Annotated in this window: 47 protein-coding genes and 1 pseudogene (2 of these 48 cut by a window edge); 25 read left to right on the top strand and 23 right to left on the bottom strand. The window is 71.4% G+C overall.

Going from position 1 to position 57,671, the window contains the following annotated elements; translation table 11 throughout:
- Positions 1-419 carry the 5' portion of a TetR/AcrR family transcriptional regulator gene (locus tag AAFF41_RS45010; protein ID WP_054236550.1) on the bottom strand. 253 nt of this gene lie to the left of the window's left edge, so 419 of the gene's 672 nt are visible here — the first part of the coding sequence; the start codon lies at positions 417-419; its stop codon lies beyond the left edge, outside the window.
- Between the two features lie 171 nt (positions 420-590).
- Here AAFF41_RS45010 and AAFF41_RS45005 point away from each other — a divergent pair, with 171 nt between their 5' ends.
- Positions 591-1,847, top strand: a complete 1,257-nt coding sequence (locus tag AAFF41_RS45005) for a YncE family protein (protein ID WP_343325886.1) — start codon at positions 591-593, stop codon at positions 1,845-1,847.
- On the opposite strand, the gene AAFF41_RS45000 is transcribed toward AAFF41_RS45005, so the two are convergent.
- Both AAFF41_RS45000 and AAFF41_RS44995 read right to left on the bottom strand, forming a co-directional pair.
- Positions 1,840-3,708, bottom strand: coding sequence for a cellulase family glycosylhydrolase (locus AAFF41_RS45000; protein WP_343325885.1), 1,869 nt, complete (start codon positions 3,706-3,708; stop codon positions 1,840-1,842). The genes AAFF41_RS45005 and AAFF41_RS45000 overlap by 8 nt on opposite strands.
- A 116-nt stretch (positions 3,709-3,824) precedes the next feature.
- A complete protein-coding gene (locus tag AAFF41_RS44995) occupies positions 3,825-5,810 on the bottom strand; it encodes a translation factor GTPase family protein (RefSeq protein ID WP_319752241.1) in 1,986 nt (661 codons plus the stop codon).
- Positions 5,811-6,057: 247 nt separating this feature from the next.
- Between AAFF41_RS44995 and AAFF41_RS44990 the strand changes: the two genes are divergently transcribed.
- The 7 genes from AAFF41_RS44990 (at position 6,058) to AAFF41_RS44960 (ending at position 13,695) form a co-directional block, all read left to right on the top strand.
- On the top strand, positions 6,058-6,528 hold the full coding sequence (locus AAFF41_RS44990; protein ID WP_054236554.1) for a (2Fe-2S)-binding protein: 471 nt from the start codon (positions 6,058-6,060) through the stop codon (positions 6,526-6,528).
- Entirely contained in the window at positions 6,525-8,927 is a 2,403-nt protein-coding gene (locus AAFF41_RS44985) for a xanthine dehydrogenase family protein molybdopterin-binding subunit (protein WP_343325884.1), read from the top strand. The genes AAFF41_RS44990 and AAFF41_RS44985 overlap by 4 nt, the downstream gene beginning before the upstream one ends.
- A complete protein-coding gene (locus tag AAFF41_RS44980; protein WP_319752239.1) occupies positions 8,924-9,775 on the top strand; it encodes an FAD binding domain-containing protein in 852 nt (283 codons plus the stop codon). Before AAFF41_RS44985 ends, AAFF41_RS44980 begins: the two co-directional genes overlap by 4 nt.
- A 5-nt stretch (positions 9,776-9,780) precedes the next feature.
- Positions 9,781-10,665, top strand: coding sequence for an AAA family ATPase (locus AAFF41_RS44975; RefSeq protein WP_319752238.1), 885 nt, complete (start codon positions 9,781-9,783; stop codon positions 10,663-10,665).
- A gap of 101 nt (positions 10,666-10,766) precedes the next feature.
- Positions 10,767-11,879, top strand: coding sequence for a vWA domain-containing protein (locus AAFF41_RS44970; RefSeq protein WP_319752317.1), 1,113 nt, complete (start codon positions 10,767-10,769; stop codon positions 11,877-11,879).
- 33 nt (positions 11,880-11,912) lie between these two features.
- On the top strand, positions 11,913-13,073 hold the full coding sequence (locus AAFF41_RS44965; protein ID WP_319752237.1) for an XdhC family protein: 1,161 nt from the start codon (positions 11,913-11,915) through the stop codon (positions 13,071-13,073).
- The gene (locus AAFF41_RS44960) at positions 13,057-13,695 is read left to right on the top strand and encodes an SRPBCC family protein (protein ID WP_319752236.1); all 639 of its coding nucleotides are present in this window, start codon (positions 13,057-13,059) and stop codon (positions 13,693-13,695) included. Before AAFF41_RS44965 ends, AAFF41_RS44960 begins: the two co-directional genes overlap by 17 nt.
- Positions 13,696-13,700: 5 nt before the next feature.
- On the opposite strand, the gene AAFF41_RS44955 is transcribed toward AAFF41_RS44960, so the two are convergent.
- From AAFF41_RS44955 to AAFF41_RS44940, 4 genes are all read right to left on the bottom strand, one after another.
- Positions 13,701-14,201 carry a metallophosphoesterase family protein gene (locus AAFF41_RS44955; protein WP_319752235.1) on the bottom strand — a complete coding sequence of 167 codons (501 nt, stop codon included), beginning with the start codon at positions 14,199-14,201 and terminating at the stop codon, positions 13,701-13,703.
- Between the two features lie 27 nt (positions 14,202-14,228).
- On the bottom strand, positions 14,229-15,407 hold the full coding sequence (locus tag AAFF41_RS44950) for an acyltransferase family protein (RefSeq protein ID WP_319752234.1): 1,179 nt from the start codon (positions 15,405-15,407) through the stop codon (positions 14,229-14,231).
- A 93-nt stretch (positions 15,408-15,500) separates the two neighbouring features.
- Positions 15,501-15,716 (bottom strand): hypothetical protein, encoded by a 216-nt coding sequence (locus AAFF41_RS44945; RefSeq protein WP_319752233.1) that lies wholly within the window; start codon positions 15,714-15,716, stop codon positions 15,501-15,503.
- A gap of 436 nt (positions 15,717-16,152) precedes the next feature.
- Positions 16,153-18,597 carry a SpoIIE family protein phosphatase gene (locus AAFF41_RS44940; RefSeq protein ID WP_343325883.1) on the bottom strand — a complete coding sequence of 815 codons (2,445 nt, stop codon included), beginning with the start codon at positions 18,595-18,597 and terminating at the stop codon, positions 16,153-16,155.
- Positions 18,598-18,776: 179 nt separating this feature from the next.
- Here AAFF41_RS44940 and AAFF41_RS44935 point away from each other — a divergent pair, with 179 nt between their 5' ends.
- Complete coding sequence (locus tag AAFF41_RS44935; RefSeq protein ID WP_319752231.1) at positions 18,777-20,936, top strand: SpoIIE family protein phosphatase; 2,160 nt, start codon at positions 18,777-18,779, stop codon at positions 20,934-20,936.
- 148 nt (positions 20,937-21,084) lie between these two features.
- Here AAFF41_RS44935 and AAFF41_RS44930 read toward each other — a convergent pair whose 3' ends face one another.
- A complete protein-coding gene (locus AAFF41_RS44930) occupies positions 21,085-22,479 on the bottom strand; it encodes a S1 family peptidase (RefSeq protein WP_343325882.1) in 1,395 nt (464 codons plus the stop codon).
- Between the two features lie 669 nt (positions 22,480-23,148).
- Between AAFF41_RS44930 and AAFF41_RS44925 the strand changes: the two genes are divergently transcribed.
- From AAFF41_RS44925 to AAFF41_RS44910, 4 genes are all read left to right on the top strand, one after another.
- Positions 23,149-23,364, top strand: coding sequence for a hypothetical protein (locus tag AAFF41_RS44925; protein ID WP_054236564.1), 216 nt, complete (start codon positions 23,149-23,151; stop codon positions 23,362-23,364).
- Between the two features lie 92 nt (positions 23,365-23,456).
- Positions 23,457-24,266 (top strand): HlyD family efflux transporter periplasmic adaptor subunit, encoded by an 810-nt coding sequence (locus tag AAFF41_RS44920; protein WP_343325881.1) that lies wholly within the window; start codon positions 23,457-23,459, stop codon positions 24,264-24,266.
- Positions 24,263-26,485, top strand: coding sequence for an NHLP family bacteriocin export ABC transporter peptidase/permease/ATPase subunit (locus AAFF41_RS44915; RefSeq protein ID WP_190171096.1), 2,223 nt, complete (start codon positions 24,263-24,265; stop codon positions 26,483-26,485). Before AAFF41_RS44920 ends, AAFF41_RS44915 begins: the two co-directional genes overlap by 4 nt.
- Before the next feature lies 1 nt (position 26,486).
- A complete protein-coding gene (locus AAFF41_RS44910) occupies positions 26,487-29,312 on the top strand; it encodes an NHLP bacteriocin export ABC transporter permease/ATPase subunit (protein WP_343325880.1) in 2,826 nt (941 codons plus the stop codon).
- A gap of 37 nt (positions 29,313-29,349) precedes the next feature.
- Here the strand turns inward: AAFF41_RS44910 and AAFF41_RS44905 are convergent, their stop codons facing one another.
- Together AAFF41_RS44905 and AAFF41_RS44900 are read right to left on the bottom strand one after the other, a co-directional pair.
- A complete protein-coding gene (locus AAFF41_RS44905; protein WP_319750737.1) occupies positions 29,350-29,886 on the bottom strand; it encodes an SRPBCC family protein in 537 nt (178 codons plus the stop codon).
- Positions 29,887-29,891: 5 nt separating this feature from the next.
- On the bottom strand, positions 29,892-30,245 hold the full coding sequence (locus AAFF41_RS44900; RefSeq protein WP_343325879.1) for an ArsR/SmtB family transcription factor: 354 nt from the start codon (positions 30,243-30,245) through the stop codon (positions 29,892-29,894).
- 210 nt (positions 30,246-30,455) lie between these two features.
- Between AAFF41_RS44900 and AAFF41_RS44895 the strand changes: the two genes are divergently transcribed.
- A complete protein-coding gene (locus tag AAFF41_RS44895; RefSeq protein WP_319750739.1) occupies positions 30,456-31,955 on the top strand; it encodes an MFS transporter in 1,500 nt (499 codons plus the stop codon).
- A gap of 60 nt (positions 31,956-32,015) precedes the next feature.
- Here AAFF41_RS44895 and AAFF41_RS44890 read toward each other — a convergent pair whose 3' ends face one another.
- Positions 32,016-33,560, bottom strand: a complete 1,545-nt coding sequence (locus tag AAFF41_RS44890; RefSeq protein ID WP_319750740.1) for a bifunctional phosphatase PAP2/diacylglycerol kinase family protein — start codon at positions 33,558-33,560, stop codon at positions 32,016-32,018.
- A 144-nt stretch (positions 33,561-33,704) separates the two neighbouring features.
- Here AAFF41_RS44890 and AAFF41_RS44885 point away from each other — a divergent pair, with 144 nt between their 5' ends.
- Positions 33,705-34,145 carry an STAS domain-containing protein gene (locus AAFF41_RS44885; protein WP_343325878.1) on the top strand — a complete coding sequence of 147 codons (441 nt, stop codon included), beginning with the start codon at positions 33,705-33,707 and terminating at the stop codon, positions 34,143-34,145.
- Here AAFF41_RS44885 and AAFF41_RS44880 read toward each other — a convergent pair.
- The 6 genes and pseudogenes from AAFF41_RS44880 to AAFF41_RS44855 all read right to left on the bottom strand — a co-directional run.
- Positions 34,090-35,969: pseudogene (locus AAFF41_RS44880) on the bottom strand (DUF2264 domain-containing protein); the annotation flags it as partial. The gene AAFF41_RS44885 and the pseudogene AAFF41_RS44880 overlap by 56 nt on opposite strands.
- Positions 35,966-37,159 (bottom strand): LacI family DNA-binding transcriptional regulator, encoded by a 1,194-nt coding sequence (locus AAFF41_RS44875; protein ID WP_343326454.1) that lies wholly within the window; start codon positions 37,157-37,159, stop codon positions 35,966-35,968. The gene AAFF41_RS44875 and the pseudogene AAFF41_RS44880, both read right to left, overlap by 4 nt.
- Positions 37,160-37,217: 58 nt before the next feature.
- Positions 37,218-38,867: a type 2 periplasmic-binding domain-containing protein gene (locus AAFF41_RS44870; protein ID WP_319750742.1), complete on the bottom strand. Its 1,650-nt coding sequence runs from the start codon at positions 38,865-38,867 to the stop codon at positions 37,218-37,220.
- A gap of 29 nt (positions 38,868-38,896) precedes the next feature.
- Complete coding sequence (locus AAFF41_RS44865; protein ID WP_319750743.1) at positions 38,897-39,784, bottom strand: carbohydrate ABC transporter permease; 888 nt, start codon at positions 39,782-39,784, stop codon at positions 38,897-38,899.
- On the bottom strand, positions 39,781-40,635 hold the full coding sequence (locus AAFF41_RS44860; protein WP_319750902.1) for an ABC transporter permease: 855 nt from the start codon (positions 40,633-40,635) through the stop codon (positions 39,781-39,783). The genes AAFF41_RS44865 and AAFF41_RS44860 overlap by 4 nt, the downstream gene beginning before the upstream one ends.
- Positions 40,636-41,032: 397 nt before the next feature.
- Complete coding sequence (locus AAFF41_RS44855) at positions 41,033-41,527, bottom strand: subtilase-type protease inhibitor (RefSeq protein WP_319750744.1); 495 nt, start codon at positions 41,525-41,527, stop codon at positions 41,033-41,035.
- A 309-nt stretch (positions 41,528-41,836) separates the two neighbouring features.
- On the opposite strand from AAFF41_RS44855, the gene AAFF41_RS44850 reads away from it, so the two are divergent.
- The 5 genes from AAFF41_RS44850 (at position 41,837) to AAFF41_RS44830 (ending at position 46,359) form a co-directional block, all read left to right on the top strand.
- Positions 41,837-42,388, top strand: a complete 552-nt coding sequence (locus AAFF41_RS44850) for a hypothetical protein (RefSeq protein ID WP_319750745.1) — start codon at positions 41,837-41,839, stop codon at positions 42,386-42,388.
- A 50-nt stretch (positions 42,389-42,438) separates the two neighbouring features.
- Complete coding sequence (locus AAFF41_RS44845; protein WP_343325877.1) at positions 42,439-43,266, top strand: LLM class F420-dependent oxidoreductase; 828 nt, start codon at positions 42,439-42,441, stop codon at positions 43,264-43,266.
- Positions 43,267-43,330: 64 nt separating this feature from the next.
- Entirely contained in the window at positions 43,331-43,777 is a 447-nt protein-coding gene (locus AAFF41_RS44840) for a TIGR03668 family PPOX class F420-dependent oxidoreductase (protein ID WP_415925938.1), read from the top strand.
- Positions 43,778-44,024: 247 nt separating this feature from the next.
- Positions 44,025-45,608, top strand: a complete 1,584-nt coding sequence (locus AAFF41_RS44835; RefSeq protein ID WP_343325876.1) for a purine-cytosine permease family protein — start codon at positions 44,025-44,027, stop codon at positions 45,606-45,608.
- 82 nt (positions 45,609-45,690) lie between these two features.
- Entirely contained in the window at positions 45,691-46,359 is a 669-nt protein-coding gene (locus AAFF41_RS44830) for a cyclase family protein (RefSeq protein WP_319750749.1), read from the top strand.
- A gap of 466 nt (positions 46,360-46,825) precedes the next feature.
- On the opposite strand, the gene AAFF41_RS44825 is transcribed toward AAFF41_RS44830, so the two are convergent.
- Positions 46,826-48,004 carry a PucR family transcriptional regulator gene (locus tag AAFF41_RS44825; RefSeq protein WP_319750750.1) on the bottom strand — a complete coding sequence of 393 codons (1,179 nt, stop codon included), beginning with the start codon at positions 48,002-48,004 and terminating at the stop codon, positions 46,826-46,828.
- Between the two features lie 113 nt (positions 48,005-48,117).
- Here AAFF41_RS44825 and AAFF41_RS44820 point away from each other — a divergent pair, with 113 nt between their 5' ends.
- Entirely contained in the window at positions 48,118-49,287 is a 1,170-nt protein-coding gene (locus AAFF41_RS44820; RefSeq protein ID WP_319750751.1) for a lactate 2-monooxygenase, read from the top strand.
- The gene (locus tag AAFF41_RS44815; protein ID WP_319750752.1) at positions 49,284-50,303 is read left to right on the top strand and encodes a 2-hydroxyacid dehydrogenase; all 1,020 of its coding nucleotides are present in this window, start codon (positions 49,284-49,286) and stop codon (positions 50,301-50,303) included. Before AAFF41_RS44820 ends, AAFF41_RS44815 begins: the two co-directional genes overlap by 4 nt.
- 21 nt (positions 50,304-50,324) lie before the next feature.
- Here AAFF41_RS44815 and AAFF41_RS44810 read toward each other — a convergent pair whose 3' ends face one another.
- The 3 genes from AAFF41_RS44810 to AAFF41_RS44800 all read right to left on the bottom strand — a co-directional run bounded on the left by AAFF41_RS44810 (position 50,325) and on the right by AAFF41_RS44800 (position 53,396).
- A complete protein-coding gene (locus tag AAFF41_RS44810; RefSeq protein ID WP_343325875.1) occupies positions 50,325-52,229 on the bottom strand; it encodes an RICIN domain-containing protein in 1,905 nt (634 codons plus the stop codon).
- A 540-nt stretch (positions 52,230-52,769) separates the two neighbouring features.
- Positions 52,770-53,147: a toxin Doc gene (locus tag AAFF41_RS44805; RefSeq protein ID WP_054234229.1), complete on the bottom strand. Its 378-nt coding sequence runs from the start codon at positions 53,145-53,147 to the stop codon at positions 52,770-52,772.
- Positions 53,148-53,150: 3 nt separating this feature from the next.
- A complete protein-coding gene (locus AAFF41_RS44800; protein WP_054234230.1) occupies positions 53,151-53,396 on the bottom strand; it encodes a hypothetical protein in 246 nt (81 codons plus the stop codon).
- Between the two features lie 264 nt (positions 53,397-53,660).
- Here AAFF41_RS44800 and AAFF41_RS44795 point away from each other — a divergent pair, with 264 nt between their 5' ends.
- Positions 53,661-53,930, top strand: a complete 270-nt coding sequence (locus AAFF41_RS44795) for an SRPBCC domain-containing protein (protein ID WP_319750754.1) — start codon at positions 53,661-53,663, stop codon at positions 53,928-53,930.
- A gap of 14 nt (positions 53,931-53,944) precedes the next feature.
- On the opposite strand, the gene AAFF41_RS44790 is transcribed toward AAFF41_RS44795, so the two are convergent.
- Positions 53,945-54,574, bottom strand: coding sequence for a hemerythrin domain-containing protein (locus tag AAFF41_RS44790; protein ID WP_319750755.1), 630 nt, complete (start codon positions 54,572-54,574; stop codon positions 53,945-53,947).
- Positions 54,571-56,196 carry an MFS transporter gene (locus AAFF41_RS44785; RefSeq protein WP_343325874.1) on the bottom strand — a complete coding sequence of 542 codons (1,626 nt, stop codon included), beginning with the start codon at positions 56,194-56,196 and terminating at the stop codon, positions 54,571-54,573. Before AAFF41_RS44785 ends, AAFF41_RS44790 begins: the two co-directional genes overlap by 4 nt.
- Positions 56,197-56,369: 173 nt before the next feature.
- Here AAFF41_RS44785 and sigJ point away from each other — a divergent pair, with 173 nt between their 5' ends.
- On the top strand, positions 56,370-57,332 hold the full coding sequence (gene sigJ, locus AAFF41_RS44780; protein WP_319750757.1) for an RNA polymerase sigma factor SigJ: 963 nt from the start codon (positions 56,370-56,372) through the stop codon (positions 57,330-57,332).
- Positions 57,329-57,671, top strand: partial view of a cytochrome bc1 complex cytochrome b subunit gene (qcrB, locus tag AAFF41_RS44775; protein WP_343325873.1) — the start only. The gene runs 1,205 nt beyond the window's last position; only the first 343 of its 1,548 coding nucleotides appear in the window; the start codon lies at positions 57,329-57,331; the stop codon falls past the right edge of the window. Before sigJ ends, qcrB begins: the two co-directional genes overlap by 4 nt.

Raw genomic sequence — 57,671 nt, 5'->3', positions numbered from 1 at the left:
AGCCGCTGCTCCTCCAGGCGCGGACTGACGCCGATGATCTCGACGAAGGTGATGCGGATGCGGCGCGGGTCCGCCGTCACGTTCGCGGCGTAGGCGCGGAAGATCGCGGTGGCGCGCTCGGCGAGCGGCAGGTCCTGGGCGTCGGCGAGGGCGGCCAGAGCCGCCTGCTCGGCCCAGTCGTTGACCTGGAGGTGGAGGGCGGCCAGCACGTCCTCGAGGGTGCGGAACTCCTCGTAGAACTGACGCGTGGACAAGCCCGCCGCCTCGCTCAGCGCCGCGATGGTCGTGGATCTGAACCCCGGGCTGTCACCGAAGAGTTGGAGCGCGGCGTCCAGGAAGCGCGAGCGTCGCTCGGCCTGCCGTTCCGCGGCGGTCCTGCCTCCGTAACGGCCGGTCGGCTGTTTGATCCTGCCCGCCACGCGTTCCTCCCTCGCCGGAGGGACGAACCGTTCGTCCCTCCGATGATTTTGTCGTGCACGGACCCTTGTGGAGAGGGGCGACCCTTCCTTACTTTCCAGTAAGTCCACTCTGAACGCTGTCGTGTTCAGACTTTTCGGTACCCGCACCCCCCGCCTAGACAAGGGACCACCATGTCTGCCCTCAGACCCAGACACCTCTGTACGCTCGCCGCCGCCGTCGCCCTCACCTTCACCCTCGGCGGTACAGCGACCGCGGCCTCCGCGCAGGCCGCCGCGACCGATCTGCGCGAAGTGATGTTCGTGGGAAACAACTGGGACGGCACCGCGGACGTCATCAAGTCCACCGGCGACTTCGCGAAGGTCGGCCGGATCAACGTCGTCCCGGACAAGGACGCGCGGATGGCGGAGATCAACGCCGATCCGATCAAGTGGATCTACTTCCAGGCCATCCGCAACGGTGTCGGCGAGGGCCACGACCAGTTCGTCGACGACATGTACTCGACGCCCGACGCCAAGTCGGTGGTCGTCTCCCGCCCGAGCTTCGCCGATGTCGTCTCGATCGACCTGGCGACCGGGCACATCAACTGGCGTTTCGCCGTGTCCGGTTACCGATCCGACCACATGGCCGTCTCCCCCGACGGCACCCGTGTCGCGGTCTCCGCGTCGACCGCGAACACCGTGCACGTGCTCGACATCAACACGGGCAAGCAGTTGGGCTCCTTCGCCACCGGCGACAAGCCGCACGAGAACATCTTCACGCGGGACGGCAAGTACATCTGGAACATGGCCATCGGCGATGTGAACACCTCACTCGACGACCCGTGGCTGGACTGGACGAAGGGCGACCGGCACATCACCGTCGTCGACGCGACCACCTACAAGCAGGTCAAGGTGATCGACATGCGGCAGCGGCTGGACGCGATCGGTCTCAAGGACTTCTCCGACGCGGTCCGGCCCGCCGTCTTCAGCCCCGACGAGTCCAAGCTGTACTTCCAGGTGTCGTTCTTCAACGGCTTCCTGGAGTACGACGTGGCCTCCGACCGGATCACCCGGGTGAAGACCCTGCCGATGAACCCCGCGACCAGCACCGACCGCACCACCTGGGTCAACGACTCGCGCCACCACGGCATTTCGATGAACCCGTCCGGCACGAAACTGTGCGTCGCCGGAACGATGGACGACTATGCGACCGTAGTCGACCGGGCCACCCTCCAGGAGGGCCCGCTCATCACCGCCTCGAAGCCGTACTGGGCGACCGTGAGCGGTGACGGCAAGGACTGCATCGTCTCCGAGAGCGGCGCCGACCAGGTCACCGCCATCGACTTCGCCACGGGGCAGAAGACGGTGTCGGTGCCGGTCGGCGACCACCCCCAGCGTGTTCGCCTCGGCCATGTGGAGGCGAACTGGACCGGCCCTTCGACTAGTTGACCGTCGACGCGGCCCATGAGCTCAGTTCGGAACGGGCCGCGCTCAGCAGTTCGGCGGTCGGGGCGGTCGCCCCGTTCGTGACCAGCGCGTAGTGCAGGGTCCCCGAGTCCGGTGCGGTGAGCAGCAGTCGGCGACTGCCGGTGCCGCCCGGCTCGGGGGCCACGGCGATCGGGGTGGTCGTGGTGTAGGCGGGCGGGGAGATCGTCGCCCCGAGGTCGGAGACCACCGTCGTGGACACGGTCGGGAAGGACGCCGGGAGATGGAGTTCGGTGGGTGCGCTGCCGCCGTCCGAGCGCCACAGGAGCAGCCCGTACTGGCCCGATCCCACTAGCTGGGAGACGTGCGGCAGGGACGACGGAACCGGGTTCCAGGTCAGGGTGGTGGAGCCGTCCCGGGAGCGGTCCTCGTAGGTGAAGGCGACCGTGCTGCCCGAGGTCGCACTCGGATAGAGCCGGTCGAGCAGGTGGGCGTCCTGACGGAGGACGGCCGTTCCGGAGTCGTCGAGGCGTACGGCCGAGAGGTCCTCGTCGTTCCAGGCGTCGCCGGAGGTGAGGACCTTGCTCGCGTTGCCGTTCATCAGCTCGTGATGGCGGCCGCTGTAGATGTCCCACTGCCACTGGTTTCCGGAGAGCACCGGGCCGGAGGACGCCGGTTTGGTCCACCAAGTGGCTCCCGGAAGGCGGGAGTCGAGGGCCTGGTACATCGCCTTGTCGACGGTCGGGGCCTTGCCGGAGACCGTTCCCGACAGCGGATGGCCGAACTCGCTGACGATCGCCGTCGTCCCCGCGGCCGAGGCGCGGTCGCGGACCGTCCCGAAGTCGGTGGCGTACTGGCCGTCCGCGGCATTGCCCCACATGAGGATGCCCGAGATGGCCTTCTGGTCGTAGAAGTGGGTGTTGAAGGCATAGCGCGGGCCGAGGGTTCCCGCGTCGAGCAGGCCGCCCTCCTGCTTCTGGGAGTCGATGTTGGAGTTCCAGAAGAGGTTGGCCTCGACGAAGGCGGGCTTGTCCTGCCAGCCGGCCGCGTCCATCCGGGCCCGGAACTTCACATAGAACGGCCAGAGCAGGTCCCGCTCCCAGGTGCGGCTGGTCTGTCCGGAGTCGTAGGTGCCCGCGTAGGGCTCGTTGAACGGGTCGAAGCCGACGAGGCCCGCGAACTGGGCCGTGGTGAGGTGCTGTCTGACGTAGGTCATGGTGGCCTGGGCCGTGGTGAGGAAGGCGTCCTGGACGCCGTACGCGTTGTGCCAGAAGTCGTACTGTGCCTGCTTCACGGCCGCGTTCTGGGTGATGTTCTGCCCCCAGAAGATGCAGATCCCGCAGGACTCGCTCGGGTAGTGTCCGGCGTCCACGGCCCACTTGGGGGCTCCGTCGCCGGTGTACCAGCTGCCCGAGTTGAAGAGGTAGCGGGAGTAGAGGTCCTGGTGGAAGTCGGGATACACGCGGATTCCGGCGTCGAGGAAGGCGCGTATCTGGTCGGTGACGGCGGCGAGGTAGGCGGAGTCGACCTGGCCGCGTACGGGTTCGGCGTGGGCCCAGGAGAGCAGGAAGCGCACGGAGTTGCCGCCGCCGAGGACCCGCAGGGCCGTCGCGGACTTCTTGGCGTCGGCGACCGAGGCGAAGGGCAGACCGCTGTTCTCTTCGAGCTTCGTCTCGCCGGAGACGTTGTACCCGCGCAGGACGACCTCGCGGCCGAGTCCGTCGAGGAAGCGGCCCTTGTCGACCGTGAGAGTGGCCGCCGCCGGCGCGTCGAACCACAGGGAGTCGGGGAGTCCGTCCGCGGCGGCGGGCTGGGCGCCCACCGCCGAGAGGAAGCCGGTGAGGAGCACGAGGACGCCGAGCAGACGCGCACGTAACTTCGACATGTCCACAACATTCGCGGGTGCGCAAGAAGGCGTCAATACTTCTGACTCCAGAGTAAGTTTCAGGTTCTGAAGATCATCTGGAGATCTTTTGGGGAGCCGTGTCGCCGTGTGCGGGCTCAGGCGCCGACCCGCCGCGTCACGTTCAGCAGGTACTCCTTCCGGTCCAACGGGTTGAGGTCGGTGCGCGGGCGGTCGGGGACCGCGCCCCGCAGGACCGGTGCGTAGTGGTCGAAGGCGCTTTCCAGCTCGCCCTCGCCCCGCGTCAGCCCCGGGAGCTGCCGCTCCAGCCCATGGACCCGGGCGACCGGGATCCGGCCCTCCAGCACGCACGAAGCACCCCGTAGCTCGGTGGTCCCCGCGACGGCTCCCTGTTTCGCCAGCACCGGCAGCACCGCGCCCAGCGTGTCCGCCGGGGCCTCCAGCCTGAAGCGGTGCATCGGCTCGTACACCTGGGTGCCCGCCGCCCGCAGCGCGTCCATCACCACCAGGGGGGTGAGGCCCCGGAAGTCGGCGCCCGTGCTGGACATGCTCTTGTCGAAGCCCTGGTGGGCGTGGCTCTGCCGGGGCCAATAGCCGGAGTGGGTCATGGTGACCGTGCAGTCCGCCACCTGCCAGCCGTGGATTCCCTGCGTGAGGGTCTCCTTCACGGTGTCCTCGACCGCCTTGAAGAACGCGTACGGCATCGCTCCGAGCTCGACCTCCAGCCGGAACTCCACCCCGGAGCCGACCGGGGCCGGATCGACACGCAGGCCGACGGTCGCGAGAAAGGGATTGAGGCCCTTCTTGATGAACTCGACCGCCGCGCCGCTGCCGAGGGGCCGCTCGATGCACAGGGGTGTCGTCTCGCGGAACAGGACGTCGATGCCGAACTCATCGGCCAGAGTCGCCTGGATGACCTCTTTCTGCACCTCTCCGTAGAGCGAGACGGAGATCTCCTTGCGCGTCTCGTCCTGGCGCAGATCGATCAGGGGGTCCTGCTCGGCCAATTGGGTGAGGGCGCCGTGCAGTGCGCCCTTGTCGGCCGGACGGCAGGGTTCGACGACGGTTTCGAGGGTCGGGGGCGAGAAGTGGTGCTCGCCGGCCGACGACTTCCGCGGTACGCCGATGGTGTCGCCGATCCGGATGTCCGCGAGGCCCCAGAGCTTGCCGATCCGCCCCGCCGCCACGGACTGCTCGCGCACCGCCGCACCCCGGTCGAAGACGCTGATCGCGGTGACCCTGCCCTCCTCGCCGTCGCCCAGAGGCAGCCGGTCGCGCGTCCGCAGCGTCCCGGAGAACATCCGCGCGTAGGCGATCTTCTCCCCGGCGGGCCCGCGCTCGACCTTGAAGACGCTGCCCGAGACCGGACCGTCGACATCGGCCTCGGCGCGCGGCAGCAACTCCCTGATCCCCGCGATCAGTTCGTCCACCCCCGCGCCCGTCACGGCCGAGCCGAAGAACACCGGATGCACCAGGGCCTGCCCGGTCTGCCGCACCAGAGCGGCGCGGATCAGGTCGTACGACACCCGGCCCTCGACGTACGCGGCGAGCAGCGCGTCGTCGTGCTCGGAGAGCAGGTCGAGCAACGGGGCGCCGAGCCGCGCCTCGTCGAACAGGCCGAAGCGCGCGTCGCGCGTGCCCTGCGCCCGGACCTCGCCCAGGGGGACGATCGCCGGGGTGAGCCGCGCCGCGACGGCGTCGAGCACGCGCTCGCAGCACGCCCCGCCGCGGTCGATCTTGTTGACGAAGACGAGCGTGGGGATGCGCAGCCGCCGGAGCGTCCGCATCAGCACACGGGTCTGCGCCTGCACGCCCTCCACGGCGGAGATCACCAGCACGGCGCCGTCGAGCACGCTCAGCACGCGCTCCACCTCGGCGATGAAGTCCGGGTGTCCTGGGGTGTCGATCAGGTTGACGGTCACGTCGTCGACCGCGAAGGAGACCACGGCGGACTTGATCGTGATACCGCGCTGCCGCTCCAGCGCGAGGGAGTCGGTCTGGGTGTTCCCGCCGTCGACGCTGCCGATCTCGTCGATGACTCCGACCGAGTGCAGCAGCCGCTCGGTCAGGCTTGTCTTACCGGCGTCTACGTGCGCCAGGATTCCCAGGTTGAGCATATGCACCGGGTGTCATGTCCTTTGATGTGGGAGTGATTCCTTCCTGGGTGGACATGAACGGTGTGCGCATTGCTGCTCCCTGATCTCGGTGGACGCGTCCCGGTCAGTGCAGCAGGCGGCCTCGCCCGGCAGCAACGGATTAACGCTCAACAAATCCCCGCCGCAGCACTCGCCGCCCTCCCCGCCCGGCCCTAGAGTGACGCACACCACGTAAAATGGCTGATACCCCTCACCTGGCTCTCTGGGAGGGCACATGACCCGCATTTCGGTGAAGGTGGACGGCACCACGTACGAGGACGAGGTCGAACCCCGCCTTCTCCTGGTCCACTATCTGCGCGACCACCTGGGTCTGACCGGCACCCCGATCGGCTGTGACACGTCGAACTGCGGGGCCTGCACGGTCGACCTGGACGGGGAGACCGTCAAGAGCTGCTCCGTCCTCGCCGTCCAGGCGGACGGGAGCGAAGTGACCACCATCCAGGGGCTGGCGCACGACGGGGAGTGGCACGCGCTCCAGAAGGCGTTCCACGAGCGGCACGCGCTCCAGTGCGGCTACTGCACCCCCGGGATGATCATGGCGGCCCGCGATCTGCTGCGCGAGAACCCGGCCCCGGGCCCGCAGGAGGTACGCGAGGCCCTGGAGGGCAACCTCTGCCGGTGCACCGGCTACCAGAACATCGTGCGCGCGGTCCTCGCCGCCTCCCGACAGGAGGTCTCGCCGTGACGGACCAGATCGTCGAACCCGAGGTCGGCCGCTCCCGGCCGCGCAAGGAGGACGCCCGTCTGGTCACCGGGCAGACCACCTGGACCGACAACATCGACGTCAACGGACTGCTCCACCTGGCCATCCTGCGCAGCCCCATGGCACACGCCCGGATCGACCGGATCGATGTCGCACCTGCCCGCGAGCGCCCCGGCGTGGTCGCCGCGTTCACCGGCCAGGACCTCGCCGAGGGCCTCGGCTCACTCCCCTGCGCCTGGCCGGTCACCGAGGACATCGTGCTGCCCGACCACCCGCCGATCGCGGTCGACGAGGTCCGGTACGCGGGAGACCCGGTGGCCGTCGTCGTGGCCCGCGACCGGTACGCCGCCGCCGACGCCCTGGAGGCCGTCGAGGTCGACTACACGCCCCTGCCCCCGGTGCTCGACCTGGAGGCCGCCCTCGCCGAGGACGCCCCCCTGGTCCACTCCGACAAGGGCACCAACCGCTGCTACGTCTGGCCGCTGGCGACCGGTGCGGACTACCGGTCCGTGCGGGAGCGCGCGGACGTCGTCCTGAAGCGCCGCTACGTCCAGCAGCGCCTGATCCCCAACGCGATGGAGCCGCGCGCCGTCGTCGTCACCCCGCTCGCCGCCTCCGGCGAGTACACCGTCTACTCGGCCACGCAGATCCCGCACATCCTGCGGATCATGCTCGCCGTCGTCACCGGCATCCCCGAGCACAAACTGCGCGTGATCGCCCCCGACGTCGGCGGCGGCTTCGGCTCCAAGCTCCAGGTGTACGGCGAGGAGGCCCTCGCCCTGACCGTCGCCCGGCGGCTCGGACGGCCCGTGAAGTGGACCGAGTCGCGCTCCGAGGGCTACCTCGCGACCCACCACGGCCGCGGCATGATCCAGGACATCGAGATCGCCGCCACCAGCGAGGGCAGGCTGCTCGGCCTCAAGGTCGACCTCCTCGCCGACATGGGCGCCTATCTGATGCTCGTCACCCCGGGCATCCCGATCCTGGGCGCCTTCATGTACCCGGCGATCTACAAGATGGACGCGTACGACTTCACGTGCACCGGCGTCTTCACGACCAGGACGCCGACCGACGCCTACCGCGGCGCGGGGCGCCCCGAGGCGACGTACGCCATCGAACGGATCATGGACGAGCTGGCCGTCGAACTCGACCTGGATCCCGTCGAGTTGAGGCGGCTCAACTGGATCAGGCACGAGGAGTTCCCTCACACGTCCATCGCGGGTCTGACCTACGACAGCGGCAACTACGAGGCCGCCACGGACAAGGCGCTCGCCCTCTTCGGATACGACAAGCTGCGCGCCGAGCAGGCGGACCGCAACCGGCGCGGCGACTTGGTACGCCTGGGCATCGGTGTGTCCACGTACACCGAGATGTGCGGGCTCGCGCCCAGCCGGGTGCTGCGCGACCTGCGGTACGCGGCGGGGGGCTGGGAGGCGGCGAGCATCCGCATGCTGCCCACCGGCAAGGTCGAGGTGGTCACCGGCACCAGCCCGCACGGGCAGGGTCATGTGACCTGCTGGAGCCAGATCGCCGCCGATGTGCTCGGGGTGCCCTTCGAGGACATCGAGGTGGTGCACGGCGACACCAGGGCGGCGCCCCAGGGCATGGACACCTACGGCTCCCGCTCGCTCGTCGTGGGCGGGTCCGCGGTGCACCACGCTGCGCGCAAGGTGGTGGAGAAGGCACGGAAGGTGGCCGCGCACCTGCTGGAGGCGAGCGAGCACGACCTGGAGTTCACGCACGGCGTGTTCTCCGTGAAGGGCTCGCCCGAGGCGCGCAAGACCATCCAGGAGGTCGCCTTCGAGACGTTCTCCTCGCACGACCTGCCCGCCGGCATGGAGCCCACCATCAACGCCGAGCACCTGGTCGACCCGGACAACTTCTCCTACCCGCACGGCACCCACCTGTGCGCGGTCGAGGTCGACACCGAGACCGGACGGACCACCATCCGCTCGTACGTGTGCGTCGACGACGTCGGCAGCGTCATCAACCCGATGATCGTCGAGGGACAGGTGCACGGCGGGGTCGCGCAGGGCATCGCGCAGGCGCTGTACGAGGAGGCCGTGTACGACGACGAGGGCAACCTCGTCTCGGGCACGATGGCCGACTACCTCGTGCCCTCGGCGGCCGACCTGCCCGAGTTCGTGACGGACCGGACGGAGACACCGGCGACATCGAACCCCCTGGGTTCCAAGGGAGTCGGAGAGTCGGGGACCATCGCCTCCACGCCCGCCGTCGTCAACGCGATCGTGGACGCGCTGCGCCCGCTCGGAGTGACCGAGGTGAGGATGCCCTGCACGCCACAACGGGTCTGGGAAGCCCTTCGGTCCGCTCGGGCGGCCGACGGGTCCGCCCGCTCCGGTGAGGAGGCGTCGGCATGATTCCCCCCGCATTCGACTACACGCGGCCCGCGAGCGTCGACGAGGCCGTGCGCACGCTCGCGGACGCGGGCGAGGACGCGAAGGTGCTGGCCGGCGGACAGAGTCTGCTGCCCCTGCTCCGGCTGCGGCTCGCCTTCCCCGAACTGGTCGTCGACGTCGGCCGGATCCCCGAGCTGCGCGGGATCCGCGAGGACGCCGGCACGCTGGTCATCGGCGCGATGACCTCGCACCACGACGTCATCCGCGATCCGCTGGTGCGCCGGCACGCCGGACTCCTGGCGGCGGCCACCGCCACGGTCGCCGATCCCGCCGTACGCCATCGCGGCACCCTCGGCGGTTCGCTCGCACACGCCGATCCGGCCGGTGACCTGCCCGCCGTGGTCCTCGCGCTCGACGCGACCCTGATCGCGGTGGGACCGCAGGGGCGGCGCGCGATCCCGGCCCGCGAGTTCTTCCTCGACTATCTGCAGACGGCGCTGCGCCCGGACGAACTGCTGGTGGGGGTGGAGATCCCGTCGACCGAGGGCTGGGGCTTCCACTACGAGAAGTTCCAGCGGGTCGCGCAGGCCTGGGCGGTGGTCGGCGTGGCGGCGCTCGTCCGGCGGGACGACGGACACCTCGCCGAGTCCCGGATCGGGCTCACCAACATGGGCTCCACGCCCCTGCGGGCCACGTCCACCGAGGCGGCGCTCACCGGCGCCGACGCCGAACCGGCCGCGGTGGCACGGGCCGCCGAGGCGGCGGCGGAGGGCACGCACCCCTCGTCCGATCCCTCGGGCTCACCCGAGTACCGCGCGCACCTGGCCCGGGTGCTCACCCGACGCGCGGTGCTGGCCGCCCTGGAGTAGCACCCATGCACGAGGTGAGCGGTCCGGCGGAGGTGCGGGCCCGCCTGGAGAAGACGGGGTATCTCGTCGACGACGGGCTGGCCGTGGCCTGCTACCTGGCGCTGCGGCTGCACCGGCCGCTGTTCTGCGAGGGCGACGCGGGCGTGGGCAAGACCGCGCTCGCGTCCGCCCTGGCCGAGGCGATGGACGCTCCGCTGATCCGGCTCCAGTGCTACGAGGGCATCGACGCCTCCCAGGCCCTGTACGACTGGGACTTCCCGCGTCAGCTGCTGCACCTGCGGGCGGCCGAGGCGGCGGGCGTGACGGATGCCGACCGGCTCGAAGGGGAGCTGTACGACCGGCGGTTCCTCGTCACGCGTCCACTGCTGCGGGCGCTGGAGACCCAGCCGTCGGTGCTCCTGGTCGACGAGATCGACCGCGCGGACGACGAGTTCGAGGCGTTCCTGCTGGAGCTGCTGTCCGAGTACACGATCACCATTCCGGAACTGGGCACCCTGCGGGCGCAGCTGCCGCCCGTCGTGGTGCTGACCTCGAACCGGACGCGCGAAGTGCACGACGCGCTGAAGCGAAGGTGCCTCTACCACTGGTTCGACCATCCCGGGTTCGCCCGTGAACTCGCCATCGTACGGAGGCGGTTGCCGCGGGTCACGGAACGGCTGGCCGAGCAGGTGACCGCACTCGCACAGGCCCTGCGCGCCGAGGACCTGGTCAAGCCGCCCGGGGTCGCGGAGACCATCGACTGGGCGGAGGCCCTGGACGCGCTGGGGGCGAGCGAGGTGGACGCGGAGCTGGCGGTGGCGACCCTGGGCTCGGTGCTGAAGTACCGGGAGGACACCGAGCGGGCACGGGGGCTGGATCTGGCGGCGATCCTCGCGGCACGGGGGACGTGAGCGGCGTGATCGGCCGGGACGGCGGAGACGGCCGGAGCCGCGGGGAGGGCAAGGACGGCGGGGACGAGGTAGGACAAGCGCGCGCCGTCGACGCGTCCGCCGTGGTCGTCGGGTTCGCCCGTGCGTTGCGCGCCGCGGGCGTCGATGCCTCGCCCGACCGCGTACAGGCCTTCCTGGGCGCGCTCGACACGCTCGATCCCGGTGCGCGCTCGGACGTGTACTGGGCGGGCCGTCTCACCCTGTGCGGGAGCCAGGACGACCTGGAGCGCTACGAGCGGGTCTTCGCGGCGTACTTCGGCGGCCGGCCCGGCGGCGCCCCTGCCCGGTCCGCTCCCCCGCCACGGACCCGGACGGTCCTGCGCGGCGCCGGTACGGTGCCCCGCCCCGCGGCGCGGGCCGAGGACGCCGTACCCGTGGCCGTGCTGGCCGACTCCACCGACGTACTGCGCCACCGGGACTTCGCCGAGCTGACCGCCGACGAACGCCACCAGCTGCGGCGGCTGCGGGCCGCGTTCACCCTGCGCGGCGAGGCCCGGCGCACCGCGCGGCGGCATCCGGCCCGACGGGGCGCCGTCGATCCGCGGCGCACGGTACGGGAGTTGCTGCGCGGCGGCGGGGAGCCGGCGCGGCTGCGGCACCGGGCGCGAGCGGACCGGCCGCGCCGGGTGGTGCTGCTCGTGGACGTGAGCGGCTCGATGGGGCCGTACGCGGACGCGCTGCTGCGTTTCGCGCACGCGGCCCTCCACGGCCCCCGCACCGGTGGGGCCGCACGGGGCACCCGCACGGAGGTCTTCACGATCGGTACCCGGCTGACCCGGGTGACCCGTGAACTGGAGCACCGGGATCCCGACACGGCCATGGCCGCGCTCGCGGCGGCGGTTCCGGACTGGCGTGGCGGCACCCGGTTGGGTGAGATGCTGCGCGGCTTCCTGGACCGGTGGGGGCGGCGGGGCATGGCGCGCGGCGCGGTGGTCGTCGTGCTGTCCGACGGCTGGGAGCGTGGCGATCCGGCCCTGCTCGCGGAGCAGATGCGCCGCCTGCACCGGCTCGCGCACCGGGTGATCTGGGCGAATCCGCGCAAGGCCCGACCCGGGTACGCGCCCCTCGCCGGTGGGATGGCCGCGGCGCTGCCGAGCGTGGACGCGTTCGTCGAGGGACACAGTCCGGCCGCGCTGGAGCGGCTGGCGGCGGTGGTGAGAGGAGCGGACTCTTGAGTGGGACGCACCCTGTGGTGAGCGGAGCGAGCGATGCGTGAGATCCTCCCGGCGCTGGAGCGCTGGTACGCGGCGGGCGCCCCCTTCGGGCTCGCCACGGTGGTCACGGTCAGCCGCAGCGCGCCCCGGGACCCGGGAGCCGCCATGGCCGTGGGGCCCGGCGACGAGGTCGTGGGCAGTGTGTCCGGTGGCTGTGTCGAGGGCGCGGTGTACGAGCTGGCCCAGGAGGTGGTGGCGACCGGCGAGGCCCGCCTGGAGACCTTCGGGTACAGCGACGAGGACGCGTTCGCCGTGGGCCTCACCTGCGGCGGCGAGATCACCCTGCTCATCCGCCGGGTGACGCCCGCCGAGGACCCCTCCTTCGCCGCGGTGGCCGACTCGGTGGCCGCCGGCCGGCCCGTGACGGTGGCGACGGTGATCGAGGGACCGGCGCCGCTCGGGGCCACGCTCGCGGTGTGGCCGGACGAGGTGGCCGGTTCGCTGGGCTCGACCGGTCTGGACGTGGCGGTCACCGCCGACGCCCGCGGTGAACTGGCCCAGGGCGCCACGATCCGGCGGCACTACGGGCCGCACGGCGAGCGCCGCGAGGACGCCGTGACCGTCTTCCTCCATTCCTTCGCGCCGCCCCCGCGCATGCTCGTCTTCGGCGCGATCGACTACGCGGCGGCGGTGGCCCGCATCGGGGACTTCCTCGGCTACCGGGTCACGGTGTGCGACGCGCGCCCGGTCTTCGCCACCGCGAAACGATTCCCGGCGGGTGTGGAGGTCGTCGTGGACTGGCCGCACCGCTATCTGCGGGGTACGACGACCGACGCGCGCACGGTGATCTGCGTCCTGACCCACGACCCGAAGTTCGACGTGCCCCTGCTGGAGGAGGCACTGCGCCGCCCGGCCGCGTACATCGGGGCGATGGGCAGCCGTCGTACCCACGACGACCGCAGGAAACGGCTCATCGACGCCGGTCTGTCGGGGGACGAACTGTCCCGGCTGCGCTCGCCGGTCGGGCTCGACCTCGGAGCCCGTACCCCGGAGGAGGTGGCCGTGTCCGTCGCCGCGGAGATCGTCGCACTGCGGTGGGGCGGCAGCGGGGCGCCGCTGACGGCGACGGGCGGGGCGATCCATCCCGGTCCCGTCGTTGCGCCTGCCGGGTCCGTCGATACGTCTGGAGGAGAGCAGCATGGAACTGCATCATGAGTTCACCGTCCCCGTTCCCGTCGACGACGCCTGGCGGGCGCTCCTCGACGTCGAACGGATCGCCCCGTGCATGCCGGGGGCGACGGTGGACGACTACGACGGGAAGACCGTGACCGGTTCGGTGAAGGTCAAGGTGGGGCCCATCACGGTGACATACCGGGGCACCGCCGTCTTCGAGGAACAGGACGAGTCCGCGCACCGGATGGTACTGATCGCGAACGGCAAGGAGACCCGCGGTCAGGGCACGGCACGGGCCACGGTCACGGGCACGCTCGCCGAACGCGACGGCGGCACGGCGGTGTCGGTGCGGACCGATCTGACCGTCACGGGCCGTCCGGCGCAGTTCGGTCGCGGCGTCATGGCGGAGGTGGGCGACAAGCTGGTCGGGCAGTTCGCGGAGTGTCTGGCGCGGCGCCTCGGGGAACCGACCGAACGGACCGAGCCATCCGAGTCGGTAGAACCATTCCAAGCGGCGCAACCAGTCCATCCGGTTCAACCGGTCGAGCCGATCGACCTGTTGCGGACCGCCGGGCCTCCGGTCGCCAAACGCGTGGCGGTCGCGGTGGCCACCGCCGTACTGGCGCTGGTCTTCGTGCGCATACGACGGCACCGGCACGCCTGAGTGCCTCAGCCGGGGTCGACGCGGTGCAGGGTCACCTCGGTCAGCTGTCCTTCGGTCACGGTCGCGGTCATGTAGGTGTGGTGCGGCTGGCGGCGGCGGTCGGTCGGGGAGCCCGGGTTGAGCAGGCGCAGGCCCGTCCCGGTGGTGGTGTCCCAGGGGATGTGGCTGTGTCCGAAGACCAGGACGTCGAGGTCGGGGTAGCGCTCGGCGCAACGCCGTTCGCGGCCCTGGGCGGCACCGGTCTCATGGACGACGCCGAGGCGCAGACCGTCCAGGTCGACGCGGGCGACCTCGGGGAGGCGGGCGCGCAGGGCCGGGCCGTCGTTGTTGCCGTACACCCCGACGAGCCTGTGTGCTCGCTCCTCCAGCAGGTCGAGGGTGGCGGTGTCCACCCAGTCGCCCGCGTGGACGACGACGTCGGCGTGCGGGAGTTCGGCCATCAACTGCGAGGGCAGTGCCTTGGCCCGCTTGGGCAGGTGGGTGTCGGACATCAGGAGCAGACGCACGGCACCCACCCTAGGAGTGCGGTCGTCTCACCGCGAGGAGTGCGGTCCTGGCAGCGCGCGCCGTGCCGGGAACATGGACTTCCATGACCGGTTCCGCTTGAACGGCAGCTCGAACAGCTTGGCGAACAGCCACGCTGCCAGCACCGAGGCGGGCAGTGCCAGTGTCAGCGTGAACCAGAACGCGGGTAGCCCCGGCGATACGAAATGTGGGGCCATCTTTCGGCAGACGATCATGACGATCGGCAGGTGGACCAGGTAGAGGCTGTAGGAGAAGTCGCCGAGGCCGCGCATGGGACGCGTGGCCAGGAGCCGCATGAGGACGGCGGGCCTGCCGGTGGCAACCGCCGCGATCATCATGGTCATGGCGGGCGCCACGGCGAGATCGATCCAGAAATAGTGGTCCACCGTCCACGCCGACCCCTTGCCGACGACAAGGGCCACAACCGGCAGGGCGGCCAGAGCGGCGAGCCAGTGCCACGGCAGCCGCCGGACCTTCTCCGGCGCGACGACGATCCCCGCGCCCACCAGTCCCGCGACGAACACGGGGGCGAGGTTCGGGGCCAGCCAGTTCACGCCTTCCACCGGGGACGCGTTCGGCGCCAGCAGGCCACGCGCGACCACCAGGATTGTCACGCCCGCGACCAGGACGACCGCGCCCAGCCGCCGTCGGACGAGCAGGAGGAGCGGGAAGACCAGGTAGAGCTCCGCCTCCACGCCGATCGACCAGAAGGCCCCGTTCGGCGTGGGAGCCGTGACCATGTCCTGGAACACGAAGCCGTACACCAGGATCGTTGTGCCGGTCGGCGGTCCGAAATGCGAGGCGGGCACCACGAACCGGGCGACCGCCAGGCTCAACGCGAGTGCCGCCCAGTAGGGAGGCAGAATGCGCCACGCGCGCCGCCGCAGGAACCGGGAGACGCCGCCCAGGTGCCAACCGTTGCGCGCCGGTGAGATGGCCAGGGAGAAGCCGGACAGCACCAGGAAGAAGACCACGGCGAGACGCCCGTACATCAGCCAGCCCAGCCAGGCGGGACCCGAGTTCTCGGGAAAGCCCGGCATGGTCAGAAGCCAGCAGTGGAAGAGCAGCACGTACAGCGCCGCCAGGCCGCGGAGCCCGTCAAGGCCCAGCACCTGACCGCGACCACGCGTTTCGGGCCGCTCCAGCGGTGGGGAGACGGCGAGTGGGGTTCCCATACTCTTTCTCACGTGTCGTCCCCGGCCGATGTTCAACTACCGTCCGATCATCGGCCTGTACGCCTCGGAGTCGATGGGCTGGAGCAGCCGACCGGACCGGACCGCTCAGATCAGCGTATCGACGGAGGGCCCGGCCGGGTCTCCGGGCGTCCGCGCCAGCCGCCGTATCTCCGCCCCGTCCAACGCCGGGTTCGCGGCTGCCGGATGAGCCAGTTCCTCGTCGTCGAGGAGTTCCGTCAGCCGGGGCCGCGGGAGGTTCGGGTGGCGGCCCACCGCCGCGGCCCGTACGGCGGGGTCCAGGTCCCTGGTGAGACATTCCACGACGGCCGGCGGTCTCGGGGTCGCGCACGGCCAGGGCCCTGACCTCGTGGTCGGCGAAGGCGGCCAGTCGGGCGGTCGGGAAGTTCGGCCGGGTGGCGAGGGGGGCGCGGTCGGAGTCTGCCAACAGGGCGGCTCGCGCGTCGGCGGACAGCCACTCCCACGCGCCGGGTGTACGTGTCGGGGTGCTCGATCACCGCGTCGACGACGGCGTCGGGCAGGACCCGGTCCCGGCAACAGCACCATCCGTACCGCCGCCGGACCCTCGGCGAGCAGCCGCAGCAGGACGTCCTGCGGGGTGGAGGGGTTGAGTGCCGGCCCGGCCGGCCGCCGCGCGGCCAGGCCGGCTTCCTCACCTATCCGCTCAGGCGTCTTCACCATGCGCAGTGCCCCCGTGTGTAAACCGGCCCCCGCCCCCAGGAGCACCTCGTGACCGACCCTATCCCCCTGCGTCCAGCGGGATTTCGCTCCACACCTGCTTGCCACCGCTGACCGGCACGGTGCCCCAGGTCGCCGACATGGCCTCGACGAGGAGGATGCCGCGGCCGCCGGTGGCCTCCCAGCCGATGCTGGTGGGCTTGATGGGCGTACGGGGTGAGGTGTCGGCGACGGAGATCCGCAGGCGGTGGTTGATGAGGGTGATGTCGAGTCTGACCTGCCCGTCGGTGTGCACGAGGGCGTTGGTGACGAGTTCGGAGACGACGAGGAGCGCGCCGTCCATGCTGTCGTCGGGCACGCCCCAGGCGCGCAGGGTGCGCCGGGTGAAGCGGCGGGCGTGCCGGACCGCCTCCGGGACGCGCCACACCGTCCAGCTCTCCCGCAGCGGGCGGGTGGCCAGACCGTCGTAGCGCAGCAGGAGGAGGGCCACGTCGTCGCTGCGGTTGGCGCCCGTGAGCAGTCCGTCGGCCACCACTCCGAGGTGGGCGGGGTCGGACGCGGTCAGTTCGCCGGCCAGTCGGTTCAGTCCGTCCTCGATGTCGACCTCGGCGGACTCGACGAGACCGTCCGTGGTCAGGGCGAGGACCGTGCCGCGCTGGAGTCGCAGCGGGATCATCGGGAAGTCCGCCTGGGTGACGACGCCCAGTGGTGGTCCACCCTCCGACACGGTGACCTCCGTTGTGCCGTCCGGGTGGCGCAGCACGGGCGGATGGTGTCCGGCGCGTACGCACCAGGCGGTGCCCTCCTCCAGGTCCACGTCGACGTAGCAGCAGGTGACGAAGAGGTCGGTCTCCAGGTCCATGAGGAGTCGGTTGGCGTGCTGCACGACGACGTCCGGGGGGTGGCCCTCGACGGCGTACGCGCGCAGGGCCGTGCGCATCTGGCCCATCAGGGTGGCGGCCTGGGCGTTGTGGCCCTGGACGTCGCCGATGACGAGGGCGACGTGGTTGTCGGGCAGCGGGATGACGTCGTACCAGTCGCCGCCGACCTCCAGGCCCGCCGTGGTGGGCAGATAGCGGGCGACGGCGACCGCGCCGGGGATCCGGGGCAGGCGCCGCGGCAGCAGGGAGCGCTGGAGCATGCCGACCAGCTCGTGTTCGGCGTCGAAGGCGCGGGCGCGTGTCAGGGCCTGGCCCGCGAGGCCCGCGGACGCGGTGAGCAGCGCGCGCTCGTCGGAGCCGAACTCGTGCGGGTCGTCCCAGCCGATCAGACAGGCACCCGCCATCCGGCCGCCTGCGGGCAGCGGCAGGATGGCGAGACCGCCGGGGCCGACGTCGGCGAGCGCCGGTTCCAGGGCTGCTCCGGCGGGCCAGACGGCGGGGCGCCCCTCGATGAGGGCAGCCTCCAGCGTGGGCATGGCGCGTACGGGCGCGTCGGGCCACTCCGAGCGCCACTCGGAGCGCCACACCTCGGGCCAGGCTTCGGGTTCGGGAGGGTCGAGGAGGGTGACGACGAGCCGGTCGCCCTCCAGCTCGGCGAGGGCGATCCGGTCGGCCCGCAGGGGGCGCCGCAGCGCGGCCACCACGGCCCGGCCGACGTCGCGGACGGTGCCCGCGGTGGCGAGGGTCGAGGCGAGTCGCTGGACGCGGGCCACGTCGCTGACGCCGGAGCGCAGCTTGGAGGCGTCGGCGACGGTGCCCACGAGGTGCGCCGGGCGCCCCTCTCCGCCGGGCACGAGACGGCCGCGCAGCCGTAGCCACTTCGGCTCTCCGGAGGGCTGGAGGATGCGGAACTCCAGCTCGCGGTCGCCGATGGACATGTGGTCCGCCTCCACCACGGACATCAGCGTGGGCAGGTCCTCGGGGACCGTCATCGACAGCAGGCTCTCGACCTTGCCGTCGAACTCGGCCGGGTCGAGGCCGAACAGCTCCAGCATCTCGCGGTCGACCTCGAGGTGTCCGGTGTCCATGGCGAGGTCGAACGAGCTGGTGGGCCGGGCGGCGGTGGCGCGCGGTGAGTCGGGTGCGGGGGAGACGGCGGCCTCGGCGATCAGGCCGAGGCACTCCCGGTCCTCCTCGTCGAAGCCGCCCGGGCGCTCGCCGGCCGCCACGAGGCACCCGCCGTCCGGCAGGGGCAGGACGGCCAGCCAGAAGTCCTGGGACGGCAGCCTGCGGGCATCGGCGCAGCGGGCGATCTCCGCCGGGCCGAGCCACAGCGGTCGGCCCGAGCGGTACGCGTCCACCGCCGGGGAGCCGCCGGTGAGGACATAGCTGTCACGCAGGCCGTAGAGCGTCCTGGGGACGCCTGCCGACTCGGACAGGTACAGCTCGTCGCCGCTCTCGGTGGGCGAGTACACCGCGACGACGCTCGCGCCCGCGAAGACGAGTGCGTGTTCGAGCACGCGGCGCTGTCGCTCGCGCGGGTCCAGGTCCGGGGTGGGCGTCTTGAGGGCAAGTTCGGCACGCAACGTCCTCTTTCCGCGTTCCGCAGCGCCCTCACTGACCACGTCCGCAATTACAGCGCTTCCGGGACGCTCGCGCAGCCCCTGCGACCATTCCGGGGCCGTCGGGCCTGCGGCGGAGCCCACAAGCGGCATCCTGTGCCGCGCGTGGCGTTCGCCGTGCGGGAAGGGCCGTCGCGAGAGAGCCTTGATCCCTGAGTCCCGTCGCGCGGCCCTGCGAGGAGGTGGTCGGCGTGTCCGACTGGCAGGGGTCCGTACAGGCGCCGGCGGGTCGGCGGACGCCGGTCGGGCGGCCGCTGCTGTCGCTGACGCTGGCCTCGATGATGGAGGAGGTCCACGCACACTCCGGGGCGGTGTACCTGCTGACGCCGGGTGAGGCCGTGCTGGAGATGGCGGTCATGGCGGGCATGCCCAGGTCGTTCGCGGCGCCGTGGGAGCGGGTGGGGCTCAACGCGCCGATCCCGGTCGCCGTGGCGGTGCGCGAGCGGCGGCTGGTCTGGGTCGGTGGCGAGGAGGAGATGGCTCACCGCTTCCCGCGGATCGCCGTGGTCCTGCCGTACCCCTTCGCGCTGGCCGCCCTCCCGGTGGCGACCGCGGGCACCGTGTACGGCGCCGTCTTCGTGACCTGGCCCGGCTCGCATCCCCAGGACCTCTCCGACCGGGAGCGCGACCATCTCACCGCGTCCTGCGCCCGGCTCGCGCTGCGTCTGGAGCGGGCGGCGGCGGAGCGGCGTCCGGTCCATCCCGAGCCGGATCTGTTGGCACCGTCCGCGGCTCCGGCCACCGGCGCGCTCGGCACGCTGGAGGCGGCGCGGATGGTGGCGCGGTTGCCGTACGGGCTGTGTGCCCTGGACCTGAACGGCCGGGTCAGTTTCGCCAACGCCGCGACGGCGGACATGCTAGGCGTCCCGGTCAGCGAGCTGCTGGGCACCCAGCTGTGGGCGTCGGTGCCCTGGCTCAACGACCCCGTCTACGAGGACCGTTACCGGGCCGCGCTGATCAGCCAGCACGTGACGTCGTTCGTCGCGCTGCGGCCGCCCGGCGACTGGCTGTCGTTCCGGCTCTATCCGAGTACGACCGGACTGAGCGTGCGCATCTCCCGGGCCCGGGCGGTGGCCGAGATGGGGCGTGTCGAGTCGCGGCACGGTGAGGACGACACCACCCCGCGCCTGGTGACCATCAGCCAGGTGCTGAGCCTGGCCGGCGCGCTCACCCAGGCGGCGGGGGTCGAGGACGTGGTGCAGCTGGTGGCGGACGAGATCGCGCCGGCCGTCGGCAGCAAGGCCCTGGTGGTCCTCGGCTCGCGATCCGGCCGCCTGCACGTGCTCGGCCACCGGGGGTACGCGGACGCGCACATCGTGGAGCGCTGGCACGGGGTGCCACTGAGCGCGCAGACTCCGGGCACCCAGGCCCTCAAGACCGGGGTGCCGACGTTCTTCGACTCCCGTCAGCAGCTGGAGCGCCTCTACCCGGACCGGAGCGCGACGCCCGACGGGATGGCGGCGTGGGCGTATCTGCCGCTGATCGCGTCCGGACGGCCGGTGGGCACCTGCGTCCTCGGGTACGCGGAACCTCACATCTTCCCGGCGGAGGAGCGTGCCGTGCTGACCAGCCTCTGCGGTCTGATCGCGCAGGCCCTGGAGCGGGCCCTGCTCTACGACGCCAAGCTGCAGCTGGCGCACGGTCTGCAGGCCGCGCTCTTGCCGCACTCGTTGCCCGCGCTGCCCTCGATCGAGGCGGCCGCGCGCTATCTCCCGGCCACTCAGGGGATGGAGATCGGCGGGGACTTCTACGACCTGGTGCCCTCGCACGGTCTGGCCGCCGCGGTCATCGGTGACGTGCAGGGGCACAACGTGACGGCGGCGGGCCTGATGGGGCAGATCCGCACGGCCGTACGGGCGTACACGACCGTCGGTCAGCCGCCGGAGGAGGTCATGCGCAGCACCAACCGGCTGCTGATCGACCTGGGGGCCGAGCTGTTCGCGAGCTGTCTCTATCTGCGTCTCGACCCTGCGCGCGAGGTGGCCGTCATGTCGCGCGCGGGTCATCCGCCCCCGCTGCTGCTGCGGCCGGACGGACGGGTCCGGGTGCTCGACCTGGCCGGTGGGCCACTGCTGGGGATCGACGCGGCCGCCACGTATCCGACGACCGAGGTGCCGCTCGTCCCCGGTTCGGTCCTCGTCCTGTACACCGACGGTCTGATCGAGTCGCCCGGCGTGGACATCGAGGACGCCCTGGCCGACCTCGGTCGCAAACTCGCCGAGGGCGGTGACCTGTCGCTGAACGCGCTGGCCGACCGTCTCGTCGAGCAGACCGGGGCGGTGACGCAGGAGCGGCTCGACGACGTGGCGCTGCTTCTGTTGCGGGTGCGTCCGCACGAGTGAGCGGTACCGGAACCCTCGGCGTCCGGCCCTCTCGTGAGCGGCGGGGGAAACGCGGTGGGGTCCGGCCCTCCCGCCGGAGGGCCGGACCCTTCCACTGCCGACCGGACCGTGCAGGCACGGCCGGGTCAGTGGCTCGTGGTCACCGGTGTCACGGGGTGCTGGTCACCAGGCCGGAGCCGGCGTCCATACCGGTGCTGGACTGGCCGCTGCCGGTCCCGGACTGGCCGCCCGCGGCCGGGTCGGTGGCCGCCGGGTCCGTGGCCGCGGGGTCGGTCGCCGCCGGGTCCGTGGCCGCGGGATCGGTGGCCGCGGGGTCGGTGGCGGCCGGATCGGTCGCGGCCGGGTCGGTGGCCGCCGGGTCGGTCGCCGCGGCGCTCGCGCCGCCGGCACCCGCGGCGCCACCCGCGCCGAGCGTCGCGCCGGTCGCCTGGAGGGCGGCGGTCACGGGCTGGAAGAAGGTCTCGCCGCCGGCGGTGCAGTCGCCGCTGCCGCCGGAGGTCAGGCCGATCGCGCTGCCGTCCGCGGTGAACAGGGAGCCGCCGCTGTCGCCCGCCTCGGCGCAGACGTTGGTCTGTATGAGACCGGTGACGGTGTCGACACCGCCGGGAACGGTTTCACTCTGGAAGTTGACGGTGGCGTCGAGACCGGTGACCGAGCCGTCGTGCAGACCGGTGGTGCTGCCCATCCGGAGGACCTGCTGACCGACCGTGGCGTCCGCCGCCTGAGTGATCTGGACGGTCTTCCCGTTGCCTTCGTTCACCTCGCTCACCGTCTGGGTGGCGGGGTCGTCGTACTTCACGAGCGAGAAGTCGCCGGCGCCGGGGAAGGTGGCCTGGTCGACGGTCGCGATCGGCTGGCCGTTCTGCGAGTCCGACCACTGCTTGGCCGCGACACCGCAGTGCCCGGCGGTCAGGAAGGCGGGGGCGCCGTCGCTCGCTGTGACGTTGAAGCCGAGGGAGCAGCGGACGCCGCCGCCGTTCGCCTGGGCGAAGATGGCGTCACCGCCCGACACGAACGTCTTGAACGTACCCGCGGACTTCTTGACCGCGGCCACGCCGGAGCCGAGCGAGTCGACGGTCGACGTCAGCTTCGCCCACTTCGCACCCGTGACGGTGCTGTCGGCGGTGACCTGGACCTGGTTCGTCTTGGGGTCGATCGACCAGGCGGTGCCGGGGATGGTCGCGTCGGACTTCAGTGTCTTGGCAGCCGTCTTGAGCGCGGACAGGCTGTTGTTGACGCTGCGGGGAACGGCGCCGGCCTTCTCGACGGTGTTGACGACATTGCTGTTGTTGCCGACGACATTGACGATGACCTGCTGCTTCGAGGCGTCCCAGTACGCGCCGCCGAAGGCGTCACCGAGCTGGGAGGCGATGAGCGAGGCCAGGTTCGAGGCGTCCGCGGACTTCAGCGTCTTAGGAGCGGCGCCCTTCGCGTCGGTCTGCGAGGCGTTGGCGTGGGGCAGCAGCAGGGCCGCCGCTCCGAGCGCCGCGACGCCTCCGACAGCGATGGCGGCCTTGCGCTTGGGAATCCTTTTGTGACTCAACTCTTTGACCTCCTGGGGACGGGGTCGAGGCCACCGTCCGGCGGCTGACTGGGGGGCGCCTGGATGCCTGTTGATACGCGTGGGCCGCGGGGGCTGTTCAACTGTGTTTAAAAAAGAGCCGAGTTGGCTTGACCAAACCCTGGAAATACCAGGCAATCGGGCCATTACACCGAGTGAGCGGCGGATCCGACACGGTGCGCCACCGATCGGTAACGGTCCGTCTTCCGGCGGGAACGGAATCCCGGCTTCAGGGAATCTGCACATCGAATACGCAGGCGCGTCACGGTGGACAGCAGATCTGCACACTCGCGCGCCCCCCTCCGCGCCATTGCGGTGGGACTGTCCCTTTCGAGCGCGGGGCGACAAGCGTGGGGACGGAACAATGCCGTGCAGCATGTGAAGAACTGACTGCCGAGACGTGCGCACACCTGCACGGTTGGGCCCTGGCCACCCTCAAGTTCGCAGGTGAGAGCCCCGGTTGATTGGATGCGCGCACCGCGAGCGTGCTTTGATCCGTTGCACCGCGGAGGTCGCAGCCAGGGATCCGGGAACGGGTGCCGCACAGCGCCCGGAATCGGGTGCCGCACCCCCGCGGTGGCGGCCGTCATCTGTCCCCAGAGGGGGGCCGCTCTCCCCCTTATGAATATCCATACGAAGGGAAGTTCCCTCATGAACTCCACCCCCCAGGTTGCCACCGCCGAGATCTCGGACGCCGACCTCGACAACGTCTCCGGCGGTCTGTCGCTGAACGCCGTCGGCACCGTCACCGGCCTGGTCGACGGTGTTGCCCCGGTGTCCGGCCTGGTCAACACGGTCGTCGGCACCGTCGAGGGTGTCACCGGCCTCAACACCGCCCCGGTCACGGGCCTGGTCGCCGGTCTCTGATCGCGTTTCAGTGCCGTTGAGTCCCGGAACCACTCCCCGGTTCCGGGACTTCTCGGATGCCATAAACCTCTCGAACAGGTGAGGGAAGTCCCGTGCAGTTCCGCCAACAGGCCCTCGCCAAGCTGCAGTCGCCCGAAGAGCTCGACCTTCCGGTGCGCTTCGCCCGCCCCCAGGGCTGGCTCGCCCTGTCCGTGACGGTGGTCGTCATGGCGGCGGCGTCCGTCTGGGCCGTGACGGGCACGGTGGCGTCCACCGTGAGCGCGCCCGCCGTCCTCACCCACGGCGAGGGCAGCTACATCCTGCAGAGCCCCGTCGCGGGGCAGGTCACCGAGGTCGTCGCCCAGGAGGGCGAACGGCTCGCCGCGAACGCGCCGGTGCTCAAGGTCCGTACGACCCAGGGCGCTACGACCGTCGTCCGCACGGTCGCCGCGGGACGCGTCACCGCGCTGGCCGCCACCATCGGCGCGATCATCTCGACCGGCGCGAACGTCGCCGCCGTGGAGAAGGTCGCCCACGCCGACGATCCGCTCTACGCGACGGTGTACGTCCCCGCCGAGAGCGCCGCCACCATCCCCGCGAACGCCGCGGTCGACCTCACCGTGCAGTCGGTGCCGACCCAGCAGTACGGGGTACTGCGCGGCCATGTGAAGGCGGTCGGCCGGAGCGTGCAGACCCCCCAGCAGATCTCCTCCTTCCTCGGTGACAGCCAACTCGGCGAACAATTCACCAAGAAGGGCAGGCCGGTGGCCGTCCTGGTCCGCCTCGACCGCTCCGCCGCGACGAAGAGCGGCCTGAAGTGGTCCTCGGCCGACGGGCCGCCGTTCGCGCTCACCTCCATGACCCTGGCCACGGGTTCGATCCGCCTGGCCGATCAGCGCCCCGTCGATTGGCTCCTGCCGTGACCACCGCACCAGACACCCGGAGCAGACGCCGCACCGCCCCGCCCAAGCGCACCGTCCCCAAGGCGAAGGGGAAGACGGTCCGCACCCCCACCGTCCTCCAGATGGAGGCCGTGGAGTGTGGCGCCGCCTCCCTGGCCATGGTGCTCGGCCACTACGGCCGCCACATCCCCCTCGAAGAGCTGCGCATCGCCTGCGGTGTCTCCCGGGACGGCTCACGCGCCAGCAACCTGCTCAAGGCGGCGCGCAGTTACGGCCTCACGGCCAAGGGCATGCAGATGGACACGGCCGCGCTCGCCGAAGTGAAGGCGCCCGCGATCCTGTTCTGGGAGTTCAACCACTACGTCGTCTACGACGGCATGGGCCGCCGTTTCGGTCGGCGCGGGGTGCACATCAACGACCCCGGCAAGGGCCGCCGTTTCGTGCCGATGGAGGACTTCGACACCAGCTTCACGGGTGTGGTGCTGGTCATGGAGCCGGGGCCCGACTTCCACAAGGGCGGCCGCAAGCCTGGCGTCCTGGGTGCCATGCCGGCCCGGCTGCGCGGCACCTCGGGCACGATGCCCGCGGCCGTGCTGGCGAGCCTGCTGCTGGTCGCGGTCGGCGCGGCGGTCCCCGCGCTGAGCCGGACGTACATCGACACGTATCTCATCGGCGGCCGGACCTCGTTGCTGGGCGTGCTGTTCGCGTCGATGGGCGCCTGTGTGGCGCTGACCGTCGTGCTGACCTGGCTCCAGCAGGCGAACCTGCTGCACGGCCGGATCATCTCCTCCACGCTCTCCAGCGCCCGCTTCCTGCGCCATCTGCTGCGGCTTCCCGTCACCTTCTTCTCCCAGCGCAGCCCGGCCGACCTGGTGCAGCGGCTCCAGTCGAACGACGCGGTGGCCGAGACCCTGGCCCGCGACCTCGCGGCGGCCGGCGTGGACGCGATCGTGGTCGTCCTGTACGCGGTGCTCCTCTACACCTACGACCCGCAGCTCACGGCCGTAGGCATCGGCGTCGCGCTGCTCAACGTGATCGCGATGCGCGTGGTGATCCGGCTGCGCGCCACCCGTACGGCGAAGCTGCGCGCCGACAACGCGCGCCTCACCAACACCGCCTACACCGGGCTCCAGTTGATCGAGACGATGAAGGCGACCGGCGGGGAGGACGGCTACTTCCGCAAGTGGGCCGGGCAGCACGCGACCACGCTGGAGGAGCAGCAGCGCCTCGGGGTGCCGAGCGCCTGGCTGGGCGTGGTCGCACCGACGCTCGCGACGCTCAACTCCGCGCTGATCCTGTGGATCGGCGGTCTGCGGGCGGTCGAGGGACACATCTCCGTCGGTCTGCTCGTCGCCTTCCAGGCCCTGGTCACCCGCTTCACCGCGCCCCTCACCCGGCTCAACGGCGTCGCGGGCCGCATCCAGGACTTCGCCGCCGACGTGGCCCGGCTCAAGGACGTCGAGAACTTCCAGACCGACCCGCTCTACGCCCGCTCCGGCAGCGGCGAGTCCACCCGCCGGCTCCAGGGTCATGTCGAGCTGGAGAACATCACGTTCGGCTACAGCCCGCTCGACAAACCCCTGCTCACCGGCTTCTCCCTGACGGTCGGCCCGGGCCAGCAGGTGGCCCTGGTCGGCGGCTCGGGCAGCGGCAAGTCCACGGTCTCCAGGCTCATATCGGGCCTGTACGCCCCGTGGGAGGGCACCATCCGCATCGACGGGCAGCGGCTGGAGGACATCCCGCGCGGCGCGCTCGCCGCCTCCGTCTCCTTCGTCGACCAGGACGTGTTCCTCTTCGAGGGGACGGTCCGCGACAACGTGGCCCTGTGGGATCCGTCGATCCCCGACGAGGCCGTGGTCGCGGCGTTGGAGGACGCGGCGCTGTACGACGTCGTCACGCGCCGCCCCGGTGGCATCCACAGCCGGGTCGAGCAGGACGGCCGCAACTTCTCCGGTGGCCAGCGCCAACGCCTGGAGATCGCACGGGCTTTGGTGCGCCGGCCCAGCATCCTGGTGCTCGACGAGGTGACCAGCGCGCTGGACGCCGAGACCGAGCAGACGGTCATCGACAACCTGCGCAAGCGCGGCTGCGCCTGTGTGGTGATCGCGCACCGGCTCAGCACGGTGCGCGACAGCGACGAGATCGTCGTGCTGCAGCACGGCACGATCGTGGAACGCGGGCGGCACGACGCCCTGGTGGCGGCCGGCGGTCCGTACGCCGAGCTGGTCAAGGAGCGATGAGATGACCACGGTTCATGAGGGCGCACGCGAGGGAGACCTCGTCCTCGGCGCGCTCGGCGGCATGGGAACGCCGGTCGACTGCTCCGGCCTCGGACGCCTCGATCTGGAAGGACCGCAGGTCCTCTGGCTGGTGGCGGCGGGCGCCATGGACCTGTTCGCGGTCGACGCGGTCCAGCAGGGCCACTGGCACCACCTCGGCCGCCTCGAAGCGGGCTCCCTGCTGCTCGGCCCCGTCGCGGGCCCGCAACACACCCTCGTGGGGCGGCCGTTGCGGGACTGTGTGGTGCGCCGGATCGTGCTGCGCGAGCTGTACCAGCCGGTGGACACCCAGACCTGGTCCTACGACGACTACGGCAACCCCCAGTACGTACCGCCGACGTCGAGCCCGCTGGAGTACGCCCTCGCCCTCGGCGTCGGCCGCAGCCTGTCCATTCTCTTCCAGGCGCCGATGGCCACGGAGAACGCCGCCGCGCTGACCGACGACGACGTCTTCTGGATGCAGGTGCCGCCCGGAAGTGTCCAGTACGGCTCCCTGTACGGCGCCGAGGCGGCGGCCGATCTGCTGATGGACTCCGGTGTCTGGCAGGGCATGGTCGACCAGCAGTACCGGCTGCTGTCCACGCTCGACCGCTGGATCGAGCAGTTGGAGGCCAGCCACGAGGACCGTACGGCGGCGGGCATCAAGGCGGGCGAGGCCGTCCGCGCCCAGGCCGACCGGACCCTGCTGGCGTCGATCGGCAAGTCGTCCAAGCGCCCGACGGCGGCCGACGCGGACGCCACGTACGCCGCCTGCAAGCTGGTCGCCCGCGCGTCCGGGATCACCCTCGCCGAGTCCGCGCAGAGCGGCACCGAGAGCGACCGGCTCGACCCGGTGGAGCGGATCGCGCTCGCCTCGCGCGTCCGCACCCGTGCCGTACGCCTCGACGGCCGCTGGTGGCGCGACAACATCGGCCCGCTGGTGGGCCACCGCGCCGTGTCGGGCTCCCCGGTCGCGCTGCTGTGGCGGCGCGGCGGATACGTGGCCGTACAGCCGTCTTCGGGGCGGGAGACCCCGGTCGAGAAGGCCAACGCGCCGGAGTTCGGGGCGCGGGCCGTGATGTTCTACCGGCCGCTGCCCGAGCGGAAGCTGAGCCCGCTGCGGCTGCTGCGCTTCTGCCTCCAGGGCACCGGCGGCGACCTGCGCAACCTCGCGATCAGCGGTCTCGTCACCGTCGCGATCGGCGCGCTGGTGCCGATCGCCACCGGCCAGGTGCTCGGCGCGTACGTGCCCAAGGCCCAGCACGGCCTGATCGTGCAGGTCTGTCTGGCCATCATGGTCACCAGCATCGTGTCGGCCGCGTTCATGCTGCTCCAGAACCTCACGATGCTGCGGATGGAGGGGCGCATCGAGGCGACGCTCCAACCGGCCGTGTGGGACCGGCTGCTGAGGCTGCCCACGAAGTTCTTCACGTCCCGCTCGACCGGTGAGCTGGCCAGCGCCGCCATGGGCATCAGCGCGATCCGCCGCCTCCTCGCGGGCGTCGGACCGACGCTCGCACAGGCGGGCACGGTCGGCGCGATGAACCTGGGGCTGCTCCTTTGGTACAGCGTGCCCCTGGCGCTCGCCGCGATCGGCATGCTCGTCGTCATCGCGGCCGCGTTCCTCGGGCTCGGACTGTGGCAGGTGCGCTGGCAGCGCCGCCTGGTCGTGCTCAGCAACAAGCTGAACAACCAGGCGTTCCAGACCCTGCGCGGTCTGCCCAAGCTGCGGGTCGCGGCGGCCGAGAACTACGCGTACGCCGCCTGGGCGGGCGAGTTCGCGCGCAGCCGTGAGCTCCAGCAGAAGGTCGGCCGCATCAAGAACCTCACGACGGTGATGGGCGCGGTGTACCTGCCGTTGTGCTCGCTGCTGATGTTCATGCTGCTCGCGGGTCCGGCGCGCGGCTCGCTGTCGGCCGCCGACTTCCTGACCTTCAGCACGTCGATGACGATGCTGCTGACCTCGGTCACCCAGGTGACCGGTGCGTTCGTGTCGGCGGCGGCCGCGCTGCCGATGTTCGAGGAGATCAAGCCGGTGCTCGACGCCACGCCGGAGGTGCGGGTGGCGAGCACCCGCCCCGGGGTGCTGTCCGGTGCGATCGAGGCCCGGCGGCTGTCCTTCCGGTACGCCGACGACGGCCCGCTGGTCCTGGACGACGTGTCGTTCGACATCAAGCCCGGCGAGTTCGTGGCGATCGTCGGCCCCAGCGGCTGCGGGAAGTCCACGCTGCTGCGGCTGCTGATCGGCTTCGACAAGCCGGTCTCGGGCAGTGTGCTCTACGACGGGCAGGACCTGGGCGCGCTCGACCAGTCCGCCGTACGCCGTCAGTGCGGTGTGGTGCTCCAGCACGCCCAGCCGTTCACCGGCTCGATCCTGGACTGCATCTGCGGCACCGAGCCGTACACGCCCGAGGAGGCGATGGCGGCGGCCGAGATGGCCGGTCTGGCCGAGGACATCCAGCGGATGCCGATGGGGTTGCACACCATCGTCTCCGGCAGCGGCGCGATCTCGGGCGGCCAGCGGCAGCGCCTGATGATCGCCCAGGCGCTGATCCGGCGGCCCCGTATCCTCTTCTTCGACGAGGCGACCAGCGCGCTCGACAACGAGACCCAGCGCACGGTCATCGAGAGCACCCGGGCGCTCAACGCCACCCGGATCGTGATCGCGCACCGGCTGTCCACGGTGCTGGACGCGGACCGTGTCATCGTGATGGAGGACGGCCGGGTCGCCCAGCAGGGCCCGCCCGCGCATCTGCTCGCGGACACGGGCGGGCGGCTGCACGAGCTGGTGCGCCGGCAGCTGGCCTGAGTCGGCGCCATCGGTCCCTCCCGGCACCGGGGCGTCGTCAGTCCATGCCCGGTACCGGAGCACCGGACGGGACCCCGGCCTCGACGTAACGGGCGTAGATCTCCTTCCAGGGCGCGGTGGCCCCGGCGTGCGGGCCCTCGAAACGCTCGCCGCGGGCCTTCGCGTCCAGGGCGGCGAGGCACACCTCCCAGCCGGCGCCGTTGCGGGCGGCGGTGTTCTCGGCCCCGAGGACGTGGGTGAGGGTGAAGTGGGTGCGCTTCTCGTCCAGGGCGTCGAGGTCGAACCGGAGCTCGTCGCCGCCCCAGTCGAAGGAGAGGTGCCGGGGCGGGTCGACGGCGAGGACCCGGCCCGTGGACTCGGGCATGTTCGGGTCGCCGCTGAACCTGATCGTGCCGCCGGGGCGCAGCTCGATCTCGGCCCGGGACGGGAACCACTCGACCAGTTCGTCCGGGTCGGTCACGAACCGCCAGACGCGGTCGACGGGGTGGTCGTAGGTGCGGCTGAAGCGGACGGCGGGGCGGCCGTCGTCGAGGGTGAGGTAGGTGCCGGTGAGCGCGGTGGGTTCGGCGGACATGTGGCTCAGTCCTTAGGAGTGGGGTCTTCCGGGGGGTCCGACGGCTCCCCCGCCGCCTTGTCCAGGCGGCGGCCGAGTGCGTCAAGGCTCTCGTTCCACAGCTTCCGGTACGGGGTCAGCCAGACGTCGAGTGCGGCGATCGGGGCCGGGTCGAGGGCGTAGACACGGCGTTGCGCGTCCTGTCGTACGCGCACCAGGCCCGCGTCCCGGAGCACCCGCAGATGCTTCGACGTGCTCGGCTGGCTCAGACCGCACGCCTCCACGATCTCTCCGACCGGCCGCGGGCGCTCAAGGAGCAGCGCGACGATCGCACGACGGTGGGGGTCGGCGAGAGCGGTCCAGAGGGTGGCGTCGGACATGGGCCCCAATATGCCTCGACGGTTATATTCCCGTCAAGGCATACACATCAGTGGCCGGCCGACTCCGGCCACCACTGTGACGGCCACCTCACCCGGCACCCCCAGCGAAACGTTGCCGTTTCGCTGGGGGTGTTCTAGTGTCGAGGTGTACGAAACAGTTTCGTTTATGTTCCTGTCATCCCTGAGCGACTTCCCTGGAGTGGTTCTCCCATGTCCCAGACCCTGACCGAAGGTGCCCGCAAGGGCACCGTGGACGGCTCGTCCACTCCATCGTCGAAGCGGTGGTGGATCCTCTCGATCATCGGCATCGCCCAGCTGATGGTGGTCCTCGACGCCACCATCGTGAACATCGCCCTCCCCTCCGCCCAGGCGGACCTCGGCTTCTCCGACGGCAACCGGCAGTGGATCGTCACGGCGTACTCGCTGGCCTTCGCCTCCCTGCTGCTGCTCGGCGGACGCATCGCCGACCTCTTCGGACGCAAGCCCGCCTTCCTCATCGGTATCGCCGGATTCGCCGGAGCCTCGGTGCTCGGCGGCGCCTCCACCAGCTTCGGGATGCTGGTCACCGCGCGCGCCCTGCAGGGTGTCTTCGGCGCGCTGCTCGCGCCCGCCGCGCTCTCGCTGCTGAACACGACGTTCACCGACGCCAAGGAACGCGCCAAGGCGTTCAGTGTCTACGGGGCGATCGCCGGTGCCGGTGGCGCGGTGGGCCTCCTGCTCGGCGGTGTGCTGACCGACGCGCTCGACTGGCGCTGGACGCTGTTCGTCAACCTCGTCTTCGCGGTCGTCGCCTTCGCCGGTGGCTGGGTGCTGCTGAGCAATCACCGTGACGCCGCGAACTCCAAGCTCGACCTGCCGGGCACGCTGCTGGTCTCCTCCGGTCTCTTCGCCCTGGTCTATGGCTTCTCCAACGCCGAGACGCACGACTGGAGTTCACCCCTGACCTGGGGCTTCCTCATCGCCGGTGGTGTCCTGCTGAGCGCGTTCGCCTGGTGGCAGACGCGCGCCGGGCACCCGCTGCTCCCGATGCGCGTGCTGCTCGACCGCAACCGTGCCGCGTCCTTCGTCACCGTTCTGATCACCGGTGCGGGCATGTTCGGCGTCTTCCTCTTCCTCACCTACTACCTGCAGCTGAACCTGGGCTTCAGCCCCACCAAGACGGGTGTGGCGTTCCTGCCGATGATGGCGGCCCTGATGGTCATGGCCCAGGTCTCCACCACCGTCCTGGTGCCGCGGATCGGACCGAAGGTCGTCATCCCGGCGGGCTTCGCGATCGCGGTGGGCGGCATGGCCTGGCTGACCGGCATCGGAGTCGCCTCCGACTTCTCGACCGCCGTGCTGCCGCCGCTGCTTCTGATCGGCGCGGGCCTCGGCATCGTGATGCCGCCCGCCATGTCGCTGGCCACCAGCGGGATCGCGGCGGAGGACGCGGGGGTCGCCTCCGCGACGGTCAACACCATGCAGCAGGTGGGCGGTTCGATCGGTACGGCGCTGCTGAACACGCTGGCCGCGAGCGCCGCGACGAGCTATCTCGCCGGCAAGGACGCGACCAGCAAGCTGGTCCAGGCGCAGGCGACGATCGAGAGCTACACCACCGCCTTCTGGTGGTCGGCCGGCTTCTTCGCCGCAGGCGCGGTGATCGCCTTCCTGCTCTACCGCCGCGGAACCCTGGACGCGGACCCGGACGCCGTGCGGGCCGTCCACATGTAGGTCCCGTGTGATCACCCACAGGCCGAGGGGCCGCCGTCTGCAGGGAGACGGCGGCCCCTCTCACGTCTGCGGCGGCGGGCGGTCGCGGCGGGCGGCCGGGGATGCCGGTCGGGTTCGTTCCGTGACGGAGGGCCGGTACACGACGAGCGTCCGCCGCTCCTTCTCCAGCCTCAACCCGGTTGGCGCGGGCGCGACTTCACCGTCGTACGCGAGTGTGTCCGTACCGCCGAGGTCCGCCAGCTCGACCCACGGAACCACCTCCGCTCCATAGACCCGGGACCGGCCGAGCGTGCCGGCGAGCGCGGAGACGATCACCCGGGTGCGGGCGAGCCGGTGTTCGCCTTCGATCAGGCGCAGATCGATCAGCCCGTCGTCCAGTCGGGGCCGGTAGGCGGGAGCGAAGCCCTGGGGTTCGTAGCGGCCGTTGCCCGCGAAGAGCAGCCACAGCCGGCGACGATGCCCATTGACGCTCAGTTCCACGGGCGTCGCGGTGCGCAGCACCCGGACGAGGGCGACGGCCACCGCCGGCCACTTGCCCATGCGCCGCTCCAAGTGCTCCCGGATCCGGACGAGTTCGGGGTACAGCCCGATGCTGAAGGTGTTGAGGAACCGCACCTCGTGACCCGCCGTGGACCGCGCCACGCCGAGGTCCACGGCCACCGCCTCGCCCCGTCCGACCGCGACGGCGGTGTCCTCGACATCCCGTACGCCGACGTCCTGGGCGAAGTGGTTGAGGGTGCCGCCGGGGAACACCGCGAGAGCGAGCCCCCGCCCGGCCGCCGCGCGGGCCGCCGCGTTGACACTGCCGTCACCCCCGTACACACCGAGCGCACCGCGCGCCACCCCGGCCCGCTCGACCGCCCTGTCCACCGCCCGCTCCAGCAGCGCGGCGAAGTCGTCGTCCGGGCCGCGCTCGACCAGTTCGGCCCGGGGCAGCAGCCCGCGCAGCCGCTCGACGGGCGACAACGGTGTGCCGGGCGCCTCCGTCCCGGCCGGGGTGTTGACGAAGACGACGAGTCCTTCGCCGCCGGGCAGCGCGGGCGCGGGCGCTGAGGGCCGTTCGCGCGCCGGGAGCGCGGGGCGCGGCGGCCACCAGCGGCAGGTGAGCGCGGCGGCTGCGACGCCGATCGCCATCCCGGCCAGCACGTCTCCGGGATAGTGCACCCCGACGTACACCCGCGAGAAGGCGACGGCGGCAGCGAAGGGTGCGACCAGGGCGCCGTATCCGGCCGACTCCAGGGCGACTCCGGTGGCGAACGCCGCCGCCGAGGCGGAGTGGCCGGAGGGGAAGGAGGTGGTGTGCGGCTGACGCTTCAGGTGCCGGATCGAGGGCACGTGCTCCAGCAGCGGACGGGGCCGCCGGGTGCTCCACTTCACGACGGTGTTGACGGTCAGCGAGGCGATCGCGAGCGAGCCCACGCCCCGCAGGGCCGCCCGGCGCGGCGACCGGCCCCCGACGAGCGCGAGACCGGCCGCCGTACCGAGCCAAAGACGTCCGTGATCGGCGGAGCGGCTGAGCCGTCGCAGCGCCGGATCCGCGCCGGGCACCCGTGCCGCGGCCACCCGCGTGAACAGCCGTCGGTCCCACTCGCCGAGAACTCTCATGTCCCACGGCTACGGCACCCGGCCCACCTCGGCATCCCCAGTCAATACACCATCCTCAATATTCACCCGTTCGAGTGAACGGGATCGTGTCCGTACCGAGCTGGAGGATGTTTCCGGCCAGGCCGGGGTATCTAGCGAGACCACATGACCCTCGCAGATTCCGGGCTTCCCTCGACCAACCCCTACGCCCACAGTTATCCGCGCGGTCCGTTCACCGTGGTCGAGGTGACGGGAGAGATCGACATCGCGACGGCGGAGGCGCTGACCGAGCATCTGTCGGCGGCGACGGCTCGGGCCGAGCCGGACGTGCTGGTCGATCTGCGCCGGGTGGCCTTCTTCGACTGCTCGGGCCTGCGCGTACTGTGCCGCGCCGAGACGCGGGCGCGGGAGCGCGGCGGACGGCTCCGCGTCGTCTCCGACGGGCCGCGCGTCCACCGCCTCCTGCGCGCCGCGCACCTGCTCAGCCGCTTTCCGCCGCTGGCCGACCTCCCGGAACCACCGGAATCGACAGACCCGCAGAACCGCCCGGCAGTTCCTCCTCCGTCCCGTCCGGAAAGCGGATCAGAACCCCGCCCCCGGTCGTGACCCGGGCGCCCGCACCGACGAGTTCGGGATCGCGGCCGAGGACCACCAGGGTGACGAGGAGATGGACCCCGCCGGGGTGAACGGGCAGCACGAGATGGGGAGTCGCCGAATGGACCCCATAGGCGTTGGCGTCCCTGGCCCGCGCGACCAGGCCGTTTCCCGACACGTCCCAGCCGAGCAGTCCGACGACCGCGCTCGTCAGCCCGTCCGGGCGTCGCGCCCGCGCCCATCGCGGCCCCGTGCCCTCCGTCGGCGGCCCGGCGTCCTCGGCCAGCGCCCACCCCCCTTCCCGTACGACCACGCCGCGCGGCCCCACCACCCGGTGCACCCGGACCTCCCACGGACCGTGCACCACGCTGGTCGTCTCGATGCGGTGCTCGGCGCCCGCCAGACGTGCCGTGTGCCAGGAGGCGGCGTGGCGCCCGGCCGCGCCCAGCGGATGGATCCGGCCGCGCCGGGAGCGCGTGCCGTCCGTCGCGACCAGCGCGAGCTGGTTGTCGATCCCCGCGCCCTCGGTGTCGGGCGCGGCCGCGCTCGCGTACGCGAACCTCGTGTAGTGCGGACTGTCCTCGTCCGGTGCGGGCGGGGGCGGCAGACGGTCGCTGCCGTGGTTCACCAGGCGTACGACGCCGTCGGCGGCCGTCGAGTGCAGGAGCCAGCCCGGGACGGGCAGCGCCACGCACGAGTCGGCCGTGTCCACCGGTCCTGGCTCCTCGGGGGCCGTCCACACGGGGTGGTCGGCGGGGAGCAGCAGGCCGAGGAACGCCTTGCTCGCCCAGTACGGGGAGGCGGGTCCCGAGTAGCGCTGGGTGACCGGGAGAAAGGGGCGGTACCAGCCGAGCGACAGCAGCCCCCTGTCGTCGGGCACACCGCGTTCGGCGAAGTGCTTCAGGGCTCCGGAGGCGAGGCGTCGGGTCAGGCCCGGTGCCAGCGGGGTCGCGTCGGCGAGGACGCCCGCCCACAGGGGTGCGGTGGTCGCGAAGCGGTAGGTGAGGGAGCGGCCCTGGTGCACGGGGGCGCCGTCCGCGCCGAAGAAGTACTGATGGACGCCGAGGAATGCGCGTAGCCGGGCACGGTGCTCGGCGACCAGCTCCGGGTCGGCCCGCGATCCGGCGACGCGCGCCCACAGCACCGGATACAGGTGCAGGGCCCAGGCGTTGTAGTAGTCGAACTTGCGGCCGTCGCCGTCCGTGTACCAGCCCTCCCCCGATACCAGTCCCCCAGCCGCGCAAGACCGGCGTCGATCTCGTCCCGGCTGTGCGTGGCTCCGACCGAGGCGAGGAACTCCTCCGTGATGACCTGGAAGAGCCGCCAGTTGGAGTCGTTGACCCTCGCTCCGATGAAGCCGCTCAGCCAGTCGACGACGCGGCCGCGTACGGAGTCGTCGAGGCGGTCCCAGATCCAGGGGCGCGTCTCGTGCAGGGCGATCGCGACGGAGGCGGCCTCGACCATGGGCTGGCCCCTGTCGGTGATCGGCGGCCACCGGTCCGGGCCCTGCGGGTCCGTCCCGGCGGTGAGCCCGGCCGCGTAGCGCTCGATCAGCGCTGGACCCACCCGGCCGCCGGAGCCCGCGATACGGAAGGCGGCGAGCAGGAAGGAACGCGCGTAGCCCTCGAGGCCGTCGGACCAGGGGCCGGAGCGACTGGCCCGGCCGGGCAGCCGGTACTGGGCCGAGGTGGGTGAGGCATGACGGAGCAGTCCGTCCAGGAGGCGGTCGGCCGTCGCCTCCCAGTGGGCCCGGGTCCAGCCGGTGACCGGTGAGGTGGTGGGGTCGGGGGGCGGCAGGTGCGTCGGGGTGGTGAGCGACACATGCGGGACGGTCATACGGGGGTGGATCCTCCGTCTTCTATGCCGGGCGGGGGCGGCTGGACGCTGTCGCGCACGACGATGTGGGTGCCGAGCAAGTGGTGGGCGCCCGCCGCGTGTTCGGGGTCGCGCAGGGCGATGCGGACGGCGGCGCGACCGAGTTCCTCGGCGGGGGTGCGGACGGTGGTGAGCGGGGGGTTGAAGTCCTCGGCGAGCGGGATGTCGTTGTAGCCGACCACCGAGATGTCCTGGGGCACGCGCAGCCCGGCGTCGGCGATGGCCCGCAGGGCTCCGGCGGCGACCATGTCGTCCCCGGCGAAGACCGCGGTGAAGCGCGCGGGGGCGGTGTCCGGGGTGGCGGTACCTGGGTCTGCGGCGTCGCGGGTGGCGGTGTCGAGGATGGCGGTACCCGAGGTGGCGGTGTCGGGGGTGGCGGTGTCACCGGGGCCCGGGTCCCCGCCCGCCTTGAGCAGTTCCGTCATCGCGCGGTGGCCCGCCGCCCGGCCCAGGCCGCAGTCGACGACGTGGGCGGCCTCGGGACCCAGGCCGTGTTCGGCGAGTGCGGCCCGGTATCCGGCGACGCGGGCGTCGAGGGCCGTGTTGCCGGGCAGGCCGCCGAGGAAGACGATCCGGCGGTGGCCGGCCGAGAGCAGATGGCCGGTGATCGCGCGTGCCCCGGCCTCGTTGTCGAACTCGACGACGAGCGCCGGGATGTCGGGATCCGGCGCGGGCCTCCCGCACAGGACGAGCCGCGCGCCGGCCGAGGCGAGGGCCTGGGCGTAGTGCGCGACGCGCTCGCGGTAGGCGTCGTCCTCGACGACCCCGCCGACCAGGATCACCAACCGCGCCCCCTCCTCGCGCATCAGCTGGACAAACTCCAGCTCGCGCCCCGGGTCACCGCCCGTGGTGCCGACCAGGCAGAGCCAGCCGCGGGCGGCGGCCTCCGCCTCCACGCCCTCGGCGACCTGGGCGTAGAAGGGGCTGGTGACCTGGCGCAGGACGACGGCGACCATCTTGCGGCCGCCGCCGACCAGGGCGCGGGCGTGCGCGTTGGCGACGTAGTCGAGGTCGCGGGCGGCGCGCAGCACCCGGGCCCTGGTGGACGCGGGCACCGGGTGGTTGCCGCTGAGCACGCGCGAGACCGTGGCCATGGACACTCCGGCCCGCTCGGCCACCTCGCGGATCGTGACCCGCCCCTTCGACGTCATGTCGTTCCCCATCCCCATGCCCATCCCCCGCGCCTCTCCTTCGACCGCCTCCGCCGCCTCAGGTATTGGCGGCGTAGTCCTTCGCGAACTCCTCGGCCATTCTGTCGCCGCCCCGGTCGCGCCATTTCCTCGCGGCCGCGTCGAGCTCGGACAGCGGCAGGCGGCCCGCGATGACGCCGGTGACCGTGTCGTCCATCAGCGCCCTGAGCGTGGTGCCCTGGGCGGTGTACGTGCTGGACTGCAACCCGAAGGACGCGTTGCGGATCGCCACCGGGACGACCTTCACCTGCCAGGCGTGCAGGGCGCGTACGGCCTCGGGCATGCCCGGCACGAACAGCACCTGGGGCCCCTCGGCGAGGTACTTCAGCGGCAGGTTGGTGTTGTTCTCGACGTCGCCGAGCTTGGTGGCTTCCGGCGAGCCGTCCTTGCCGCGGGTGAAGTGGGTGCCCTCGACGCCGTAGTGGACGAGCTCCCACTCCTTGCTGCCGAAGGGCGCGGCGAGATAGTTCAGGACGCGCAGGAGAAGCTCGACGCGTTCCTTCTTCGCCTTCTTCAGGACCGTGTAGCCGAAGGAGCGGCGGCCGGCGACGATCCCGCCGGGTGTCCCGTCCACGCTGTACGGCAGCGCGGCGGCCGGGGTCAACAGCCCCTTGGAGTCCAGGTACTTGGGGAGGTACCCGCCGAATCCGTCCTGCATGGAGCCGACGGTGCCGTTGAGGAAGAGCGTGCTCAGGTCCGGCTGGGAGAGGGAGGTGGCGTCGGGGTGGTAGGAGCCGTTCTTGCGGAGCTGCGCCTGATAGGCGACCGCCGCTTTATAGCGTTCGTCGCCGTAGTTCGCGTGGAAGGTGCCGTCCTTGTCCACGGCCCAGCCCTGTGGCGCGTTGTGCGCGGCGGAGTGCACCGCGTTGCCGAACAGCGAGCCGGTCGCGGCCCCGAGCGCGTACTTCTTTCCGCTGGTGCCCTTCTTGGCGACGGCGGCGAAGTCCTGGGAGGTCCAGCCCTCCTTCATCCCCGCGTCGGTGAAGAAGGCCTGGTTGAGCCAGAGGGTGGAGCCCGGCAGCGGGCGCTCCAGAGGGATGCCGTAGATCCGGCCGCCGACGCGGCCCATGTCGCGCCAGGCGTGGGTGGGGATGTTGGCGAGGTTGGGATAGGCCGCGATGGCCGCGCCGGAGAGATACGGGGTGAGGTCCTCGGCCCTGCGCTGCACGAACTGGGCCTCTCGGGGCAGCACGAATCCGGAGAAGACGTTGATGATGTCGGGCAGTTCGCCCGGGTCACCGGCCATCACCGTGGCCATCTTCTTCTGGTAGTCGGTCTGCGAGATGATCGTGTATTCGATCTTCAGGCCGAGCGCTTTCTCGACCGCCGCCCAGAACTGGTTCGCGGAGGCGGGCTTGGGCGGCGTACCGAAGGTCACGGACATGACCTTGACGGTGGAGCCGTCGCCGGGCGTGCCCGAGACGGCCGTGACCAGGTCGCCGGGGTAGGCCGTGTAGCCGGCCTGGACCCCGGCGTCGGTGGGCGCGAGGTCGGGCTTCGGGCCGGCGAACGCCTTGTACGCGGGCCAAGGGGCCAGCTTCTTGCCCGCGTTGGAGACGTCGCCGTCACCCGAGCCGGTCGAGCAGGCGGCCAGTGCGCCGGGGGCGGCGAGTGCGGCGCCGCCGACGGCCATCGAGCGCAGCAGGGTGCGCCGGGACAGGGAGGGCATGGGAAACCGACCTTTCCTGGTGGGCGGAGTCAGCTCTTGACGGCGCCGGTGAGCACGCCCTTGGTGAAGTACTTCTGGAGGAAGGGATAGACGAGCAGGATCGGTACGGTGGCGATCACCAGGACCGCCATCTGCACGGTCTGTGGCGCGTTGACCGTGCCCTCGCCGACCGTCGTGTCGGTGAGCCCGGAACCGGCCACCACGTAGGTGCGCAGCACCTGTTGGAGCGGCCAGTGGTCGCTCTCCAGATACAGGGAGGCGTAGAACCAGGAGTTCCAGTACGCCACCGCGTAGAACAGTCCGACGACGGCGAGGGCCGCCTTGGACAGGGGCAGTACGACCGACCACAGCACCCGCCAGTCCCCCGCCCCGTCCAGCCGCGCGGCCTCGTACAGCTCCTCCGGGATCCCCTGGAAGAAGCCGCGCAGGACGACGAGGTTGAACACGTTCACGAGCACGGGAAGGATCAGCGAGCTGTACGAGTCGAGCATGCCCAGCTCCTTGACCAGCAGGAAGCCGGGGATCATCCCCGGGGGGAAGAGGAAGGTGAACAGGATCAGGAGCAGGACCGGTTTGCCGCCGAAGACGCCGGGGCGCGACAGCGCGTAGGCGAGGGTGACGGTGCAGACGAGGCTGAGCAGGGTGCCGACGAGGGTGACGCCCGCGCTGACGCCGAGGGAATGGGTGACGATGCCGCCGTCGAGGATGTCGCGGTAGGCCTTGAGGGTGGGGTGCTGGGGCCAGAGCACCCAGCCGCCGTTCGCGACGACCTCCCGCTGGGAGGCGAGCGAGGTGGAGAGGATGACGAGGAACGGCACGCACACCAGCAGGACGACGGCGACGAGGGCGACGGCCTTGGCGGCCTGGGTCGCGGGCCTCGGCTTCTCCATCCAGCCGGGCCGGGCATGGGTGCTCACCGGTAGACCCCCTGTTCGCCGAGGCGGTGGGCGACCTTGTTGGCCGCGTAGACGAGCAGGGCGCCGACGACACCCTTGAACAGGCCCGCGGCGGCGGCGAATCCGTAGTCGCCGCCGACGAGGCCCTGGTAGTAGACGAAGGTGTCGATGATCTCGGCGGCCTGCGGACCGACGGCATCCCGCTGGAGCAGCATCTGTTCGAAGCCGACCGAGAGGATGTCGCCGAGCCGCATGATGAGCAGCAGCACGATCACCGCGCGGATGGCGGGCAGGGTGACGTGCCAGAAGCGGCGCCAGGGGCCCGCGCCGTCGATGGCCGCGGCCTCGTACTGCTGCTCGTCGACCTGGGAGAGCGCGGCGAGGAAGATGATCGTGCCCCAGCCGGCGTCCTTCCAGATGACCTGGGCGACGACGAGCGGTGTGAAGGCGTCGGGGTTGCCGATGATGTCGACGGTGTGCAGTCCGGCGTCGCCGAGATAGCTGTTCACCATGCCCGTGTCGCCCAGGACCTGCTGGAACAGGGCGACGACGATCACCCACGAGATGAAGTGCGGCAGGTAGGCCACCGACTGCACGAAGCGGCGGACGCTGCTGCGGGTGAGGCTGTGCAGCAGCAGGGCGAGGGCGAGCGGGACGGGGAAGTAGAAGACGATCTGCAGGACCGCGATCCAGAGGGTGTTGAGGACCGCGTCCCAGAACTCGCCGTCCTCGAACATCCGCCGGAAGTTGTCGAGACCCACCCAACGACTGCCCCAGACGCCGTCGAACGGGACGTAGTCCTTGAACGCGATGACGTTGCCGAGCAGGGCGCCGTAGTGGAAGACCAGGAAGTAGGCGAGCCCGGGGAGCATCAGCAGGAACAGCGCCCTGCTGCCACGCTTATGAAAACGTTTCAAGTCGCGACGGGCCTCGATCGGGGGGCGGTGTGAAGGGTCCACCACCTCTGTACCTGCGGGGTCCCGCAACACTGCGGCCACGGAGCCTCCTCACCTGGGACTGTCGGGTGAGGGGAAATTAAAACGTTTCCAATGCCGGGTCAACACTTCTGACACAACTACGAGTTGAGGGAGCCGAGCCGGGGTCGAGGGCACCGAGCGGGGGAAGACAGATGTCGGGGGCCGGCCGGCGGCCCCACTCCGCCTGACCGACCCCCGATGCGAGATCGCGTCGTACTCCGTGCTTCGGGGCGCGCACTCCCCACCTACTGACCCCGTTCGACGCTCACGAAGGCCGCGCGATCCCGGTCTCTCAGAACGCGAAGAAACTCGTCCCGTAGGAGTTCTTCACGCACTCGTTGGCGAAGGTCCGTTCGTACGCGACGCGCTTGCCGCGCCAGACGCCCTGGACGGTGACGACCACCGGATCGAACTGCCGCGTACACAGTGCGCCGTCTCTCAGGGTCAGGGCGTCGAAGTCGCCGTTCACCGCCCGGAGTTCGGCACAGGCGTCGTAGGCGGCGGGGTGGGTGCCGGAGGGGGTCGGGGCGCAGTTCAGCGTGACCGCGCGCTCCGGTGTGACGGTGGCGGCGGTCTCCCCGTGGCCCATGGTGAGCACCAGGGCCGAGGGGGCGTAGAGCCCTGAGGGGGCGAGCGCCGGCGTGGCGTGGGCCTGGCTCGTGACCGTCCGGGTCTCAGCCGTCTGGGTCGCGTGGGCCGGGGTGGCGAGGGCGGACCCCCCGAGGGGGCCGCAGACGGCAGCGGCCGTGAGGGTGAGAGTCGCTGCCCAACGCGCGGTATTCGGCATTGTGTGCATCCTTCCGCTCGATTGAATGCAGTACCGGCTCGATTGGGTGCCGGTGCGGCGAGCGCGAGTCTGCCGAGTCCGGACCGGAAACACACATCGACCCCATGCGTTTCAGTAACCTTGAGTATTGAATCAGTGGCGTGAAGTTACGAAATTCGAACGTTCAAGCCCCGGAACTGAGGGGTTGTTGATCGCCAGGGGCACCCTCCTGGCCGGATCCCCCCGGCTCCGCAATAGGCCTGAAACATTCCGGTTCAGCCTCCGGCGGACCCGCTTGCTTCTTCCGTGCAAGGGAGTAATCGTCATTACATGATTACTTCAGAGCAGCACGAGAAGCTGCGCGGCTGGTTCGCCGGCCGCCTGCCCGACGATCTCTTCGAGAGCCTGGTGGAGGTGACGGTCGACCGGGAGGAGATCACCGTCGTCGGCCGCATCCCCGAGCCCGGGCTCGCCGAAGGTGCCTCGGACGCCGAGAAGGAGGCGGCCGCCCAGGCACGTATCCAGGAATTCCGCGAGCGCACCCGCGACGACCGGGTCGCGGTGGCACGGGAAGCCGAGCACCGGTTCGGCAAGAAGGTCTCCTGGGGCGCGGAGTGCGGGGGCGAGCGCGCCCTGTTCACCCACATCGCCGCGCCCGTCATGACCCGGTTGCGCCAACCCGAGCGCCAGGTCCTCGACACCCTCATCGCCGCCGGGGTCGCCCGCAGCCGCAGTGACGCCCTCGCCTGGTGTGTCCGCCTGGTCCAGCGTCACGCCGACGACTGGCTGACGGAACTGCGCGACTCGCTGGAACATGTGCGGCGGGTCCGGGCCCAGGGTCCGGACGCCACGCCGCGGGACGCCGCACCTGACGAGGAGTGACCGACCACGTCACACTGGCGGCAACAGCCGACAAGACGAGGTGGTCGCGGATGAAGTTCGGAGTGTCGACGTTCATCACTGATGAGGGCATCGGCCCCAGGGCCCTGGGGCCCGCTCTGGAAGAGCGCGGGTTCGACACGCTGCTGCTGGCCGAGCACTCGCACATCCCGGTGAACCGGGAGACGCCGTATCCGGGCGGCGGGGAACTGCCTCGCATCTACTACCGCACGCTCGATCCGTTCGTGGCGCTCGCCGCCGCCGCCTCCGTGACCCGGGACCTGCGCCTGGGCACGGGGATCGCTCTGGTGGTGCAGCGTGATCCGATCACCACCGCGAAGGAGATCGCCTCCCTCGACCTGATCTCCGACGGCCGTGCCGTGTTCGGTGTCGGCGCCGGCTGGAACCGGGAGGAGATGCGCAACCACGGCACGGATCCGACCTCCCGCGGCCGGCTGATGGACGAACGCATTCGCGCCATGATCGAACTGTGGACGAAGGACGAGGCCGAGTTCCACGGCGACTTCGTCGACTTCGCACCGGTCTACGCCTGGCCGAAGCCGGTCCAGCGGCCGCACCCGCCCATCTGGGTCGGGGGCAACAGCGAGCGCACCTTCGCGCGCGTCGCCGAGTACGGGTCGGCGTGGCTGCCCAGCGCCGTACCGCCCAAGGAACTGGGCGCGCGCATCGAACAGATGCGCAAGACGGCCGGTGACCGGCCGGCCGTCGTGGTCTACGCGGGCGAGAGCGACCGGGAGTCCCTCGACACCTACGCGGAACTCGGCGTCGACCGCGTGCTGCTGTATCTGCCGACCCAGCCGGAGGACGAGACACTGCGCACACTCGACGAACTGGCCGAGGCCGTGTCCGCCCACCGCTGACGCTTCCGGCCGCCGGGGATCGCGAGCCCACCGCGTTCCCGGCGCCGGGGAATCGGAGCTCACCGTGCCGGACATGGACGAGAAGGAGGCGCGCCGCCGGTTCGTGGCGGCACGGGTGGCGCGCCTGGCGACGGTGGACCCCGAGGGGCGCCCGCACCTCGTGCCCCTCGTCTTCGCGGCGCGCGGCGGCGAGATCGTCACCGCGGTCGACCACAAACCCAAGAGGTCGCCGCGGCTGCGGCGGCTGCGCAACATCGCCGCCCACCCCGCCGTGTGCCTGCTCGTCGATGCCTACGACGAGGACTGGGAGCGACTGTGGTGGGTACGGGCGGACGGCGACGCCCGGGTTCTGCCGCCCGGCACACAGGACGAGTACACGGCGGCGATCGACCTGCTGCGCGAGAAGTACGCGCAGTACCGGCAGCGGCCGCCGGACGGCCCGGTGATCGCCGTCACCGTCCACCGCTGGCACGGCTGGCGCGCCACCCCGGAGCCAGGCACGGAGCACTGAGCCACCGCCGGGCACCTCCCGCGACGGACACACACGCCGGACTGGACGAATGCTCCACCCCGGGCACGGAAGATGGATGTTCTACCTTCTGGCGTGGATCTTCGGCCCGGCCTTAGCGTCGGCAGATCCGCCAAGGACGACATCCGCCGCCGCACACCCCCGCGGCGACCACGGGGCCGACCTCCCCTCGCGCCACCACGCGCTCCACCGCCCGCTTTCCGGGCACAGGCACTTCGCTGGAGCACCCTTGTCCGAGAACTCCCCCGCCACGCCGTCGCCGTCTCTCACCGAGGTGGAGACCTACGGCGTCGAGCGCATCCCCGACGCGGACCGCACGGCGTCGCCGCTCGACCTGTTCAGAGTCGCCTTCGGCGGTGCGAACACCTTCTCCACCTGCGTCCTCGGGGCCTTCCCCATCCTCTTCGGCCTCTCCTTCTGGCAGGGGCTCGCGGCCACCCTCCTCGGAGTCGTCGTCGGCGCCCTGATCCTGTGCCCGATGGCGATGTTCGGCCCGGTCAACGGCACCAACAACGCGGTCGCCTCCTCCGCGCACCTCGGTGTGCACGGCCGGGTCGTCGGCTCGTTCCTGTCCCTGCTCACGGCCGTGGCGTTCTTCTCGATCTCGGTGTGGAGCTCCGGCGACGCCCTGGTCGGCGGCGCGCACCGGCTGTTCGGCCTGGAGCGCAGCAACCTGTCGTACGTGGTCGCGTACGCGCTCTTCGGCTGCCTGGTGCTCGCGGTGTGCGTGTACGGGTTCCGGTTCATGCTGTTCGTCAACAAGATCGCGGTGACTTCGGCGACCGTGCTGTTCCTGCTCGGCGCGATCGCCTTCGCCGGTGACTTCGATCCCTCGTACGCCGGTGTCTTCACGGCCTCGGCCGACTCGGCGACGCAGGCGCTGTTCTGGCCCTCCTTCATCGGCGCGGCACTGATCGTGCTGTCGAACCCGGTCTCCTTCGGCGCGTTCCTCGGCGACTGGTCGCGTTACATCCCGGCGAACGCGCCGCGCCGCAAGGTCGTCGGTGCCGCGTTCCTGTCCCAGATCGCCACCCTGCTGCCGTTCGTGTTCGGGCTCGCGACCGCGAGCGTCATCGCGACCAAGGCGCCGAAGTACGTCGACCCGGCGGCCCCCGACTTCGTCGGCGGCCTGCTGGCCATCTCGCCGAGCTGGTTCTTCCTGCCGGTGTGTCTGCTCGCCCTGATCGGCGGCATGTCGACCGGCACGACGTCGCTGTACGGCACCGGGCTCGACTTCTCGTCGGTGTTCCCGCGGCTGTCCCGGGTCCAGGCGACGATGCTGGTCGGAGTCCTGTCGATCGCGTTCATCTTCATCGGCCGCTTCGGCTTCGACCTGGTGCAGTCCATCTCGACCTTCGCCACCGTGATCATCACCTGCACCACGCCCTGGATGGTCGTGATGATCCTCGGGTTCTACACCCGGCGCGGCTGGTACGACCCGGACGCGCTCCAGGTCTTCAACCGCCGTCAGCGCGGCGGCCGTTACTGGTTCACGCACGGCTGGAACTGGCGGGGCATGACGGCCTGGTGGGTGGGCGCGGTGGTCGGTGTGCTGTTCACCGACATCCCCGGCCAGTTCGTCGGACCGCTGGGCGATCTCGCGAACGGCATCGACATCAGCCTGCCGCTGTCGCTGGCCGTCGCCGCCGTGCTGTATCTGGCGATGCTGCGACTGTTCCCCGAGCCCCGCGCGGTGTACGGGCCCGAGGGTCCGCGGCTGGCCCGTACCGTCGACGTGCCGGTGCCGCCGATCACCGATCCCGGGGCGGAGAGCGAGGGCACGTCCGCGGTTCTCGCCGTCGACGGCGGTTGATCCGCCGACGGAGAACTGGTCGACGAGCCGATGGAAGACTGGCTTACGGAGAACTGGTGGAGAACTCGCTGATGGAGAACTGATGGAGAGCTGGCTCGACCTGTCCGTGCCCGTGGTCACCGGGATGCCCGTCTATCCCGGTGACCCGGAGGTGGAGGTCTCCAGGGCGTTGCGGGTCGCCGAGCACGGAGTGAACGTCCTTCGGCTGCACATGGGGTCGCAGTCAGGTACGCATGTCGACGCGCCGTACCACGTGGACGAGGCGTGGCCCACGTTGGACGATCTGCCGCTGGAGCGGTTCGCGGGGTCGGCGGTCGTCGCCGACGTCCGTGGTCTGCCGGCGCGGGCGCCGATCACTCCGGACCTGCTCTCCCCCGCCCTCGGCCTGCTGCGGCCCGGTTCGATCCTGCTGCTGGCCACCGGGTGGTCCCGGTACTGGGGAACCGAGGACTACCTCGCCCATCCCTGGCTCACGCCCGAGGCGGCGGAGGCCGTGGTCGCGGCGGGTGTCCTCACCGTCGGGATCGACGCGCTGAGCGTCGATCCGACCGGTCCCGTGGATCTGCCCTCCCACCGTGTGCTGTGCGGAGCGGGGGGTGTGATCGCCGAGAACCTGACCGGGCTCGCGGGGGTCGCGGACGCGCAGGCCGCGGGGTGTTCGACAGAGGTGTTCCTGTTCCCCTTGCGCCTCGCCGGGGCCGACGGGGGCCCGGTCCGGGCGACGGCCCGCGTCACGCCCCACGCGCGGTAGTCCCTACCTGGGGGTGTGCTCGTCGCGTGCCGGGGGTGGGGCCTGGTCGCGCTTTTCCCCGGCCCTCGGACGGGGCTGCGCCCCGCATCCCGGCCCGCCCCGATTCGTCCGGCCGCAGGCCGGTGGGGGCCGTTCGCGCAGTCCCCGCGCCCCCAAAAACCTCGGACCGTCCGGCGCTTGAGGACGAGCCCTTGGGGCGATGCGGGGGTGCAGAGGGCGCAGCCCTGCACCGGATTCGTTCGACTGCGGGCGTTCGCGCAGCCCCCCGCGCCCCCAAAAGCCTCGGACCGGCCCACGTCGAGGGCGCACCCCACCCACCCCGGCCCGCACCACTCAGCCCGTCCGGCGCTTGAGGACGAGCCCTTCGGGCGATGCGGGGGTGCAGGGGCGCAGCCCCGTCGGGGGCGGGGTTGAAGGGGCGGAGCCCCTGGGGATGGGTCGGGTAAGGGCGGCGGGGGCGAGGAAGTTACGGCCTGATCGTGCGGGCGATGTCCAGGGTGAGGCGTTGCCAGGGGTCGCGGGGATCACGGGACGTCAGGGCGTGGATGCGCCGCAGGCGGTAGCGCAGGGACTGCGCGTGCAGGTGAAGCACCCGCGCGGCGGCGCTCGCCGAGCCGGCGTCGATGTACGCGGTCAGCGCCTCCATGAGATGCCGCTGCCCCGGGTCGGTGAGCGGCCCGAGAACGAGGCGGGCGACCTGGTCCGGCGCCGCGGCCGGATGCCCGCCGAGCAGGGCGAGGACATGCGCGTCGGCGTCCGTGAGGACACGCCCCGGCCGGTGCGCGTGGGCGGGCGCCGTGTCGAGGGCGTCGGCAGCGAGCCGATGCGCCACCGCGACCCGGTCCAGGCTCTCCCCGGTGATCGCACAGCCCCGCCAGGACCGCGCGCCCAGCACCGCCCCCGCCCTCGCGGCAGCCGCACCCGGCAGCAACAGAACGGCACGCGAGCCACGTACCGTCGCGGACGAGACCACCTCGTCCCCCGGAACGGCCAACGCCTCGAGCAGCCCCGTCGCCGCGTCGAGCGCCATGTCGGGACGCTCCGCGCTCACCGGCTCGGCCACCAACAGACAGTAGGGGTCCGGGAGTTGGACCCCCAGCCGGGCAGACCGGTCGCTGAGCGCGCCCACCGAGGCGTGCCGCCCGGCGATCAGGTCGTCGAGCAGCAGCCGCAGTGCCCGGTCGCGGTCCGCCGCGAGGTCCTCGTCGGTGGCGGCGTACGCCGTGGTCATCTCCTCGGAGAGGGTGTCGAGCGCGGTCAGCAGCATCCGGGTGAGAGCGAAGGCGTCCGCGGCGGCGAGCCGGGGCGCGCGGGCCGCGATCTCGTCGGTGAGGACGGTCGCCGCCACCCGGTAGGCCCGCAGCACCGCCTGCACGGGCCGCCCGTCCGCCGCGCGGGCCGCCGCGATGCCTCGCAGGCGCCGCACATCCGACGGTTCGAGGGCGCCGTCGGTGACCCACAGGTGCAGGAGCCGCTCCAGGCCCCAGGCCGCGATGGCCCGCACCTCCGGCAGCCGGCTGTCGTCGAGCGCGGCGTACACCGGGACCTGTTCGTGGACCGCCGAGACGATCGCCGCCACGACGCGCGGATCGGCGACCATCTCCTGCCGGACGTGTTCTCTGGCGGCAACGGGCTGACTTGTCACAGGGTGATGATCCCAGCCGCGCGATGTGCGCACCACGGTGGACGGCTCTTGTCACCTTCGCCAGGATCGACGGCGTACAGCGCGGTCTCAGGGACGAGAGGCGGGACGTACGGATGGCTAAGCATTGGGCCGACTTCCAGTACGAGATCTATCTGAACGGAATGACGGGCGCCGTACCGCGGCTGCCCACCGATCTGACCCGGCTGGAGGAGCTGACCGAGCAGCGGCTCGGGCCCGGTCCGGTCGGCTACGTGGCGGGCAGCGCGGGGAACGGGAGCACCGCCCGGGCCAACCGGGCCGCCCTCGACCGGCGCCGGATCGTGCCGCGCATGCTGCGCGACGTACGCGAACGCGATCTGTCCGTCGAGGTGTTGGGGCGTGCCCTGCCCGCGCCGCTGGCGCTCGCGCCCGTGGGCGTGCTGTCGATCATGCATCCGGACGCGGAGTCCGCCGCCGCGCGAGCCGCCGCGGCGCAGGGCGTCCCGTACATCCTGTCGTCGGCCTCCAGCACGCCCATGGAGCAGGTCGCGGAGGCGATGGGCGGGGCGGAGCGCTGGTTCCAGCTGTACTGGGCGAAGGACCGCGAGGTCACCCGGTCCTTCCTGGACCGGGCGAAGGCGGCCGGGTTCACCGCGCTGTTCGCCACTCTCGACACCCCGCTGCTGGCTTGGCGTCCGCGCGACCTCGACCAGGCGTATCTGCCGTTCCTGCACGGTGTGGGCACGGCGAACTACTTCTCCGACCCGGCGTTCCAGGCGGGTCTGGCCAAGCCGGTGCACGAGGACCCGAACGCGGCCGTGCTGCACTTCGTCGGCATGTTCGCGGACCCGGGCAAGACCTGGCCCGATCTCGCGTTCCTGCGGGAGAACTGGGACGGGCCGATCGTCCTCAAGGGCATCCTGCACCCGGACGACGCCCGACGCGCCGCCGACGCCGGGATGGACGGCGTGGTCGTCTCCAACCACGGCGGCCGGCAGGTGGCGGGGTCGGTGGCGGCGGCCGACGCGCTGCCGCGGGTGGTGGAGGCGGTCGGCGAACGGCTGACCGTCCTCTTCGACAGCGGCATCCGCACCGGAGACGACGTGTTCAAGGCGCTCGCGCTCGGCGCGCGGGCCGTACTCGTCGGACGCCCGTACGCCTATGGGCTGGGCCTGGACGGACAGGCGGGCGTCGAACACGTCGTCCGCTGTCTGCTCGCCGAGTTCGACCTCACCCTGGCCCTGTCCGGGCACGCCCGCCCCGCCACCCTCGGCCCCGACGACCTGATCGAGGAATCCGCATGAGCACGACCCACACGGCCCACACGACCGACACGTCGGTCACCCCGGTGGCGAAGAACGTTCTGGCCGTGGTCTCGGCCCACGTCGGCGGTCGCACCGCCGGTGCCGCGCTCGCCACCGTCTTCCCCGGCGAGGCCAAGGTCACCGTCGTGGAGACGACCGACGAGGACCCGGCCGCGCTGCGCGAGGCCCATGTCATCATCACGGGTCTCGGCCCGGTGACCGCCGAACACCTCGCCTCCGCGCCGGTCTTGGAACTGGTCCAGTGCGCGAGCCACGGTTTCGACTACGTCGACCTGGACGCCGCCCGCGCCAAGGGTGTGCCGGTGTGCAACATCGGCTCCAGCGGCGCCGAGAAGCAGAACGTGGCCGAGCAGACCTTCGCCCTCATGCTGGCCCTCGCCAAGCAGCTGGTCCCGGCGCACACCGCGCTCGTCGACGCCGACTGGGCGCTGCCGAGGCTGCAGCGGTCCATCACCGAACTGTCCGGCAAGACCCTCGGCATCGTCGGGCTCGGCCACATCGGCGAGGAGGTCGCCCGGCGCGCGGTCGCCTTCGACATGAGCATCGTGTACGCAGGTCCGCAGTCCGTCGGCGCGGAGGCCGAGGCACGGCTCGGCGGCGCCCGTCATGTCGAACTCGACGAACTGCTGCGCACGTCGGACTACGTCACGCTGCACGCCCCGCTCACCGAGGAGACCCGGCATCTGCTGAACGCCGAGCGGCTCGCGCTCCTCAAGCCGACCGCGTTCGTGGTCAACACCTCGCGGGGCGCCCTGATCGACCAGGACGCCCTCGCGGACGCGCTCGAGGCGGGCACCCTGGGCGGGGCGGGCATCGACGTCTTCGACCCCGAACCGCCCACCGCGGCCCTGCGGTTGCTCAAGTCCCCGAACGTGGTGTTGTCGCCGCATGTCGCGGGCGTCACGCGCGAGACGCTCGTACGGATCGCGCTGGCGGCGGTCCAGAACGCCGCCGACTTCGTGGCGGGCAAGCCGCCCCGGGACGTGGTGTCCTAGCCCCGCCGCCCGGCGCGCCCGTTACATTCGCAACCCCTCCACCAGGGAGGAGAGTTGAGCGGTCAGCGGCAGCGCGGGCCGGGCGCTCGAGCGGTCGTCGACGGTCACGGAACGGGGTTCGGCCGAGGACTCCGAGGGGGTCGCCGACGTGCCGTCCCGGCCGTCCGTCGGCGGCTCGCTGGGCGACGCGCTCGGCCCCTCGGTCGTGCCCCGCGGGGACGGCGGCCTGCTGACCGGCCGGGTCGAGGCGCCCGCCGTCCCCGCGATCGACAGCGACCCCGGGTCGGCCGAGGCGGTGTCGGTCCGCCACCGCTGCGCGTCGGAGCCGTCCCGGTCCTTGACCACGATGTCGGCGTCCGGATCGGTGGAACTGGGCGTGACCGCGAGTCCCTCGCGTGAGCGGGACAGCAACTCGCCCCGCACGGTGAGGTCGTAGCGCACGTCGCCGCCCCGCGCGGCGCTCTTCGTGACGCAGCGGTCCAGGGCGACGACACCGTCGTCGGCGTGCGAGTCCAGGCACAGCGCGGGGTCGGCGACGCTGCGCAGCAGGCCGTCGCTCTCGTACGACCACTGCTGGGTCCAGGCGGACGAGCAGACGGCCAGCTCGGCCTCGGCACCGGTCTCGGCCTTTCCGCCCCGGATGTCGAGGCAGAGGTCGGCGGCGAGGTTGCGCAGCCGGGTCTGCCCGGTGCTGGTGGGCAGTCCGGCCGAGGTCGTGGGCGAGGAGTCGGCGGAGGGGCCCGGGTCGACCGGGCTGGGCGAGACGGTGTGGCTGCTGCCGACACCCGTGGAGGCGGTCGGGTCGGCGCCACCTTCGCCGTGGGACCACAGACTGATGGTGAGCACGGTGACGAGCAGCACCGCCGAGGCCGTGCCCGCCCCGGTGAGCAGGACCTTCGAGTGCTTCTGGGCAATCTGGGCCAGCCGCCCGGGAGCGGGAATCCGCGCCAGCAGACGATGACGGCCGGCACTCCCAGGGCGCCCACCGGTCCCGAGACGGCCGCCGGCTCCTACGCCGCCGCCGGTACCCACGCCTCCCTCGGCGACCGCCCGTCCGCCGCCGAACGCGGATTCCTCGGGGCGCGCCGCTCGCCGCCCGCGCCCCGGGCGTGCGTCGAGGTAGCGTCGCGCGCCCCAACCGAGCACCGCTTCGGCGAGCAGAATCCCCAAGCCGCCCTCGAAATAGCCGAGTTGCTCGGCCGCGTGCCGACAGTGGCGGCACTCCCCCAGATGCTGTCGGACATCCGGCAGCAAGGCGCCCCCACGACGAATCGGGACGTCGAGCAGGCGGTTGTAGAAGCCGCATTCCTTGCTCGGCGCCAGTTCCCGGTGGGCGCGCACACATCCCTGGCGGAATTGTTCACGGGCCTGCTCCAGAGCGGCCGACGCGGTGTCGACGTCCAGGCCCGACAGACCGGCCGGTACGGAAATGTCCTCGGCCTCGACCTCGGTGTGCCACAGCAGACACTGGGCGAGGGGCGGCAAGGCTTGGAAAGAGCGCTCGGCGAGCTTCCGATTTTCGGCGGTGATGGACTGCGCCGCCCGCATACCCCGCCCCCCGGCGGGTTTCCTCAAATCCGGCAGAACGCCGGATATCCGGTCCTCACCGGACCACTCATTGACGGTGTCCCGCACGGTCACGAGCAGTCGGGGCCGCAGGGCCGCTCCGGACTCACCACGTATCAGGCAGTCGAGGGCGTAGTGGAAGGAGGTCGCGGCGACCATCGAGGCGACGTTCGAGGAAGAGGCGAGGCAGATGGCCGCGTAGTCGTACGTCGGCTGCCAGTGCCGCGCCATCAGCAGGGCGACGGACTGCGTGGCCTCGCCCTCCGTCCGGCCTCTCAGCCGCGCGGCGAGGCTTTCGTCGGACTCCCCGGGAGCACCGCCGGGAGGATAGAAGGGGCGAGGGGGGTGGGGGGTGGGCACAGAGCGGGTTCCTTCCACGGTGCAAGGTGGTGCACAGAATTTCCTTGGTCGCCGAAAAGGGAGCCCCTGCCTGGTGCACACCTTTTGACGGAGCGCCGGGAAAATGGCCGCCGGCCCGGAATAATGAACACCGATTTCATGCCCGGCCATTGACCCGCGCGGTAAGTTCACCCTCGCACAACACGCTCATGACCAACAAGGCACTTGAGCAACATCTGCATATTGAAAGATAGTCAGTAACTGCGCCAACTCGCGTCGCTCGCACCGGCTTTCGAAATTTCCCGCACCACGTTCACGCGCCTCACCGCGGCACCACGTTCATACGCCATGGGCCCTCACGCGCCCCGTGTGAACCGCGCGCTCACTCCGGAGCCCGTCGCACGCTCCCGGCGCGCGGTGCTCCGCGGTCCACTGGAACCCGGCCCTTCTCGGAGGCCCCGCGCAGGACGGCGGCTCTCCCGCGCGAAACCGGCCGCCGGCCCCGATCCTCCCGCCCTCGGCCGGCGGCCTCGGGGGCGACAGGCGGCCGCGCGGCGGGTATCAGATCTGCCAGGTGCGCAGCCGGTCGGCCGCGCCGTAGACGTCGGTCTTGCCGGAGATCAGATCCCGGGCGAGGTCGACGAGCGCCCCGTAGGGCGGGTCGATCCCGACACCGCTGACGAACATGTACGCCACCGCCGCCGAACAGGCGAAACGGGCGTTGGCCGCCGGTAGCGGCTTCAGCAGGGCCAGGGTGTGCAGAAGAGCGGCGGCGCGCCAGGCCGGGTCGGAGTCGACGCCGAGGCGGGGCGGGTCGACGCGGTGCCGGGCCACGGCGGCGACCAGGGCCGAGAAGTCGTTGACCGTGGGCTGGTCGGGCAGCACCTCTTCGTGGCGCTGCAGCAGCCACGGCACGTCGATATGGATGACGGGAGCCATCGCTCAGGCGGCCCGTCCCTCGCCCCTGCCGGGAGGTTCGTCCTCGGGGAAGGCGGCCGCGAACTCGTCGGCGTGCGCCGTGAAGAAACGGCGGAACACCTCCGCGCCCTCCTTCAGCGCCCGGTGCCGCACGATGTCGGCCGCGGCCGCCTCGCGCACCAGTGCCTTCATCGACGTACCGCGCTCTTTGGCGATCTGCCGGAGGTCCTCGAGTTCACGGTCACTGAACTCCACATTCAAGGCTGGCATGCCGCCACGGTACCGTGAGGGTACTTACTCGTAAATATCACCTGCTCAAGAGGCATGCGCAGCGGTACCGCGGGCCGATTCAGCGGGGCTGCTCGCGGGCCGCCTCCGCCAGGGTCAGCCGGCGGGCGGAGGCGGCGAGCGGCAGGCACGCCCAGTCCTTCATGGGGCGGCCGCCCATCCGGTCGAAGAGGTGGGCGCCGGTGACCGCGAGCGCCTCGGCGTGTTCGGGACTGTCGCGGTGCAGCGGACGACGAGTTCGCCTTCGTGGAGACCGACGAAGGCCTTGCCGTTCGGGTCCTTCAGGCACGGCATGCCGACGAGGGCGACCCGGTGCCGCCCGGCAGCAGCCGGGTCGAGCTCACCTTCGCCCCCGAGCCGGACGGCACCCTGCTCACCTTGACCCACTCCGGGCTGCCCGAGCCGGCCCGCGGGCCGCACCAGGAGGGCTGGGAGCACTACCTGGACCGGCTCGCCGTACGGGCGCCCGGTGGCGACCCCGGCCCGGACAGCTGGATGGAGCAGAACCCCGCCTGAGCGTTTCCGCGCTCTCAGGCCGCCCAAAGCCCGCGCCTGCGGTAGCCCGCCTCCCAGAACAGCTTGTTGAGGACGCGCACGGGCGGCGGCAGCGCGCCGAGGAACCGGGCGCGGTCGGCGGGCGATGCTCCGTCGACGATCCACGGCACGAAGAGCGCGGCCCCGCGCAGGCCCTGTGTCTTGCGGATACGGCCGGTGAACGCGCCCCAGTCCGCGGGCGTCAGCACCTCCCGGATGAGCGGCAGGGCGCTCTCCTCCTCGTGGGCGAGGTGCTCGTCGAGGGTCGACGCCAACGAGCCGACCAGGGCGGGGAGTTCGGCCGAGCGGTCCTTCAGGGCCGCGTCGACGGCGGTGAGCCGCGGGTCGAGGAGGGCGTGCTCCGCCTCCATCTCGGCGAGGAGGGCGACGTCCCGGGGACGGCCCGCGACCTTGCGCTCCACGCGCGGCCACAGATCGCTGTCCTCGGCGGTGTGGTGGATGTGCAGCTGATGCCTGAAGTTGTCCCAGCCCGCGCGGACCTGGGGGGTGAAGGCGGTGCCTTCGACCGCCGCGTCGCCGAGGCGTTCCAGGTCGCGGCGGAAGGCGTCGTGGGCTGCGTACATGACGGTGAGGTCGACCGTGCCGGCCGCGGCTTCGGTGGTCATGAGGTCGCTTCCTCCAGTTGGGGTTCGTAGACGGGCAGGGCGTGCGGGTTGGCCGACGGGCCGAGGTGACGGCGTACGGCGAGGCAGGTGAGCGCGCCGGTCAGCAGGACGGCGGCCGAGACCAGGACGGCGGGACCCATGGCGTGTACGAAGCCGTGGCCGAAGACCTGGGCGCCCAGCGTGCGCATGCGGTCGGCGATGTCGTGCGGTACGCCCTCCGGCAGCCGTGCCGCCTGGCGCGCGTTCACATCGGTCCCCGCCTGGGAGAAGCCGCCGACGAAGCCGTCACGGTACGCGGCGGGCAGTTGTCCGGCGCGCTGTCGGGCCTGGTCGGTGAGTGAGGAGGCGAGCTGGGCCTGGAGCACGGCGCCGACGACGGCGCCCGCGAGCACCGAACCGACCTGCCGCAGCGCGTTGTTGACGCCGGACGCCGCTCCGGAAAGCTTCGCCGGTACGTTGCGCATGACCTCCGTGGCCATCGGTGCGAAGGTGCAGCCCGCGCCCAGACCCGCGAGGAAGAGGGGGAAGGCGACGGCCGTCCAGCTCGACCCGACGTCGGCCGCGCCCACGATCCACACCAGGGCCGCCGTCCAGGCGAGCAGCCCGGTCATCAGGATGAACTTGCCGCCGATCTTGTCCGCGAGGACTCCGGCGGGCCCTGCCGTCACGAACGAGCCGAGCGCGAGGGGCAGGAGCACGAGCCCGGACTTGAGCGCGCTGAAGCCCAGTACGGACTGCAGGTAGATCGTCAGCGGCAGGAACATCCCGACCACGCCGAAGGACACGGTGACGCCCACGAAGTTGATGAGGGTGAAGTTGCGGTTCTTGAAGAGCGAGAACGGGACGAGCGGGTCGTTGCCCTGCTGGCCGCGCTCATGGCCGAGGAAGGCGGCGAAGAGGAGTGCCGCCGCGCCGAACAGCGACCAGATCCAGGCGTTCCAGTCGTAGCGCTGCCCCTCCGTCAGGCCGAAGGCCAGACAGAACAGGGTTCCCGAGGCGAGCAGCACGCCCAGGGTGTCGAAGCGGTGGCGTACGGTGCGCCGTGAGCCAGGGATGACCGCCGCGGCGAGGCCCAGCACCACCACTCCGAGCGGCAGGTTCACGAAGAAGATCCACCGCCAGTCGAGGTGGGTGATCAGCGCGCCGCCGATGATCGGGCCGAGGGCCCCGGAGACGCCCGCGACCACGCCCCAGACGCCCATCGCGGCGCCCCGCCGGTCGGCCGGGAACACCTCCGCGATGATCGACAGGGTCTGCGGCATGAGCAGCGCCGCGCCCAGGCCCTGGACCGCGCGGAACGCGATCAGCTGCGCCGGATTCTGCGCGAGGCCGCAGGCGAGGCTGGCGAGGGTGAACAGGGCGACGCCCGCGAGGAACAGGTTGCGTTTGCCGCGCAGGTCGCCGAGGCGGCCCGCGGTGATCATCAGGACGGCCAGGGCGAGGGTGTAGGCGTTGACGACCCACAGAATCTCGTCGAGGGAGGCGTCGAGGTCCTGGCCCATGTCGGGGATCGCGATGTTCACGATCGTCAGGTCGAGCAGGGTCATGAAGAAGCCCAGGGAGAGCGTGATGAGGATCGCCCATGGGTTGCCGTGCCACTTGTCGTGCCACTTCTTGAACACGGTGTCTGTCTCCTTGCGTCGAGGCATCGGACTCGCGTTCAAGAGGGCGTGGCCTTCCACCGGTGTGACGCCCGGCAGACTCCGTGAGACGTACGTCACATATCGCTCTCCGGACGTCACATTCGGGCCCGCTTCTCCCCTCGCAGTAGTGAGCGCACCAAGGGAGGCAAGGCATGTCCGAAAGCCCCGCGACCGGGACGGCCGACGGCGCGACGCAGGTGTTCGTCGACCACCGCGAGCTGCTCTTCGCGATCGTCTACAACATCCTCGGCAGCGTCGCCGACACCGACGACGTCCTCCAGGAGACCTGGCTGTCCTGGACGGGCCGCGCCCACCGCGCCCCGCTGGAGGGCATCACCAATCCCCGCGCCTATCTCGTACGCATCGCCGTGAACCACGCGCTCGCGCGGCGCGCCGCGATCACCCGCCGCCGCGAGACGTATGTGGGCCCCTGGCTGCCGGAGCCGCTGCTCGACGAGCCCGCCCCCGAGGACTCGGCCGACGACCGGGCCCTGCGCTCGGAGTCGGTGTCGCTGGCGATGCTCGTGGTCCTCGAGTCCCTCACCCCGCTGGAGCGCGCGGTCTTCGTCCTCAACGAGGTGTTCGGCTACGCGCACACCGAGATCGCGGAGGTCATCGACCGCAGCCCCGCGGCAGTACGCCAGCTCGCGCACCGCGCGCGGGAGCACGTGCACGCCCGTCGGCCGCGCTACCAGGCCCATCCGCGCGTCCGCCGGCAGGCGACCGAGCGCTTCGTCGAGGCGGCGCTCGGCGGGGACATCGCGGCGCTGATGGAGATCCTGGCACCGGACGTCACCGTGTGGACGGACGGCGGCGGGAAGGCCTCGGGCGGGCTGCGTCCCGTGCACGGCCGCGACAAGGCGGCGCGGCTGTTCGCCGGGTACGCGACCCGGCGCGGCTCCGGCTTCGACCTGCGCTACCGGCGCGTCAACGGCGACGACTCCGCTGTGCTCTTCGAGGGCGAGTCGCCGTACGCGGTCATGGTCATGGACCTCACCGCGGACGGGGAGCAGGTGTCAGGCGTCTACATCGTCACCAACCCCGAGAAGCTCGCGCATGTGCGGCGCGACGACGAGAACCAGGAGACCGGGGTCGCGGAAGGGGAGCGCGCATGACCGCCACGGACCACCGGCCCGTGAAGGCGTCCTCCGGCGAACGAGTCGCCGACTGGTTCGACGGCCGGCTCGGTGTGTACGCCCTCGGCAGGCGCTATCTGCGCAAGGTCTTCCCGGACCACTGGTCTTTCCTCCTCGGCGAGATCTGCCTGTACAGCTTCGTCGTGCTGATCCTCACCGGGGTGTACCTGACCCTGTTCTTCCACCCCTCCATGAACGAGGTGACGTACCACGGCGGTTACCTCCCCCTGAACGGCATCCGGATGTCGGAGGCGTACGCCTCGACGCTCCACATCAGCTTCGACGTGCGCGGCGGACTGCTGGTCCGGCAGCTGCACC

It is taken from the genome of Streptomyces mirabilis, assembly GCF_039503195.1.
Taxonomy (GTDB): Bacteria; Actinomycetota; Actinomycetes; order Streptomycetales; family Streptomycetaceae; genus Streptomyces; species Streptomyces mirabilis_D.
Note: the sequence above shows the minus strand (reverse complement) of the source record. Positions and strands in the feature narration are given on the sequence as shown.

Coding starts and splice junctions, on each gene's coding strand:
- AAFF41_RS44895 (WP_319750739.1), top strand. CDS start 30,456: ATGTCCCAGACCCTGACCGAAGGTGCCCGCAAGGGCACCGTGGACGGC.
- AAFF41_RS44875 (WP_343326454.1), bottom strand. CDS start 37,159: ATGACGTCGAAGGGGCGGGTCACGATCCGCGAGGTGGCCGAGCGGGCC.
- AAFF41_RS44910 (WP_343325880.1), top strand. CDS start 26,487: ATGACCACGGTTCATGAGGGCGCACGCGAGGGAGACCTCGTCCTCGGC.
- AAFF41_RS45005 (WP_343325886.1), top strand. CDS start 591: ATGTCTGCCCTCAGACCCAGACACCTCTGTACGCTCGCCGCCGCCGTC.
- AAFF41_RS44805 (WP_054234229.1), bottom strand. CDS start 53,147: ATGGCTCCCGTCATCCATATCGACGTGCCGTGGCTGCTGCAGCGCCAC.
- AAFF41_RS44815 (WP_319750752.1), top strand. CDS start 49,284: ATGAGCACGACCCACACGGCCCACACGACCGACACGTCGGTCACCCCG.
- AAFF41_RS44820 (WP_319750751.1), top strand. CDS start 48,118: ATGGCTAAGCATTGGGCCGACTTCCAGTACGAGATCTATCTGAACGGA.
- AAFF41_RS45000 (WP_343325885.1), bottom strand. CDS start 3,708: ATGTCGAAGTTACGTGCGCGTCTGCTCGGCGTCCTCGTGCTCCTCACC.
- AAFF41_RS44960 (WP_319752236.1), top strand. CDS start 13,057: ATGGAACTGCATCATGAGTTCACCGTCCCCGTTCCCGTCGACGACGCC.
- AAFF41_RS44905 (WP_319750737.1), bottom strand. CDS start 29,886: ATGTCCGCCGAACCCACCGCGCTCACCGGCACCTACCTCACCCTCGAC.
- AAFF41_RS44850 (WP_319750745.1), top strand. CDS start 41,837: ATGATTACTTCAGAGCAGCACGAGAAGCTGCGCGGCTGGTTCGCCGGC.
- AAFF41_RS44890 (WP_319750740.1), bottom strand. CDS start 33,560: ATGAGAGTTCTCGGCGAGTGGGACCGACGGCTGTTCACGCGGGTGGCC.
- AAFF41_RS44860 (WP_319750902.1), bottom strand. CDS start 40,635: ATGCTCCCCGGGCTCGCCTACTTCCTGGTCTTCCACTACGGCGCCCTG.
- AAFF41_RS44980 (WP_319752239.1), top strand. CDS start 8,924: ATGATTCCCCCCGCATTCGACTACACGCGGCCCGCGAGCGTCGACGAG.
- AAFF41_RS44845 (WP_343325877.1), top strand. CDS start 42,439: ATGAAGTTCGGAGTGTCGACGTTCATCACTGATGAGGGCATCGGCCCC.
- AAFF41_RS44870 (WP_319750742.1), bottom strand. CDS start 38,867: ATGCCCTCCCTGTCCCGGCGCACCCTGCTGCGCTCGATGGCCGTCGGC.
- AAFF41_RS44855 (WP_319750744.1), bottom strand. CDS start 41,527: ATGCCGAATACCGCGCGTTGGGCAGCGACTCTCACCCTCACGGCCGCT.
- AAFF41_RS44990 (WP_054236554.1), top strand. CDS start 6,058: ATGACCCGCATTTCGGTGAAGGTGGACGGCACCACGTACGAGGACGAG.
- AAFF41_RS44800 (WP_054234230.1), bottom strand. CDS start 53,396: ATGCCAGCCTTGAATGTGGAGTTCAGTGACCGTGAACTCGAGGACCTC.
- AAFF41_RS44975 (WP_319752238.1), top strand. CDS start 9,781: ATGCACGAGGTGAGCGGTCCGGCGGAGGTGCGGGCCCGCCTGGAGAAG.
- AAFF41_RS44965 (WP_319752237.1), top strand. CDS start 11,913: ATGCGTGAGATCCTCCCGGCGCTGGAGCGCTGGTACGCGGCGGGCGCC.
- AAFF41_RS44900 (WP_343325879.1), bottom strand. CDS start 30,245: ATGTCCGACGCCACCCTCTGGACCGCTCTCGCCGACCCCCACCGTCGT.
- AAFF41_RS44925 (WP_054236564.1), top strand. CDS start 23,149: ATGAACTCCACCCCCCAGGTTGCCACCGCCGAGATCTCGGACGCCGAC.
- AAFF41_RS44885 (WP_343325878.1), top strand. CDS start 33,705: ATGACCCTCGCAGATTCCGGGCTTCCCTCGACCAACCCCTACGCCCAC.
- sigJ (WP_319750757.1), top strand. CDS start 56,370: ATGTCCGAAAGCCCCGCGACCGGGACGGCCGACGGCGCGACGCAGGTG.
- AAFF41_RS44790 (WP_319750755.1), bottom strand. CDS start 54,574: ATGACCACCGAAGCCGCGGCCGGCACGGTCGACCTCACCGTCATGTAC.
- AAFF41_RS44830 (WP_319750749.1), top strand. CDS start 45,691: ATGGAGAGCTGGCTCGACCTGTCCGTGCCCGTGGTCACCGGGATGCCC.